This is a genomic window from uncultured Thiodictyon sp. (genome assembly GCF_903946935.1).
Classification (GTDB): Bacteria; Pseudomonadota; Gammaproteobacteria; order Chromatiales; family Chromatiaceae; genus Thiodictyon.
Genome location: NZ_CAJAXH010000120.1, coordinates 1 through 57,671 on the forward strand (window position 1 = coordinate 1; position 57,671 = coordinate 57,671).

Annotated in this window: 49 protein-coding genes and 1 pseudogene (2 of these 50 only partly in view); 23 read left to right on the forward strand and 27 right to left on the reverse strand. The window is 62.2% G+C overall.

Annotation, left to right across the window (positions count from 1 at the left end; all coding sequences use genetic code 11):
• Window positions 1–344 precede the first annotated feature (344 nt).
• The 9 genes from QZX93_RS10460 to QZX93_RS10500 all read left to right on the forward strand — a co-directional run bounded on the left by QZX93_RS10460 (window position 345) and on the right by QZX93_RS10500 (window position 14,821).
• Complete coding sequence (locus QZX93_RS10460) at window positions 345–1,805, forward strand: undecaprenyl-phosphate glucose phosphotransferase (RefSeq protein WP_295389112.1); 1,461 nt, start codon at window positions 345–347, stop codon at window positions 1,803–1,805.
• 275 nt (window positions 1,806–2,080) lie between these two features.
• On the forward strand, window positions 2,081–2,779 hold the full coding sequence (locus tag QZX93_RS10465; RefSeq protein ID WP_295389113.1) for a polysaccharide biosynthesis/export family protein: 699 nt from the start codon (window positions 2,081–2,083) through the stop codon (window positions 2,777–2,779).
• A gap of 84 nt (window positions 2,780–2,863) precedes the next feature.
• On the forward strand, window positions 2,864–4,072 hold the full coding sequence (locus tag QZX93_RS10470; protein WP_295389114.1) for a cellulase family glycosylhydrolase: 1,209 nt from the start codon (window positions 2,864–2,866) through the stop codon (window positions 4,070–4,072).
• 157 nt (window positions 4,073–4,229) lie between these two features.
• Window positions 4,230–5,870 carry a Wzz/FepE/Etk N-terminal domain-containing protein gene (locus QZX93_RS10475; RefSeq protein WP_295389115.1) on the forward strand — a complete coding sequence of 547 codons (1,641 nt, stop codon included), beginning with the start codon at window positions 4,230–4,232 and terminating at the stop codon, window positions 5,868–5,870.
• Window positions 5,871–5,889: 19 nt separating this feature from the next.
• Window positions 5,890–7,755, forward strand: a complete 1,866-nt coding sequence (gene asnB / locus QZX93_RS10480) for an asparagine synthase (glutamine-hydrolyzing) (RefSeq protein ID WP_295389116.1) — start codon at window positions 5,890–5,892, stop codon at window positions 7,753–7,755.
• 56 nt (window positions 7,756–7,811) lie between these two features.
• Complete coding sequence (locus QZX93_RS10485; RefSeq protein ID WP_295389117.1) at window positions 7,812–9,467, forward strand: sulfatase-like hydrolase/transferase; 1,656 nt, start codon at window positions 7,812–7,814, stop codon at window positions 9,465–9,467.
• 536 nt (window positions 9,468–10,003) lie between these two features.
• Complete coding sequence (locus tag QZX93_RS10490) at window positions 10,004–12,073, forward strand: Ig-like domain-containing protein (RefSeq protein WP_295394593.1); 2,070 nt, start codon at window positions 10,004–10,006, stop codon at window positions 12,071–12,073.
• A 155-nt stretch (window positions 12,074–12,228) separates the two neighbouring features.
• Window positions 12,229–14,130 carry a LapD/MoxY N-terminal periplasmic domain-containing protein gene (locus QZX93_RS10495; protein WP_295389119.1) on the forward strand — a complete coding sequence of 634 codons (1,902 nt, stop codon included), beginning with the start codon at window positions 12,229–12,231 and terminating at the stop codon, window positions 14,128–14,130.
• A complete protein-coding gene (locus QZX93_RS10500; RefSeq protein WP_295389120.1) occupies window positions 14,075–14,821 on the forward strand; it encodes a transglutaminase-like cysteine peptidase in 747 nt (248 codons plus the stop codon). The genes QZX93_RS10495 and QZX93_RS10500 overlap by 56 nt, the downstream gene beginning before the upstream one ends.
• Here the strand turns inward: QZX93_RS10500 and asnB (QZX93_RS10505) are convergent.
• The 12 genes from asnB (QZX93_RS10505) to QZX93_RS10560 all read right to left on the reverse strand — a co-directional run bounded on the left by asnB (QZX93_RS10505) (window position 14,811) and on the right by QZX93_RS10560 (window position 30,409).
• On the reverse strand, window positions 14,811–16,703 hold the full coding sequence (asnB, locus tag QZX93_RS10505; protein ID WP_295389121.1) for an asparagine synthase (glutamine-hydrolyzing): 1,893 nt from the start codon (window positions 16,701–16,703) through the stop codon (window positions 14,811–14,813). The two genes, QZX93_RS10500 and asnB (QZX93_RS10505), sit on opposite strands and share 11 nt — an antisense overlap.
• Window positions 16,704–16,705: 2 nt before the next feature.
• On the reverse strand, window positions 16,706–17,680 hold the full coding sequence (locus QZX93_RS10510) for a glycosyltransferase (protein ID WP_295389122.1): 975 nt from the start codon (window positions 17,678–17,680) through the stop codon (window positions 16,706–16,708).
• Between the two features lie 278 nt (window positions 17,681–17,958).
• The gene (locus QZX93_RS10515) at window positions 17,959–19,086 is read right to left on the reverse strand and encodes a glycosyltransferase (RefSeq protein ID WP_295389123.1); all 1,128 of its coding nucleotides are present in this window, start codon (window positions 19,084–19,086) and stop codon (window positions 17,959–17,961) included.
• The gene (locus tag QZX93_RS10520; RefSeq protein ID WP_295389124.1) at window positions 19,083–20,393 is read right to left on the reverse strand and encodes a VpsF family polysaccharide biosynthesis protein; all 1,311 of its coding nucleotides are present in this window, start codon (window positions 20,391–20,393) and stop codon (window positions 19,083–19,085) included. Before QZX93_RS10520 ends, QZX93_RS10515 begins: the two co-directional genes overlap by 4 nt.
• Window positions 20,394–20,483: 90 nt before the next feature.
• Window positions 20,484–22,070: a methyltransferase domain-containing protein gene (locus tag QZX93_RS10525; RefSeq protein ID WP_295389125.1), complete on the reverse strand. Its 1,587-nt coding sequence runs from the start codon at window positions 22,068–22,070 to the stop codon at window positions 20,484–20,486.
• Window positions 22,040–22,729: a fused MFS/spermidine synthase gene (locus QZX93_RS10530; RefSeq protein ID WP_295389126.1), complete on the reverse strand. Its 690-nt coding sequence runs from the start codon at window positions 22,727–22,729 to the stop codon at window positions 22,040–22,042. The genes QZX93_RS10525 and QZX93_RS10530 overlap by 31 nt, the downstream gene beginning before the upstream one ends.
• Before the next feature lie 227 nt (window positions 22,730–22,956).
• Window positions 22,957–24,399 carry a lipopolysaccharide biosynthesis protein gene (locus tag QZX93_RS10535; RefSeq protein WP_295389127.1) on the reverse strand — a complete coding sequence of 481 codons (1,443 nt, stop codon included), beginning with the start codon at window positions 24,397–24,399 and terminating at the stop codon, window positions 22,957–22,959.
• Window positions 24,400–24,491: 92 nt separating this feature from the next.
• Window positions 24,492–25,184: a hypothetical protein gene (locus QZX93_RS10540; RefSeq protein ID WP_295389128.1), complete on the reverse strand. Its 693-nt coding sequence runs from the start codon at window positions 25,182–25,184 to the stop codon at window positions 24,492–24,494.
• Window positions 25,184–25,957, reverse strand: a complete 774-nt coding sequence (locus QZX93_RS10545; protein WP_295389129.1) for a hypothetical protein — start codon at window positions 25,955–25,957, stop codon at window positions 25,184–25,186. The genes QZX93_RS10540 and QZX93_RS10545 overlap by 1 nt, the downstream gene beginning before the upstream one ends.
• A gap of 85 nt (window positions 25,958–26,042) precedes the next feature.
• On the reverse strand, window positions 26,043–27,272 hold the full coding sequence (locus QZX93_RS10550; protein ID WP_295389130.1) for a glycosyltransferase family 4 protein: 1,230 nt from the start codon (window positions 27,270–27,272) through the stop codon (window positions 26,043–26,045).
• A gap of 129 nt (window positions 27,273–27,401) precedes the next feature.
• Window positions 27,402–28,820, reverse strand: coding sequence for an FtsW/RodA/SpoVE family cell cycle protein (locus QZX93_RS10555; protein ID WP_295389131.1), 1,419 nt, complete (start codon window positions 28,818–28,820; stop codon window positions 27,402–27,404).
• Complete coding sequence (locus QZX93_RS10560) at window positions 28,817–30,409, reverse strand: penicillin-binding transpeptidase domain-containing protein (RefSeq protein ID WP_295389132.1); 1,593 nt, start codon at window positions 30,407–30,409, stop codon at window positions 28,817–28,819. Before QZX93_RS10560 ends, QZX93_RS10555 begins: the two co-directional genes overlap by 4 nt.
• A gap of 173 nt (window positions 30,410–30,582) precedes the next feature.
• Here QZX93_RS10560 and QZX93_RS10565 point away from each other — a divergent pair, with 173 nt between their 5' ends.
• The 4 genes from QZX93_RS10565 (at window position 30,583) to QZX93_RS10580 (ending at window position 34,042) form a co-directional block, all read left to right on the forward strand.
• Entirely contained in the window at window positions 30,583–31,380 is a 798-nt protein-coding gene (locus tag QZX93_RS10565) for a class I SAM-dependent methyltransferase (RefSeq protein ID WP_295389133.1), read from the forward strand.
• A gap of 35 nt (window positions 31,381–31,415) precedes the next feature.
• Entirely contained in the window at window positions 31,416–32,537 is a 1,122-nt protein-coding gene (locus QZX93_RS10570; protein ID WP_295389134.1) for an SPFH domain-containing protein, read from the forward strand.
• 29 nt (window positions 32,538–32,566) lie between these two features.
• Window positions 32,567–33,661 carry a hypothetical protein gene (locus tag QZX93_RS10575; RefSeq protein ID WP_295389135.1) on the forward strand — a complete coding sequence of 365 codons (1,095 nt, stop codon included), beginning with the start codon at window positions 32,567–32,569 and terminating at the stop codon, window positions 33,659–33,661.
• An 87-nt stretch (window positions 33,662–33,748) separates the two neighbouring features.
• Window positions 33,749–34,042, forward strand: a complete 294-nt coding sequence (locus QZX93_RS10580) for a hypothetical protein (RefSeq protein WP_295389136.1) — start codon at window positions 33,749–33,751, stop codon at window positions 34,040–34,042.
• Between the two features lie 285 nt (window positions 34,043–34,327).
• Here QZX93_RS10580 and radC read toward each other — a convergent pair whose 3' ends face one another.
• The gene (gene radC, locus QZX93_RS10585; RefSeq protein ID WP_295389137.1) at window positions 34,328–35,002 is read right to left on the reverse strand and encodes a DNA repair protein RadC; all 675 of its coding nucleotides are present in this window, start codon (window positions 35,000–35,002) and stop codon (window positions 34,328–34,330) included.
• A gap of 164 nt (window positions 35,003–35,166) precedes the next feature.
• Here radC and coaBC point away from each other — a divergent pair, with 164 nt between their 5' ends.
• The 4 genes from coaBC (at window position 35,167) to argB (ending at window position 39,129) form a co-directional block, all read left to right on the forward strand.
• Window positions 35,167–36,360 carry a bifunctional phosphopantothenoylcysteine decarboxylase/phosphopantothenate--cysteine ligase CoaBC gene (gene coaBC, locus QZX93_RS10590; RefSeq protein ID WP_295389138.1) on the forward strand — a complete coding sequence of 398 codons (1,194 nt, stop codon included), beginning with the start codon at window positions 35,167–35,169 and terminating at the stop codon, window positions 36,358–36,360.
• Window positions 36,347–36,802 carry a dUTP diphosphatase gene (gene dut, locus QZX93_RS10595; RefSeq protein WP_366760164.1) on the forward strand — a complete coding sequence of 152 codons (456 nt, stop codon included), beginning with the start codon at window positions 36,347–36,349 and terminating at the stop codon, window positions 36,800–36,802. The genes coaBC and dut overlap by 14 nt, the downstream gene beginning before the upstream one ends.
• 69 nt (window positions 36,803–36,871) lie before the next feature.
• On the forward strand, window positions 36,872–38,191 hold the full coding sequence (locus QZX93_RS10600) for a hypothetical protein (protein ID WP_295389140.1): 1,320 nt from the start codon (window positions 36,872–36,874) through the stop codon (window positions 38,189–38,191).
• Between the two features lie 41 nt (window positions 38,192–38,232).
• A complete protein-coding gene (gene argB, locus QZX93_RS10605) occupies window positions 38,233–39,129 on the forward strand; it encodes an acetylglutamate kinase (protein ID WP_295389141.1) in 897 nt (298 codons plus the stop codon).
• Between the two features lies 1 nt (window position 39,130).
• Here argB and QZX93_RS10610 read toward each other — a convergent pair whose 3' ends face one another.
• Together QZX93_RS10610 and pyrE are read right to left on the reverse strand one after the other, a co-directional pair.
• Window positions 39,131–40,192 (reverse strand): DUF4124 domain-containing protein, encoded by a 1,062-nt coding sequence (locus QZX93_RS10610; protein WP_295389142.1) that lies wholly within the window; start codon window positions 40,190–40,192, stop codon window positions 39,131–39,133.
• 4 nt (window positions 40,193–40,196) lie between these two features.
• Window positions 40,197–40,838, reverse strand: coding sequence for an orotate phosphoribosyltransferase (gene pyrE / locus QZX93_RS10615; RefSeq protein WP_295389143.1), 642 nt, complete (start codon window positions 40,836–40,838; stop codon window positions 40,197–40,199).
• A gap of 191 nt (window positions 40,839–41,029) precedes the next feature.
• Here pyrE and QZX93_RS10620 point away from each other — a divergent pair, with 191 nt between their 5' ends.
• On the forward strand, window positions 41,030–41,710 hold the full coding sequence (locus tag QZX93_RS10620; RefSeq protein ID WP_295389144.1) for a sulfite exporter TauE/SafE family protein: 681 nt from the start codon (window positions 41,030–41,032) through the stop codon (window positions 41,708–41,710).
• A gap of 64 nt (window positions 41,711–41,774) precedes the next feature.
• Here QZX93_RS10620 and QZX93_RS10625 read toward each other — a convergent pair whose 3' ends face one another.
• The 4 genes and pseudogenes from QZX93_RS10625 to QZX93_RS10640 all read right to left on the reverse strand — a co-directional run bounded on the left by QZX93_RS10625 (window position 41,775) and on the right by QZX93_RS10640 (window position 45,105).
• The gene (locus tag QZX93_RS10625) at window positions 41,775–42,221 is read right to left on the reverse strand and encodes a DUF4426 domain-containing protein (RefSeq protein ID WP_295389145.1); all 447 of its coding nucleotides are present in this window, start codon (window positions 42,219–42,221) and stop codon (window positions 41,775–41,777) included.
• A gap of 13 nt (window positions 42,222–42,234) precedes the next feature.
• The gene (locus tag QZX93_RS10630) at window positions 42,235–44,331 is read right to left on the reverse strand and encodes a hypothetical protein (protein WP_366760166.1); all 2,097 of its coding nucleotides are present in this window, start codon (window positions 44,329–44,331) and stop codon (window positions 42,235–42,237) included.
• A 35-nt stretch (window positions 44,332–44,366) separates the two neighbouring features.
• A pseudogene (locus tag QZX93_RS27345) lies at window positions 44,367–44,696 on the reverse strand (DUF167 family protein); the annotation flags it as partial.
• On the reverse strand, window positions 44,641–45,105 hold the full coding sequence (locus QZX93_RS10640; RefSeq protein WP_295389148.1) for a CBS domain-containing protein: 465 nt from the start codon (window positions 45,103–45,105) through the stop codon (window positions 44,641–44,643). The gene QZX93_RS10640 and the pseudogene QZX93_RS27345, both read right to left, overlap by 56 nt.
• 301 nt (window positions 45,106–45,406) lie before the next feature.
• Here QZX93_RS10640 and QZX93_RS10645 point away from each other — a divergent pair, with 301 nt between their 5' ends.
• The 5 genes from QZX93_RS10645 (at window position 45,407) to QZX93_RS10665 (ending at window position 50,984) form a co-directional block, all read left to right on the forward strand.
• Window positions 45,407–48,325 carry a ribonucleoside-diphosphate reductase subunit alpha gene (locus QZX93_RS10645; RefSeq protein WP_295389149.1) on the forward strand — a complete coding sequence of 973 codons (2,919 nt, stop codon included), beginning with the start codon at window positions 45,407–45,409 and terminating at the stop codon, window positions 48,323–48,325.
• A gap of 338 nt (window positions 48,326–48,663) precedes the next feature.
• On the forward strand, window positions 48,664–49,263 hold the full coding sequence (locus QZX93_RS10650; protein WP_295389150.1) for a hypothetical protein: 600 nt from the start codon (window positions 48,664–48,666) through the stop codon (window positions 49,261–49,263).
• Between the two features lie 17 nt (window positions 49,264–49,280).
• Window positions 49,281–49,499 (forward strand): hypothetical protein, encoded by a 219-nt coding sequence (locus tag QZX93_RS10655; RefSeq protein ID WP_295389151.1) that lies wholly within the window; start codon window positions 49,281–49,283, stop codon window positions 49,497–49,499.
• A 191-nt stretch (window positions 49,500–49,690) separates the two neighbouring features.
• Window positions 49,691–50,185, forward strand: a complete 495-nt coding sequence (locus QZX93_RS10660) for a hypothetical protein (RefSeq protein WP_295389152.1) — start codon at window positions 49,691–49,693, stop codon at window positions 50,183–50,185.
• Between the two features lie 295 nt (window positions 50,186–50,480).
• Window positions 50,481–50,984: a hypothetical protein gene (locus tag QZX93_RS10665; protein WP_295389153.1), complete on the forward strand. Its 504-nt coding sequence runs from the start codon at window positions 50,481–50,483 to the stop codon at window positions 50,982–50,984.
• Window positions 50,985–51,278: 294 nt separating this feature from the next.
• Here the strand turns inward: QZX93_RS10665 and ccoS are convergent, their stop codons facing one another.
• Window positions 51,279–51,497, reverse strand: coding sequence for a cbb3-type cytochrome oxidase assembly protein CcoS (ccoS, locus tag QZX93_RS10670; protein WP_295389154.1), 219 nt, complete (start codon window positions 51,495–51,497; stop codon window positions 51,279–51,281).
• 29 nt (window positions 51,498–51,526) lie between these two features.
• Window positions 51,527–54,055 carry a heavy metal translocating P-type ATPase gene (locus QZX93_RS10675; RefSeq protein ID WP_295389155.1) on the reverse strand — a complete coding sequence of 843 codons (2,529 nt, stop codon included), beginning with the start codon at window positions 54,053–54,055 and terminating at the stop codon, window positions 51,527–51,529.
• Window positions 54,012–54,527, reverse strand: a complete 516-nt coding sequence (locus QZX93_RS10680; RefSeq protein WP_295389156.1) for a FixH family protein — start codon at window positions 54,525–54,527, stop codon at window positions 54,012–54,014. The genes QZX93_RS10675 and QZX93_RS10680 overlap by 44 nt, the downstream gene beginning before the upstream one ends.
• A gap of 23 nt (window positions 54,528–54,550) precedes the next feature.
• On the reverse strand, window positions 54,551–55,981 hold the full coding sequence (ccoG, locus tag QZX93_RS10685) for a cytochrome c oxidase accessory protein CcoG (protein ID WP_295389157.1): 1,431 nt from the start codon (window positions 55,979–55,981) through the stop codon (window positions 54,551–54,553).
• 348 nt (window positions 55,982–56,329) lie between these two features.
• Window positions 56,330–56,485, reverse strand: a complete 156-nt coding sequence (locus QZX93_RS10690; RefSeq protein ID WP_295389158.1) for a hypothetical protein — start codon at window positions 56,483–56,485, stop codon at window positions 56,330–56,332.
• A gap of 70 nt (window positions 56,486–56,555) precedes the next feature.
• Window positions 56,556–57,470 (reverse strand): cytochrome-c oxidase, cbb3-type subunit III, encoded by a 915-nt coding sequence (ccoP, locus tag QZX93_RS10695; protein WP_295389159.1) that lies wholly within the window; start codon window positions 57,468–57,470, stop codon window positions 56,556–56,558.
• Window positions 57,457–57,671: the 3' portion of a cbb3-type cytochrome c oxidase subunit 3 gene (locus QZX93_RS10700; RefSeq protein WP_295389160.1), read on the reverse strand. Its footprint extends 1 nt past the window's final position; only the last 215 of its 216 coding nucleotides appear in the window; its start codon straddles the right edge of the window (only 2 of its three bases are visible, at window positions 57,670–57,671); the stop codon is at window positions 57,457–57,459. Before QZX93_RS10700 ends, ccoP begins: the two co-directional genes overlap by 14 nt.
• A protein-coding gene (ccoO, locus tag QZX93_RS10705) for a cytochrome-c oxidase, cbb3-type subunit II (protein ID WP_295389161.1) crosses the window boundary here: on the reverse strand, window positions 57,665–57,671 show its final stretch. It continues 791 nt past the right edge of the window; the window shows 7 of its 798 coding nt (coding positions 792–798); its start codon lies beyond the right edge, outside the window; the stop codon is at window positions 57,665–57,667. The genes QZX93_RS10700 and ccoO overlap by 8 nt, the downstream gene beginning before the upstream one ends.

Consider the following 57,671-nt stretch of genomic DNA (forward strand, 5'->3'; position numbering starts at 1 on the left):
ACATGTCGGCTTAATAAAATCAGTTGGTTGCCGATTTTATCGAGCCCCATCGAAGTCGGCGCCGGGCCAACTTCGATCTTAGGGTCAGATTATAACAGATTGCGCTGATTGATTTTTTACGGTTTGCTGCCAGGCACTATCCTACCAAAAGGGGGGGGCGCAGTGGCGCGCTACTGCGACCCCGGGGCCGGAACTGGATGGATCAGTCAACAGATTGACATCCTGGTCGCAATGTGGTGGGATTCCCCCCCCCGCCCCCGCCCGCGGTCGGGCCGTTGTTGGTTTTCCCTGACCCAGCGCAATCGGATGGGGATTGGGACCACCTCAGAATGAGCCTTAGCCCCATGCTACCGTCCTCCTTATCCGGGTTCCCGCTGACCGCCAGCCGCGCCTCAAGAAGCAGCCGCCTGGTGGTCCTCACCGGTAAGCTGATCGACTCGGGGCTGATTGCACTCTGTCTAGCCGTCACGATCGGCGCCTGGTCGCGACCCTGGTCCGACATCCACACGATTATTTTGCTCGTCGCCATCGTTGCCTTCACGAGTTTCGCCGGGATCCTGGGTCTCTACCACCCGTGGCATGGTGAGGAGGTGGTCCGCAGGTACGCACGGGTCTGGATTGCGTGGGCCGCCGCGGTATTCGTGTTGTTCGCGGCGGTGAACCTGTCCAATACGAACTTGGGATTGTCTCACGTCACCCCGGTGCTGTGGCTATTGGCGACGCCACTGGCCCTGTGTGGCTGGCGATTCATCGCTGTCATGCTCTTCGTGCGCCTGGTTAAGCATCCGGAATATCAACGGAAAGTGGTGGTCTGGGGGCGCGGTGAAACCGCCGATCGACTCGTCAAGACCATTCGTGAGTCCCCTCACCTGGGTCTATTTTTGGTCGATCACGTGGTCACCAGTGAGCGCGATAGCGATCGGCGCGGTGGCGACCACTCAGCGAGTTTTTCCGGTGACTGCCACGAAGGCGAGCAAGATGCCCTATTCGAAGATCTGGTGCGCCGTGCCAGACAGGGCGATTTCAATATTCTGTATATCGCACGCCAAGGCTTTTCAAGTCAACGGCTCGCCGACTTCATCGAGGGTCTGGCCGACACCGCCGTTTCGGTCTATCTGGCCCCCGATTTCTCGACGATCGACCTGTTTCAAGGACATTGGTCGGCGCTTGAAGGTATACCGCTGATCAGTGTCTTCGAGACGCCGTTCCTGGGTGTCGACGGCCACTTGAAACGCCTGGAAGACATCATCTTGTCTATTCTGTTTATTGCCGTTGCCGGCGGCCCCATGTTGCTGATTGCCCTCCTGATAAAAATCACATCGCGCGGCCCGGTTTTCTTCAGACAATGTCGTTATGGTATCGGCGGCACGCCAATCGCGGTGCTCAAATTCCGCACCATGACCGTCTGTGAAAATGGTGACAGCTATATCCCGGCAACGCGCAATGACCCGCGCGTCACCAGACTCGGCGGGTTGCTGCGCAAGACCTCGTTGGACGAGTTGCCCCAATTCTTCAATGTACTGCGCGGGGAGATGTCGATTGTTGGCCCCCGACCGCACCCCGTTGCCCAAAACGAATTTTATCGTACACGAGTCAGGGGGTATATGCTGCGACACAAGGTCAAACCCGGAATAACCGGATGGGCTCAGATCAACGGCTGGCGGGGCGAGACCGACGAACTTTACAAAATGGAGAAACGCGTGGAGTACGATTTTTGGTATATTCGCAATTGGTCGCTCGCACTGGACATCAAGATCATTTTGTTAACCGCACTCGGCGGATTTACGGGAAAAAACGCGTACTGATGTTTTCTGCTAGACTCGTCAAAGGTCGGTTTCCCGCTGCTGGACGCTGGTTGGGGTACCGCACTTGCTGCCGCCGGTTGTTGCGGGGCAGCGGCGGATTTTGGTCGAACCCCACTGAGGTCCGACCAGCGACCACGATACGCCACCCCGCCTCGAAAGGCAGAAAGTCGACACCGGAGGTTATTATCGGTCGCCGGTCCGAGGACAGGTCGATACGGTCATCTTCGTTACGTGTAGCCGGTCGCATGAGACTTTTGTCCTCGTTATTTTTGTCGGTGTCCCTGTTGCTCGGAGCCTGTACCGGCACGATTCGTCCCACGGAGCGGCATCCTCAGGGATTCCTGCCGTGGACCGACGACGCCGCCGTCTATCGGTTCATGCCCGGCGACGAACTGGACGTAAAACTGGTCTACAATCCGGAGTTTAGCGATCGCGTTATCGTGGCTCCCGATGGCACGATCGAGCTGACGCTCATCGGTTCCGCCCGTGCCCTCGACCGTTCGGTCCCAGAGTTGGCGAACGAGTTGCAGGAACGCTATGCCCGCGAACTGCGTCGCCCGGAGTTGAGCGTTATACCCCGACAGTTCGGGTCGGAACTGGTCTATGTGGGTGGGGAAGTCCAACGTCCAGGCGTCTTCAAACTTGTACACCGGATGGGTGTGCTGGAAGGCATCATCGAAGCGGGGGGATTTCTCGACACCGCCCGGACCGATCAAGTGGTGCTGATTCGGCGCACCAGCGACAACCGACCGATGCTGAAGGTCGTCAACGTCCGCGACATCATTGAGGGCAGGGTCCGCACTGACGACAATGACATACCGCTGCACCGCTTCGACGTCGTTTTTGTGCCGAAATCCTCGGTCGCCGAAGTCGATGTCTGGATCGATCAATACATTACGCGCATTTTGCCGTTCTCGCGAAGCTTCAACTACAGCGTCAACCGGGCTTCTGTTCAAGGGGGATTCCCGTTCTGAGTCCTGGTTTGACATTCACCGTACCGCGGGCCGGCTGGCTCGACTGTCGACCTGGCTACCCCAAGATACCGGAGATCAACTGCAATGACTCACCTTGGAAACTTGCTGTCTGGGCTGGCACTGACCGTCGCCATTGGGTTGGGACTGTCGTCGCTGCCGGTCGTCGCGGGAAAGAACTCCGCCAAGACCTCCGCCGCAGCGAAGGCGGCTGCGGCGGCCCCGGCAGTACTTAAGCGGGGGGTCAATCTCAGTCACTGGCAGCAATATTGGGGCCGCCAGCCGGTGGTAGCGGCCGACATGGCCACGATCAAAAAGGCCGGTTTCGATCATGTGCGTCTTCCGTTCGATCCGCAGAAGATGGGGTGGAATCCGGACTCCCCCACGCCGACGATCTATTGGGCCGCACTGGATCAGGCGGTGAGTATTGCGCAGCAGGCGGGGTTGGCTATCATTCTCGATTTTCATCCCGAAATGGCGCTCAGCCAGCGTATCGAAACCGAGGCCGCAGTGCATGCCGCGTATGTGGACTTCTGGCAGCAAATGGCCACGCACTTCGCCGCCAGTCCGGTATCCGTGGTGGTGTTTGAACTGTTCAACGAACCGTCATATTGGGACCCAACCGGCCCCGCACGCTTGGCGGCACTGGAAAAGCAGGCACTGGATCGAATCCGCCAGGCGACACCCTCCCGCTTGGTACTGATCGCCCCCAGCCGAGGCGGATTTCTGGCTGGGCTCCTGCTGATAACCCCGGTCAAAGACGCCAATGTGCGCTATGTCTTCCATTACTACGATCCCAAACTCTTTACTTACCTGCATGCCCCTTGGGAGCCCTTTCTTTCCGGTCCCCACGGGATGATCGCCAATTTGGTATATCCCGCCGCGAATGCGCTCAGTCAGGTGCAGTTGTTGCCGAATGCGGACCCGGCGATCGCCATGGCGGCCGTTAACCAGTATGTCGCCGAGAATTGGGGGGCGACGCGGATCGCGCAGGACATCGCCCAGGCCCAAGCGTGGGCCACGCAAAATGGCGCGCGCCTGATGTGTACCGAGTTTGGCACATTGCGCGTCGGTCCGGACGTCGTATCGCGGCAAAACTGGCTTAAGGATACCCGTTCGGTATTGGAAGGCATGGGTATAGGCTGGAGTATCTGGGATTATGCCGATATGTTCGGCATTGCTGTCTCCACCAACGGGATGGTCACCCCGGCCAGCGATCCCGCGATCGTACCCCGTGACCCCCTCAATCCTCAGCGCGTGTTTGACAGGAACCTTTTAAGAGCCTTGGGGCTATAAGTGGCAGCGATGACTCATTGCCCCGGCGGCAATAAGCGCCGGGGACAACTGACGATGTCAGTTGCGACCATCCACCGCGCCGGCAGTCAGTTGACGGCGATCAAGGCGGGGCCCCGCCATACGACCTATCCACCTGAGCCACGCCCCTGTGACAGCGATGAGTTCAGCCAACTCAAATGAAACGGCTTGGGACCGCCCGCGGACAGGTATGCGCCCGGTAGCGAGACCGTTCGCCCCAATGATGGCCTCAGGCTATGGCCTGCGCGACCTGCTTAACACCGTTTTTCGCGAAAAGCTGCTGATATTCTCGGTTTTCCTGCTGACGTTTTCCCTGGGCGCCGTTATGGCCCTGAAGCTGAAGCCGATTTATACCGCCGAGGCCCGTATGCTGGTCCTGCCCAGCCGCGAATACACCCTTAATCCCGCGGTCGGTGAATTCTCCAGCGCCTTTGGGCTGGGCGAGGAACGTATGGTCCGCTCCGAGACCGAAATTCTCAAGAACTCGACCCTGGTCGATGATGTGATCACGGAACTGGGTATCGCGCGGCTGTATCCGGCCATGGACAAGACATCGGTATTCGGGTCATGGATCACATCCGTTAAGACCAAGGCCCTTTCTTGGTGGCCCGCCGCGCCGGCCGCGCCCGACGCCGCCCTGACCGCCAAACGCAAGCGTCTGGATACCGCAGCGGCGCGCTTCAACAGTAAGTTGGACATCTCCGTAGTCAAAGACTCCAGCGTCATAGTCGTCACCTTCTCCCACCCGCAGGCGGATGTGGCCGTTGCCGCACTCAGCAGCTTGATCCAGCGTTATCTGGATTTACGCACCCGTGTGCTGCTCCTGCCGCGCTCCAAGATGTTCATCGAGCAACGCGATGGGTTCGCGCGGCGTCTGGCCCAGGCAGAGGCGGACATTCAGGCCTTTAACCTGAAGCACAGCGTCAGTGAATTTGCGGATCAACGCGCGTTGTTGGTGCGTCAGCACGCCGAGATCAACAGCAATCGACTCGATGCCGAGACCCGTTTGCGTGAGACCGAAGGCCGGCTTGTGGCCTTACGTGAGCAACGCGCGACGCTGCCAAAGCAGACCCCGCTCTATTCCGATATTCTGGCTCAGGATGCTACTGCCAATACCCGTGCGATTCTGGCGTCGCTGGAAGCGCGGCGCAATGAACTACTGACTAAGTTCACTCCCACTAGTCAGTTCATCACCGACATCAACGAGCAGATAGGTAAGTTGCGGGCGTCGGTCGGTAAGGCCGCGCCAATGAAACTGGACAACCGCCGGTCGGGAACCAATCCGGTATATGAAGAAATTAATACCGATTGGCTCCGCCAGGAAAGTGCGGCGGCCGCGCTACGTGCCAGGCGTGCCTCATTGGAAGAACAGTTTGTCGCACTGAGTGCGGACCTGGTGACCTTCGATCGGTTGGAAAAAGAGTTCAACACCCTGAGTTTGAACCGCGAACTCATGGAAAAGAACCTGCGAATCTATGCCCAAAAGGTTGAGGAGTCGTTGTTGCAGGAAGAGTTCGATCGACAGAAGACGGCGAATGTCCGGATCATTGAGCAACCGGCGACCGGACGACCGCGCAGCATAAAATCGGCGGTGTTGCTCTTCTCTTTCATCGGTGCCGCGATGGTCGCCATACTCCTTGCCTTCTTCAAAGATTTTTCCCGACAGGTGTTTGTTTCACCGGAGGACGCTGAGCGGACCCTGGGTATGCCGGTACTGGTGGCGATTGCCCTTGATAACCGCTTGACCAGGTCTGTCGGAAAATCGAAGGAGCGAAAATGAAGAGGAGCGATAGCAGCCGATGTGCGGCCTAGCGGGTTGGGTTGGGCCGGTCTCGCCGGCGCCTTGGGAGGCACGTTTACATACCATGATTGCCAGTCTGGGGCATCGCGGCCCGGATGGTATGGGGTTTGCTGTCGCACCGGCCCGAGACGGTTCGGCGTTGGCCGCACTTGGTCATCGCCGACTGGCGATTATCGATCTGACGGGGGGGGGGCAGCCGATGCGGTCCGCGACCGGTACGGTCGTGGTCTTCAACGGTGAAATTTACAATTTCCGTGAGCTGCGGGCGGAACTCACCGCGGCTGGACATCGGTTTGTCAGTCACAGCGATACCGAGGTTCTGCTGCACGGTTGGCGGGCCTGGGGCAGGGGTATGCCCGAACGGTTGCGCGGCATGTTTGCCTTTGCCCTCTGGGACCCGCTGCTCGGGCAGTTGTTCATCGCACGTGACCGTTTCGGCAAGAAGCCGCTATTCCTCATGGCTTACCAGCAAGGCTTGGCGTTCGCTTCGGAAATCAAGGCGCTGTTGACCTTGCCGGAGGCGGCATCGACACTGGATCAGGCGGCGCTGGGCGCCTATTTTACCTATGGGTTTACGCCGGGCCCGGCAACCCTGTTTGAGGGCATTCGCAAACTCCAGGCCGGTTGCGCACTCCTGTGGGAACGGGGCCGGCCGCTACAGGAATGGCGCTGGTATCTTCCCCCGGATGGGCTACCATTCCCGGAGCAGGCGCTACCGGCCGATCCGGTTGCGGCCTTCCTCCGGGAATTCCAAACGGCCGTCGGCCTGCGTCTGATCAGCGACGTACCACTGGGTGCATTTCTATCCGGCGGCCTCGATTCATCCGCCATTGTGGCAGTGATGACGAAGATCTACGGAGGCGCCGTACAGTCATTTTCGATGGGTTTTGAGGACCAGGGATACAGTGAGTTGCCCTATGCGGACGAGGTCGCCGCTCATCTGGGGTGTGAGCACCACCGCTGCATCATCCACCCGGAAGACCTGGTCAACCTATTGCCGGAGGCCACCCGGTTTCGGGATGCCCCGGTGTCGGATCCCGCCGATTTGCCACTGTTGGCGTTGAGCCGAATGGCCGCGACCTCGGTCAAGGTCGTCCTGAGCGGGGAGGGTTCCGACGAGGTGCTGGCAGGCTATCCCAAGTATCTTTTTGAACGCTTCGCCCCGCTGTATCAGAGACTGGTGCCGGCCCCGTTCCGCCGGGGACTGGTTGAACCTTTGACCCGCTGTTTACCCTATCGCTTTCGCCGGGCCAAGACGCTGGTCGCCAGCCTGGGAACGGCCGATCCCGCTGAACGGATGGCGCGTTGGTTCGGCTCGCTATCACACGCCGATCGGGATCGCCTGATTGGCGCGCGCAATGTACCCATGGCGATGACCCCGTGCGCCGCGCGCAGTCCATTGCGTGCCATTTTGTGTTTCGATCAGAGCGTGTGGTTGCCGGATAACCTGCTGGAGCGCGGCGACCGGATGACAATGGCCGCTGGGCTGGAGGCGCGCAATCCGTTCCTCGACCATCGTCTCGTGGCATTTGCTGCGGCGCTGCCGGAGCGTTACCGGATTCGTGGCCTGACCACCAAATGGATATTGAGACAGGCGGTTAAACCGTTGTTGCCGGAACGAATTCTTAGGCGGCCCAAGGTGGGATTCCGTCTGCCGCTGAATGAATGGTTCCGGCGCGATATGCGGGACTTCGTACTGGATCATCTGGATGCACCCGATACACGCCTGCGCGCCTGTTGCGCGAACGATGAATTGCAGCGGATCGTCGGCGAACATCTGGACGGGCGCCAGAATCACGAAAAACTCTTATGGATGCTATTGTCGCTTGAAGTTTTTCTGCGTACCTATGGCCTGAGTCCCTGACGGCCAGATTACCCCGCGTTAGGCCAGCGGGCGGACAATTTCGGGAGTGCTCGATAGTGAAGTCAGTCATGGCGATACACGCTAATCTACGAACCAACAAGCAATACTTCATCGCATTGTTCTGTATCATAATTTTCGTCATTTACGATAGCGGTAATTTTTACAGAAATACCCTGTCGCTCATGCATACAAATAGCTCCTTAATCATTCGCTATCTTAAGGTCGCGGCTTTGTTCCCGATCGCTGCCATCAGCTATTATTCAGTGGTGTGCTGCCTGTTCTCGCGCTCCCGGGTAATGGTGATGCTGGGGGCGTCGTTGGTCGTCGGCGGCATACTCAATGCGTTTGCGTTCGCGATGACGGGCAGTTTTCTGGATGCTATGATGCTCGGGGTGGCACTACAGGAGCGTTTCTTTGCCTCGCATTTCATCGCCGCCAACTGGAAGATGATCAGCTATGTCACAATCTATTCGGTCGTGATTTTTGCGGTGCTGGCGGTCGTCAGAAGACGGCTTTCCATCGCTTGCTCCGGGCGGCTGGCAGGCACTCTAGTGATCGTCGCCATGATGGCAAATATTTTTATAGCGAACTACACTGGGGGCCGGCGCTCGGCCTTCTTTTCATACAACGCGATCATCGCATCGGCCCAGGCCTTGACGGCCACCAAGGTGCCCTTTGGCCCGCGTGCCAAGGTCGCTGATATTCCCTGCCCACAATGCCCTGACCTGTTGGTCTACATCATCGATGAGAGTGTCAACTACGAGGCCTTGGCGGCCATGCAGTCGATGATTCTTCAGGACGCGGTACTCAAGAAAAAGCTGGGGGTACCCACGTATGTCTTCCGGAGTTATGCCGCCGGCAATCATTCGGCGGTTTCCAACTATGTGCTGCGCCTCGGCGTCGGCAAGAGTGCATACCCGGACAAAACCTATGCAACACTGCGACTGCCAAATATCTTTGGCTACGCCAAGTCCTCGCATTACACAACTATTTTCTATGACGCACAGGAGGAAAGCAAGCGCTTGGTAAATTATATGTCCCAATACGATCTTGTCGATATCGATCGGTTTATGGTGTCGGACGCATCATCGGATCTGTACGATCGCGATCTGTTGGCGCTTGACCGACTGCAAGGCTTTATCGACCAAGCCAGGCCGGATCGCCGGATCGCCGTCGTCCTGGTGAAGAATGGCGTTCATTTTCCATATGTCAACTCCGTTCCGCCGTGGTTGATGGATGGGTTGCCGGCCGGTTGCCGGTCGCCTGACACGTCGTTCTCGGCCCAAGCGCTATTTTGTAAAAAGGCGCAGTATGAGACCGCGCTTAAATTTTCGGTCGATCGGTTTATGGATAAGCTTTTCTCGGTATTGTCCGGTAAGAATTTCGCGCTCGTTTATACCTCGGATCATGGTCAGAATCTATCATCCAAGTATTCGCTGCCGCACGGTTCTACAGAGAATACATCGGAATGCGAGATCTCAGTACCCATTCTAGTTGCCGGTAAGATCTTTGGCGATACGATGCCACCGACCGGGATCCGGTCTCATTTTCAGATTCCTCCGACCCTGTTACGTATACTGGGTCGCGCCTCTCCCGACCCGGTTCGCGACAGCACGCTCTGGGAGCCATGGCGGGGCGGCTCCGAGTTTCTTTTTGAACCTTTTGACCGGCCGGGTGAATGGCGTCACCCGGTTGCGGCCTGTGCTTACTGAGGCCCGGTGGGACGGACCAATGATGAAGATAAGCGGCGATCGTCAGCTATGCGTGCTCGCCCTGATCGGATCATCGCTGGTCATGGCCGGTGGGCGTGAGGACGGGGCCTGCGAGTTCGGCAATCAATGGCTCGTTGCGCGTGGCTACGGCGGCCGCTGTGGCAGTTACCCGCTCGCGATTACAACCGGTCGAGACGCCAAACACTTCGCTGTCCCCTTGCCCCAGCGTGGCAATGCGGGCTATCTATGTCAGTTCAACGTCGATTGCCTGCCCGGTCTCGCGTGCTATAAGGCGAATTTTGGGGCCGTGGAAGGTCGGTGCGCCAGGCCGGAGCCTGCCGACGATCCGTCGGGCCGATGACGCCGGGGGGCCAGCGGTGCGGGCGTGCCGTCATACCTTGCGTGAGGGCGACGCGACTCGTACTCTTGCAAAGTAACGACCACGCATCAATGTCTTGCGCCGAGCATCCTGGGATAGGCCCGCCAAACTGTTGCGTCGATCGCCGATATTTTTTCACCGCGCCAGGCGAATCACTATGAAAACCAAGATCTTTGAGAAATTGTTGACGGCTGGGGCAGGGGCGATCACGGGTTTGGCAGCGGCCGGTTGCGCATTTGCAGATGCTGGCGCACTGGAGCCGCTGGGGCCTTGGCGGTGGCTATTTGTCCTGCCGGACACGCTGGCGGGCGTCCTGCTGGTGGTCCTATTTTCCGGGCTTGCCTGGCTCGGGTTGGCGCTTTACCGACGCCGCACCGGAAGGGGTCAAGGCGCAGGCCACTACGCGGCGCTCGCCGGCGGGTTGCTCGGCCTCGTGGTGGCCGTGTTTGCCGCAGGGCCGTGGAAGGCCTATCTATCCGACTACATCGCCGGCCTGCCGCCCACGGCGGTTGGGACCCCTGCGCCTTGGTCACCGCAGTTGCTTGAGTCGGCGGACCGGGGCGATGTGACGGGTGCATCCCGCGAGCCCGAGAAGGCGATCGCGGGACGTGCTCGTCATGCGAAGGTCAATGTGGCCGCCTTGGGTGCAGCGCGCCTCAACCTGAACTTGTTTGACGACACGCAACTGACTGCCGTACGCGACCGGGTGGACCTGCATCTGGCGGGCGGCATGGCCTGGGTCGGTCACATCGAGGGCGTGCCCAACAGTGAGGTCGTGCTGGCTGCCAAGGGGGCTGTCATCATGGGTACGGTGGACCTGGTGGATCGGTTCTTTGAGATCGCCTATCTTTCCGGGAACACCCATGCGGTGCGCGAACTTGCTCCCAACAGTACTCCCATGCAATTTGAACCGGGGAATATTGGCCTAGCCGTTAAGCCCGCGACGACCGCCGGCAGCACCGGGCAGGTGGTCGACCTGATGATGCTCTATACGCCGATGGCGCGTGTCAATGCCGGCGGGTTTACCGGCGTGGAAACCAGGATTATGAACGCAGTGACCCGGGCCAACCAGGCGTTTCTGAACAGTCAGGTTGCTATTCATTTGAATCTGGTGTACATGGGTGAGGTCAATTACACTGAAGCGGGCGACATGGCGGTTGCTTTAAAAGAGCTCCAGGGGACGGCCGATGGGTATATGGACGAGGTCCATATGTTGCGTAACCTCTACGCCGCCGATCTGGTGACGCTGGTCGATGCCGACAGCAATTATTGCGGTATCGCCAATACCCTGCCGGCACTGAGTGCCGCTTACGACGCCGCGGTGGCCTTTGCGGTCGTGCATGACGATTCTGTGTATAACTGCCTGGGTAGCAACAATACACTTGCCCATGCCGTGGGACACGCGCTGGGTAATTCGCACAACCCCGAAAGCCGCGGGTCCAGCGGTATTTTCACCGACTCCCAGGGCTATGGCATCTGCGGTGCATTCCGTGATGTGATGTCTGAGCGTTGCACCACGGAGCCGCGGATCCCCTATTTCTCCAACCCCAACGTGTTCTACAACGGACAACCCACCGGTGTCTTTGGCACGAATGATACCGCCCGGTCAATGACGTTGGCCGCACCCACTGTGGCCGACTTTCGCACCTCCTCGAGCGTCACTAGCGTACCGGCCTCCCCCGACACGCTGACCGCCGTCGCTGGCACTGCCGATTCCATCCTTTTGGATTGGACGGACAACGACGACGACGAAACGGGTTATACGCTGCAACGCTCAGTCGATGCCTCGCACTGGCTGGAAGTCGCCGCCCTGGGCCCGAATGCGGTGAATTTTGTCGACACCGGGCTGCGCTTTGGCCAGACCTATTACTATCGCGTCTATGCCTACAACAGTATCGGTTACTCGGCCTTTTCTAATGAGGCCGTGGCCACCCCGAGCACCGCGCAAGCGGATACCACTGCGCCGGTGGTCATTTTTGCCAATCCCTTATCAGGTGCCGGCGTCAGTGGGATGGTCAAGGTCAGTGTGAGCGCCAGCGATGACACGGGGGTGAGCGGACTCAAACTCTATATCGACAGCCGCTTGGTCGGTGCCACCAGCAGCGGGGCTCTGACTTACAACTGGAACACCAACAGCGCGACTGCCGGGAGCCATGAGATAGCGGTCCAGGCCATTGACAGCGCTGGGAATATTGGGCGCGCTATCCAGTCGGTGACGACCCGATAGCTCGCCGCTGGCGGGACGAGCTCACTGACAGTTTGCGCCCAACCTTTCACGGTTCCGGCCAACCGCTCCGGGCGGCAGCACTGCGGGCGGTTGGGGTTCGGTTTGTTCCGGATGCAGATCGAGGCCGTTGGGACCTTGCGGGGCACGCTATTCAGATGTCTTTTTACAAACAGTTGTTGATTTTGACCTCACTGTTGTTCTTGCTGACTTTTGTTGGCAATTTCGCGGTCAGTGTTAATGGCATGCGTGAGTATTTTCAGCTCGAATCGAAGATTCATGCCCAGGATACGGCGACATCGCTGGGTCTATCGTTGAGCCCCCATCTCGCCGACCCGCACGATCCGATCCTGGAAACCATGATAAGAGCCATCTATGACATGGGCTATTATCAAGAAATCAAGCTTGTCGACGTCGATGGACGAACGCTGGTGCGATTCAATGACGGCCGGGTGTTCACTCAAGTCCCACAATGGTTTATCAACTGGCTGCCGATCGAGACGGCGACCGCCACCAGCGAAATCAGTGCGGGCTGGAGTATTGCGGGAATCGTCTCGGTCAGCATCAATCCCGGCTACGCCTATCTCAAGCTCTATCAACAGATACAAGCCGCATTTTATTATTCGCTAATGGCCTTGATGCTGTCCCTGCTGCTGTTGGCTGTGGTCCTTCGGCTGACCTTAAAGCCGTTGCAGATTATTGATCGATTGGCAAAGCAAATTGCAGTGGGTCGTTTCTCACGCATTGACAGGCTGCCGTGGACCACTGAGGTCCGCAATGTCGCGGTTTCTATGAACCTCATGTCCGACAAGATCGCGGGAGTCATCACCGGCCTAAACCAGAAATTGGCGGCTGTCGGTCAGCGCTTATTGCACGATCAAGTCACTGGCCTGTATTGTAAGAGCAGTTTTGAAGCGGACCTGGAACGTCTCGTTCATTCCGGCGGGCAGGGGTATATATGTTCGCTCAAGATCAACGATTTTGCCGAAGTGGCGAGAAACCGGGGTGACGCCGCGACGGATCGGTTCTTGAAGGAGTTCGCGGACATCCTCAGTGAATCCGCGACGCAAGAAGACCCGTCTTCCAAGGCCTACCGTTTTTACGGTTCGGAATTCGCACTGCTCCTGGAGGGGCTGCGGGCAGACACGGTAGAATCCTTTGCGCGCCACTTGCAGGAAAAGCTGACGTGGCTGGGTGAACAATCCCACAAGCCCGACCTGGTGCATATCGGGATAGCACCGTTTAATCCCCACGGCACGACCGAGGGCATAGTTGCTGCCGCGAACGATGCCTGCGAGCAGGCCAGCTTGATCGGTGTCAACAGTTATGTTATCTGCCGCGAAAATGAACCGGGTAAGACCGCCGAAGAATGGCGAGAACTGGTGTTCAGTATCGTCGACACGGCTGGCTATTGCGTGTCATATATGGGCCAGGTGAAGGACTTCAGCGGCGATCGGATCATCATGGAAGAAGCCTTTACCCAGGCGTTTGACGAGGCGGGAAACCCTATTCCGATAGGTCTGTTTGTTTCCATGGCCGAAAAGTTCGAAAAAATCGTCGATCTCGACACCGGCGTGACCCGCCAGGTGATGGCCCGGCTGCGCGCGGGCGCAGTGCCACATGGCATCGCCATCAATCTTTCCATGGCGACGTTGAAAAGCGGCGGATTCAGGGTATGGCTGATTGATTTGCTGCGCCAGAATGCCGCTCTGGCCGGGCATTTGGTGTTTAGCGTCACCGCCTATAGCGCAGCAAAAAATATCGTGTTATTTCGGGATTTCACCGATTTCGTGCATCGCTACGGGGCCCGTGTATTACTGAAACGCTACGATACGCAGTGTATTTCTGTCGAGACCCTGAAGTCGCTCAAGCCTGACTATGTCCGCATTGCCAGGGATTTAACCCTTGGCATCTGCAACGACAGCGGTAAAAGGCTATGGGTCGAAACAATGAAAGAAGTCGGTGAACTGCTGGAAATTGGGATCCTCGCCGAAAATGTGCAGGGTGAAAGCGATTTTTCCGCGGTTAAGAACATTGGTCTGGCAGGCGCGAGCCGCTAATTCCTGGCGCGTGATCGCCTCCGCTAGAATTTATCTCCTGGGTCTCCGCAAGCGATTGGCGACGTTACTGGCATTACTGCCCCTTACACTCACCGCGTATGCCGCACTGGAGATCGCCCCCGACGCGATCGCCACTATCGAACGGGAATACGGTGCGCCCGCGGTACGCAGAATCGAGCGTTGGCAACGGATGATGGAGTTTGCCAGCGACTTCAAGGAGGACGAGAAGCTTAAGATGGTCAATGATTTCTTTAACAGCGTAAAATTTGTGGAGGATAGCAAGAACTGGGGCGTCGACGATTATTGGGCCACGCCGATCGAGTTTCTGGCCAAGAATGGCGGCGATTGCGAGGATTTTTCAATTGCAAAGTATTTCACGCTGATCGCTATTGGTGTGCCGGAAGCACGGCTACGCATGACCTATGTCACTGCGGTGGGTGTTAACCGATCGCACATGGTGTTGACCTATTTCAGCTCGCCCCGGGCCATGCCGCTGGTCCTGGATAATCTGAATCCACGTATCCTGCCTGCTTCCGAACGGGAGGATTTAGTTCCGGTGTATAGTTTCAACGGTAGCGGGCTGTGGCTCGCGAAGTCCATCGGCAGCGGTAGAGAAATCGCAGGCTCGAACCGGCTCGGCGCCTGGCGGGGCCTTCAGGCGAGAATGCACAGCATGCTGTTTAGCGAGTGAGTTTGGTGGGCCACCAGTAGGCCAACATGAGGAGGGTAAAAATGATTCGCGAATGATCGGCGATACGCGTGCGGTGTTCTCGCAACAGGGTGTACAGGGCGCCGCGGGCGAATAGCCCCGCATCCTCGATCCCCGATCCCTGCCAAATCTCAAGGGCATGCTCGCCAAGCGGCCCCTGGAGCCAATGGGCGATCGGCACCGCGAAACCCTGTTTGGGCCGATCCAGAATGTTGGGTGGCAGCCAATCCGCAATGGCACGTCGCAAAATAAACTTTCCCGTGTTACCGCGCAACTTGAGCGATGTGGGTACGGTCGCCGCCCAATCGACGAACCGGTGCGACAGCAGGGGCACGCGTACTTCGAGCGAGTGGGCCATGCTGGCGCGGTCGACCTTGGTGAGCATATCATCAGGAAGCCAGACGGTCGTGTCCGCATAGAGCATCGCCAATAATGGGTCGGTGGGCAGGTGCTCGCCGAACAGTTCGGCGGCCCAGCGGCGATAGCCGGGGAGGGCCGGGGAGGGCAGCCGGTCTCCCCAGAGCCGCAGCAATACCGCGGATGAGGTGCGATACTGCTTGGCGAGATCGCGCTCGGCGACACTGGTCAAGGCGGAGTCGTGGGCCAGTTTAAGCACATGTTGCCAGCGGGGGCCGGCGATACCGAATGCATGGTGCGGCAGGTGCGACAGGGAAGTGAGGACTAATTGCGCGCCTGGCAGGCGTTTCAGTGAGTTGAGGAGCCGCTCCGAGCGATAGCGTCGATAACCGGCAAAGAGTTCGTCGCCGCCGTCACCCGACAATGCAACGGTCACGTCCTCGCGCGCCAGGCGCGAGACCAGCCAGGTGGGAATGGCAGACTCATCGGCAAAGGGTTCATCGTAAACCGTGGCCAATTGGGCCAGCATGGGTGCCATGTCCTCCGGTCGCAAGGTAACGACGCGGTGGATGCAGCCAAGGTGCCGCGCAACCTCAGCGGCGATCAGTGATTCGTCGAAGCGTGGATGCGCGAAGCCGATCGTAAAGGTACGAACGGGCTGGCTACTGAGGCGGCTCATGGCGGCGACGACCGCCGAGCTATCGACGCCACCGGATAAGAATGCGCCGATCGGCACGTCCGCGATTAGGTGGCGTTCGACCGTGTCCAGCAAGCGGGTCCGACAAGCGTCGATCCACCCGGCATCGCCTAGCGTTCCGACCTCTTGGGGAGCCAAACTCAGGCGCCAGAATTGCCGAATCGCGGGTGCGCCGGTGGCACCGATCCGCAATTGTGTGCCCGGCGGCAGCTTGTAGATATTGCGGTAGATGGAGCGCGGCGCCAGGATGACCCCGAGCGTGACGAATTGCTCGATAGCCTGCTGATCCGGGCTGAAATCCAGTTCAGGGACCGGACCCAGCGCCTTGAGTTCGGAGCCAAAGGCCAGGGCCGTCCCCTGTCGCGTCCAATACAGTGGTTTGATTCCCAGCGGGTCGCGCGCCAAGAATAGTTCGCGCTCCTGACTGTCCCACACGGCGATGGCAAACATACCTTCCAGTTTTGGCCAGAGGGCATCCCGCCAGGCGGCAAAGCCTTCGAGCACCACCTCGGTGTCACAGTGACTGTGGAAGCGGTGGCCAAGGCGCTGCAACTCCTGGCGCAATTGCCGAAAGTTGTAAATCTCCCCGTTGCAGATGACGCTATAGCGGCCGGTTGCCGTGCGCATCGGCTGGTGACCGCCGGCGATATCGACCACGGCCAGCCTCCGCATCCCAAACCCGAAGTCGCGATCGGTTAACACCCCTTCATCATCCGGTCCGCGGTGCCGAAGGGTGTCGCACATGGCCTGAATGATCCCGGGCGCGACAGCGCGCCCGTCGCGACGATACCAACCGGCGATACCGCACACGGTCAAGCGGCCCCGGACGCGATAAAGCGAGCGATGGCCCGCCGGTAAACAACCAGGATACGCCGGGCGATTGCGTCCAAGCTGAGTTGCTGCACGTAATCCCGACCGTTGGAGCGGTTCCCGGCATCGAGTATGGCGGCCGTCGCGGCAACAAAGGCGTCCAGGTCGGTCGGCGGGACGGCGCAGGAGCGGACCCCCATCAGACGTTCGGCGCAGTCGCCGACATTGGTCGCCACGATCGGCAGATTCATGGCCATCGCCTCTTTCACTACATTCGGCGAGCCTTCCTGGGAGCTGCAACTGAGCATGACATCGGCGGCGGCCATCGCCAATACGATGTCACTCTGGGGTCGGCCGTAGAGGGACTCCAAGCGGATCGTCCGGCCGCCGGACAGCAGACGCTCATGCACCGCCTTGGCCAAGGAAAAATTCTTGCGTGGTTCGCGGCGATCGGCCGGAAACAGCAAAATGGCCTCGTCCTGGGGCCAGCCCAGGGCGGCGCGTGCCTGCTGGCGCGGCAATGGCTGAAACAGTTCGAGATCGATGCCGTTGGGAATCACCGCAACGTCCGCATAGCCAGGACCCAATGCCCGCGCCATTTCATCACTCTTGACGATAACGGCCTGCGACCTGCGGGCCGCGTACTTACTCAGACGCGCCAGGGCCAGGCTATAGCGCGAAGAGCGACCCGCTTCATCCGGCTGCCCGAGCAGGTCGCTACCGCAGAACGACAGCACGCTGGGCAGATGCCGAATGCCGATGGCGGCCAGCGCGGTATAACCGAAGTGAATATGCAGGAGATCGTATGGCCGGGCGCGGGCGCGCCCTGGAAGCATGGCGAGCGCCCACAGGTAGTTGAGTTTTGAGCCATCCCCGGGGATTTGGACGACCTCGCTCGCGACCCCATGACGACTGAGCGATTCGATCTGAGAGCGGATGAAGACTCCGTAGTTCGGACGTTCTTTTCGCGGATACATATTGGTGATATGCAGGACGCGAAGTGGGGGCGAGTCCGGGTCTGCTGGCGGTTGAGGACAAGCGATCTCACGTAGCCCCAGCAGGTGCCGGAAAATCTTAGAATGCCCAAGATGTTCGGTTTGGCGTCGAGTGAGAGGGGGCTTCCTGGCGACCATGAATAGGATTACCGTGTTGTTGACAGGCGCAAGGCGTGTTACGAGCACTAAGTCGGCATTATGCCAAAATCAGAAACCTAAGTATTGAAAGTTCTTGGGTTGGCGGGAACGGCCTCATTTCCTCATGGAAATGGCTCGCAATCGTTGCGTTCCAGCGAATCAAAACACGCCCCGGCATATTGATCGAGGATTCGATCAAGGGCGAAGTCCTCGGCGCGTTGGCGCAGCAAATCCTGGTCGGGCGGTGGCCCCTTAAGTACATCCAGGATAGCCCGGGCCATCGCCTGGACATCATCCATGGGGACCAGCCGACCGTAACGTCGGTCGGGGAGGATTTCCGCTGGGCCACAGACGCAATCGGTCGATACCACCGGTGTGCCCGCCGCCAGGGCTTCCACCAACACGTTGCCAAATCCTTCCACACGGGAAGAAACCGCCAATACCGCGGCCCCGCGCAAGAAGGCCGCCGGGTTGGTAACGAAGCCGGGCAGGGCGACCGCGCTGCCCAGATCAAGCGCGGCAATGAGCCGTTCAAGACGCGGTCGCTCTTCGCCTTCGCCCAGGATGATCAGCCGGACCTTCTGCTGTCGCCGTACCGCAGCACAGGCGCGTATCAGCAATGCAAAATTTTTCTGTACACACAGACGTCCAATGCCGAGAATGACGGGGACCCCGATCCCTGCCAGCCAGGGATGATCGGGGGTCTCGCACAATTGCCGGCGCAGCGCCGGGGTCACAATGGGGTTATAGATCGTGCGGATCCGCTCCGGCGCCACGCCAAGGCAATGCAAATCGTCCTCGACCCCGTGCGATACGGCGATCACGCGATCCGCATGATTATAAAATAGCCCTACCAGCCAGGGCGTCAGTCGGCGTTTAAGGCTTGTCTCATGCTTGGCCCCCTCCGACACATGAGAGTGCTCCGTAATCAGGATGCGAGTCGGGACGCGCGCCAATCGAGCGGCGAGGATCGCGATGACGTTCGCATCGTTCAATGCCGAGAGCATCGCCCGCGGCCGCGCCCGGCGCAGATAGCGCACGAGCCCCGGTATGCTGCGGATGAGACGGGACGCGGCGAGGTCGATCACGTTCAGCCGTGCAGACAAGCCGCTGAGATAGGGACCCTGGCGTTTAGCCAACACGAGATCGACCGCGTACCCGCGTTCCGCGAAACCCTCCGCGAGGTTGATCATCACCCGTTCCGCACCGCCGCCGGCGAGATCGGTTAGAAAGATGGCCAGGTCAGTCATGGTCGAAGCGTTTTCCGCAGTTTGGCCTCGGCGGCCCCCCCGATCAGCACCGCTACCAGAATCGCCAGACCCTGGTTCTTCGTCGCCAAAGAGTTATTGGCGGATGCCAGGAGCAAGAATATCACTGCCGCCCATTTTAGCGCCGGCGGTCCCCTCCTGGTCAGACCGATGATCATCCCGAACAAGGCGATCGTCAACGGGATGAATCCGGCCAGTCCGACCTGCATGAACAACAACACCCAGAAATTTTCCCAGCCGGCCACGGTGGTGGAGCTGATGAGGCGCTCCAGCACCCCACTGATGCGGTCCGGTCCCATGCCCCATAACCAGTCTTCCACCCCAAGATAGTTGAAGGCCTGGAATACCAATATCCGCGAGTGGGCACTGTTGTCCCAAGACAAATTCTGGAATATTCGGTGGCCAAAATCAAAACCAACGACCAAGGTCACCATGCCGGCCCCGATCATCAGGAATGCCGAGAAAAACGCGAAGATCAGACGCGGATCGATAGACCGGGCTGCGAGCTCTTTAACAAAGTAATAACCGCCCAAGCCCCCCAAGATCAGTAAACTCAGTCCCAACGGGAGGCGCTCGCCGAATCCCAATATGCCGAGCACCAGCAGCGGGATCAGCCACATCAATACGCCGCGCGGCAGGATCACGCAAGCGATCAGCGTGGTGGCCGTAGTCAGGCTGTTCTTGAGCGGATGTCCGCCCAGCGCAGTGGCGCGGAAGAAGTCATCGTCGAGGTTGGGCACAGAGGGAATCAGATTGATTTTAGTCGCCGCTTCGCCAATGCTCAACAGGGCGTTGAGCGCCAGCACCACCACCACCATCCGGAAGGCGCGCCGCCGTAACTCCAATGGGGCTTGCAGTAGCAGCGTGGCCAGCAGTGGCGGCATGAGCAGGGTGTCAATATAGAAGGCGCTGCCCGATGGCCCAAAACGTATCAGGCTATAGATCGCCACGCTCAGCACCACCCCCCCAAACAGCAGCGGGGCGGGGGCCACGGCGAACAACCGCGGCCAGTGTTGGCGAGGATCGCCCTGCAATAACAACAAGACGAATCCCAAGGCGATAAGGTAGGTTCCGGGATGTAATTTGATCAGGAACGAACCGCCCGGGATATTGTAAGGGATGCCGACAAGAACCAGCAGATCGTCGGAGATCAGCAGATAAAGCAGGAGTCCCAGCCAGGCCAAATAAAACGGCAGGCGATCGTCGCCTTGGCGCTGTTGGGCACGGTGCCCGGCAAGGTTGGGATAGGCAATCTGGAACGCGGAGCGCGCCCCATTTGTTGCTGTCACCGTATTGACTCCTCAAGGGATTGCTGGATATCGTTCAGGCCCGCCACACCGACCGCGGCGACTCGCCCCGTCGGAATGCTGTGGTGGCCGCTAGCGGTGGATGAAGGTCCGCACTTGCGCCACGGCTTCATAAAAGCGGGGAAGCAGCTTTCGCAAATTGCCGTGCGCATACTCGACCAGCAAGTTCTGATCGGTAATGACGCCGGGCGCTGGCGTCAACCCGGCGTACTGTTGGTCACGCGGCATAAAGGGGCTGTCGATCATGCTTCTGACGAGTCCATCGCCGTGGAATGCGGACTCCTCAAACACCGGCTTGTCGTTCAAGCGCAATTCCCGAAACGCTTGCTCGGCGCCAGCCGGCGGTCGCGCAAAGTCGACTTTACTCGCGTAGATGAAATTGGCTCGGCGCTCCACGAACGGAAAGACTTGCCGCGCAGTTTCCAAGACGTCGCTGGAGTAGGTACTGTTGATTGCAAGGATGCCACCCGGCTTGAGATGGGCCGCCACCAGTTGCATGAACTCACGCGACAGCAGGTTGGTGGCATAGGCGCGCCAGAAGAAGGAGGTGTTCATGACGATCAGGTCGAAGGTGTCGTCGCGATGACGGCGCAGCCAACGCCGACCGTCGTCGGCGACGATCTCGACCCGTGGATCGGACAGCAGTCCAGCCACTTGCGGATAGCCCCTGATGACTTGCAAATAGCCGGGGTTGATTTCTACTGCCACTAACTCCTTGATACGCGGGGACGCACTGAGGATACGCGCCCAGGCCCCGGTGCTTAAGCCAATCACCAGCACCCGGTGCGGCTGCGGATGTACCGCCAGCAACACCAGCGGGCGCTCAAGTCCGTTGATGTTCTCCTGCATATCGACGGCCACCCGGCCGTCGTAGACGTTGCCGCCGAACACCCAATCAGGTTCGCCATCCGGCGCCGTCGCGGTATAGATGATGCCATGCCGGTTCTGGACGACGTGTTCGATCCGGCTGCCCGGCGGGAAGTCCTCCTTTTGCGTCGCAATGGCGATGGTCGGGACGACGCTTGGGGCCATCGACCAAACCAGGATCGCAAGCGGCAGAACGCCGGCCGCACTGGCCAAGCCCAGGGTAAGCGTGCGCCCACGCGCGGCGCACAGCAGGGATAAGGCGCCGGTGCCAAGGCCAATCAACCATAAACACCGTTCAAAGGTCAGGTAATCGAGCAGGATGTAACCCGTGACGATCGGTCCGAGGGTCGAGCCGATGATATTAAAGAAATAGACCCGGGAGACCGAGCGCCCGATGCGCGCCCCTGACGGTTGAGCGCCGAGGTGATGCGCAATCGGAAACATAATGCTCTTCAGGAGGGCCGTGAGCGTAACCAACAGCATGATGCCAACGAACCCCACTGGCCGGAGGATCTGTACCAGGACCGGTAGCAGCAGGACCACACTCAGGTCGACCATGGCGGCAACCGCCAACACCATCGCGGAGGTGCGCAGCAGGTCAGTGTGGCGCTCGCAGAAGCGCTTGCCGATGGCGGCACCGGCGGCAATCCCGACCAGGAAACAGAACAGCACGAGCGCGAACGACTGGGGCAGCCCCTTGGAAATGAATGTAACCACCCTGACCCACAGAATTTCCTGACTCAGGCTCAGAAAGCCGATGATCAGCGAGAGCAGGCACGCGAAATTTGCCATTGGCGTTTTACCCAGAACAGAGTGATGATACTGACGAGAATATTAAGGACGGCGGCCATACGAATCGCGGTGTCGATTTCGAAGAAAAGAAACCAGGGGAAGCCCACCACCGCGATACCCATGGCGGCACCGAAGGTGTTGACCTGATAGAGCATGCCGATCGACTTACCGACATTGCCCCAGCGGCGCGTCACATGCGCAACCAGTATCGGCAGCGTGGCGCCCATGAGGCAGGTTGGCAGCAAGAGCAGCAGAAAATTGGCGATCGCGATCTGCCATTGGGGTGCGGCCACGAAGAGCGCGCCGGTCATTCTGATAAGGTCGGGGCTGAACCAACCGAAGAGGCCGATCCCGAGTTCGGAGAGGGCGAAAAAAAGTAATGCCAGTTGCGGTCGGCGATCCGCGATGGTGCCTCCGACCAAGGCCCCAAGGCCCAGGCCGAACATGAATACCGAAACGATGATTGTGACCGAATCGATATCCACTCCGAAGGCCGCGAACAACAAACGCTGCCAACATACTTGGTAGATCAGTGCGGCCGCACCAGAGACGAAGAACAATGGCGCCAATCGTCTTGCCAACAGGTCTCCGTCATTCGCCAGAATGGCGAAGTCGGTATTCGCAGACCGGGCCTCGGTGGCGACGCTTGCGGTAGTCATTGTGCTGCACTCCTCGCGACAAAATAGTGATCCGGCGTACGCGGTCCCGACCTCCAGTCGCGACGTGGCGCCGCGACCGCAACTCCTGCCACCGGTCCTCGCGCTGGGTGATTCGTACTGGGGCCTTGGAGCGGTTGACACCGGAGTGTAGACCATTGTTTGACTCCCGTACAGCGCGGTTGCTGGCCGCGACGCTGCCGGTCGGCATCACCGGTCCGTCGCCTCCATCAGCCGTCCCGCCGCCAGCGCGCCATGAGCCATGAGCGGCTATCGGCGACGTTCAAGGCCAGGGCACTGATGCCATAGGCGACGATACCCAGCAGGATCGACAGCATCAATCCGCCCAGTGTCGTCGGCAACCCCGCGGCCGTGATGAGTGCCACCAGGACGCCGCACGCCAGCACCGCGCGGATGAAATGTGAGCCAAGCAATGGTACGGGCAAGAACCGCCGGGCCAGAAAGCACTGAAACGCGAATCCCAGGGCGTAGGCGATGATGCTGGCGGCGACCGCACCATCCAGCCCATACGCGGGAATCAGTAACAGGTTAAGGGCCGTATAGAGGATCGCTACGAGCAGGTTGCTGAGCAGCAGCAGGCGGGTATTTTCAGTGATCAGGAAGGCGTGCGCGGTGTAGTGAACCGTGGCGCCGGAGAGCAGACTGGCGAGTGCGATCCAGGGGATCAGGTGCGCGGTTTGCTCACGGAATTCCACGCCCACCACCACCGCGGCCAGCGGTGCGGCCACGGCGGCTAGGCCGGCCGTGCATGGCAGCATAAGCAGGATCAGGGTCTTGGCCGTATTTTCCATGACCGCGTGCGCTGCCGCAGTGCCCTCGCGCTCCATAGCGACGTAGGCCAGGGGTAAGGCCGCCATCGCCACCCAAACGAACAGGATAGTCAATGGCCGGTCGACCAAGGTATAAGCGACCGAGTATAGCCCGACGGCCTTTTCACCGATCAGCCAGGCAATGAAAAAGCGGTCTGAGTTGGCGATAATCTGGCTCAGGAGTCCCGCTGCGGCCAGGGGCATCCCATAACGCGCCAAGCGCTGCATTTCATCGTTTGACCAGGCGTTGAGGCGAATGAACGAACGCTGGCCGGGTGCGTCCAACAGCAGGACGAGCACGCTGGCCAGGGCGATGCCCCAGAGGGCAGCGGCCGCACCGCCGCCGGTCCCCAATACCAATAGCGCCCCCAGTCCCAAGCCAAGCACCGACTGCGTTCCCTCTAACAGGCTATAGCGTGCGACATGACGGGCGGCGCGGTGCGCCTCCACCCCGACCAGTAGGAGTGAGCGGGCGATCAGGCTGACCAGTCCGGCAACGACGAGCCAACGCCAGGGGCCACGCAGAAAGAGTGCCACCAGTCCCGCGGTCACGGCCACTAAGGCGCTCAGACAGAGCCCGGCGCCATAGGCGGTTGTCAGCAGCGCCGGCAACCGATCAGGCGCACGTCGCGCCTCGTAAAATCGCGCAACGCCGCCGTGCAGCCAGGCAAACAGTAAGCTTTGCAGCCATTGCATGGCGATTAACGCCAGGGCATAACGTCCATATTGCTCCGGCACCAGCAACCGGGTATAAACCACCACCAACCCCAGCGACGTGAACGCCTGAATCAGGTTGAGCGGCAAATAACCGGCAAGATAAGTCTTGAACTTGCCATGCAGCATGGATCACTGTCTTGGTTGGTTGGTGAAAGAGTCCGGCCGCCGCCTGGGTTCGGCCCCCCCGGCGCCAGCCTGGATGCGCCCGCGACTCGCAATTAATCGATTTTAGAATCGTGGAGATTATACAAGCCGACACCGACCCGCAGCTCGCCGTCCAGCGTCCTGATGATCAATTCCAGTGGGGTGTGGCGGGTGGCAATTAAGCCATCGTCTGCGATATACAAATCGATGACCCCATGTTGTGGTGGATTGAATCCGGCAATGCTGCCGGTCGCGGAATTGATCTGGTGTCCCCCGTAGAAGACCTGTAACAATGGGTAGCGGCTATTTGCCAGGGTATCCCAACGCCGATAAGGATAGCCCTTGGTTTGCAGGATCAGATCCTTGATATAATAGCCGCCACCGCGGCGCAGGTAAAATCCCAGATTGGGCGCATTCAGACGGAACCAGGTATCGGGCCGACCGTCACCGGCCACCGTGCGGGTCGGCGAGGCCAGATCGCGGCTCGGTTCCCGTCCCATCAGATAGCTATAGGGTGGGGGGGGATCTTCGGTATAATCACCGCCGAAAAACTCATACGAGATCGCCCGGGGATCGGGGTCCATGCCGGGTTGGGGAGTGGCCGCCCAGCCGAGCGGGGCCTCCCGGTCATAAACCGGCAGGTTCGGGTCGGGATTCGCCAGTCCAACCCCCACCTGGCGGGCCGCCGACGCCGTCGTACTGGCCAGCCCCAGGATCATCGCGCAGGCCCAGTCTTTGACCTTGAGTCGGTGTGGTCTGGCGTTCATCACAGGCGATCCAGCAAGCGGTAGATGCGCTTGGGAATATAAAAGCGGCGCTGATTCAACACCAGGCCGGCCAGCGGTGCGCCTTGGGCGATCAGACGATCGCGCAGACCCTCGACGACTGGCGCACGGGTGGATTCCGCCCGCACCACCAGGACGACCGCATCCATGGCACCACTGAGCACAATGCCATCGAATGACTGGCTGGACGGTGGGGAGTCAACGACAATCATCATGAAGTGGCCGCGCAGCGCGGTCCAGATGTCCGGTCGGTTCAGGATCGAGGGTGTCCGGTCGGGCATGGCGCCCAGGACGGACGCGGTGCGCCCAAGAACCAGCCCGAGTTCCGGTAGACCGTGAAATGTCAGTGGGGAAAGGGCAGAGGGGGGGCCCGAGACGCCCACGAGCGGAGTCAGGTCGATATCCAGCGTCAGGCGCACTGCGAAATCGGTCGTCGCGCCCTGCTGCTTGAGGATTCGTTGGAAATGCGCAAAGTGGCTGTCGCACCCCCAGTCGAAATCCAGTAGCAACACGGGACCGTCGACGTGTTGGGCGGCGGTCAAAGCAAAGTCGCGGGCGATGGTGGAAACCCCTTCGCCGGGCTGGGCGCCGATAAACTGCACCGCCAACCCTTGGCCGGCGACAAAGGCCGGATTCATGAGGCTGAACAGACGACCAACATCCGTGGCGAGGGACATGAACCGCTGCGGATTCAAGAACGCAACGCCGATGGACGGAGGCGAGGCGACCGACGCGCTCTCAACAATGCTACTCATGGGCGAGATTCACCTTGATGTTAACCAGTACGATCATATCGTGTTGGTCGGTCGGGCGCGCGCGGTTCGGCAGCCGGGACTGCGCTCACGGGGCACCGATTAACGCCTGATACACCCCCAGATAGGCGGCGACCTGGTTGGACCAGGCCAGATCCGTGTCGACCCGGTGACGCCCGAGGTTACCCATGGTCTGGCGGCGTGGTGGATCGTCCAAGAGGGCCGCGATCGCCTCGGCCAAGGTTTGCGGGTCATTGTCGTCGCCGGCGTAAACGGCGGCGTCGCCAGCCAGCAGCCGATTTTCAGTCAGGTCGAACTGGACCACGGGTAAGCCAAAGCTCATATATTCCATGACTTTGTTCATGGATAGCGTGTCGTTCATCGCATTCTTGGGGTCGCAACACAGCCCGATATCCGCGCTGGCCAGACGCGCAAATAAGGGGGCGCCACTGAGATAGCCGGTAAAACGCAGGTACGGTGCGATTTTCAGTTCCGTCGCCAGCGCTTCGATGGCGGATTTCCGCGGTCCATCGCCAACCACCAGGAATAGGGTGTCCGTACGCCCCATCCGATACACGAGGTGGGCGACGGTCTGCATCAGCAGATCCAGCCCATCCTGCTGCCCGATGATCCCAATATAGAGTGCCAAATGGCAAAAACCTTCCCGTAATGCAGGGTCCGGGGGCGGGTGCTGCAGTCGCTGTAAATCCGGGCCACTGCGCACCAGCGTGATCTGGTCAAGGGTCTTGCCGTTACGCTCGGCCGTCATGCGGCGCAAGGACTCACTGGTGCTAATCACCCGATCCGCCATCCGGAAGGTCAGCCATTCCGCCAGGCGGGTTGCCCGATAAAGGCGCTTCAGTCTGGGAAATTTAACTTGGAATAGCTCCGGAAATGGATCGTGATGGTCAAACACAAACCGCGCGCCAAGGAGCTTAAAGGGGGCCGCCACGAGAAAGAGCAAGTCCGGGGGATTGCAGGCTTGTATGGCATCGATACGGCTCCGCCGATACGCCTTCAGGGCGAGCGTCATTTGACCAACCAGGCCACTGGCATACTCCAGAATAAACCCGGCGACGCCGTCGGCCTCAAGAGGAAGAAAATGACGGTAAATGTGGACGCCTTCCAACAGCTCGTAGCGCTCGGTATAGCCTCTGGTTCTGGGGCAAATGACGGAGACCTCGTAGCCGCGCGTGGCCAGGGATGTGGCCTCCTGCCAGACCCGGCGGTCAAAGGGGACGGGGAGATTCTCGACCAGGATCAGAATATGTTTTTTCCGCGGGGATGTGCGCTCGGCGGTGCGTTTGGACTTGAACATGGTTGCGGCACGTCTCCGTAGAACCAACATTGAGAAGGGGTTACGCCGAAGGAACATGGCGGACGGTTATCTCATCCGTGACCGACGCCGATGACATCGCGAGCAACCGCGATGCGGCCATTTTCCGTCTCAGTCCCCCGGCAGGTTCGGCGCCGGCGGCACGACCTTGCGTCGGACCTTCCTGGGCTGCCCGGGCGACGGCACCCCAACGGTGGCGCGACTGCGGGTCGCCCTGGGCGGCTTGTCGGCCCGGCCCGGCTCGCCGTCGGAGATCGCGAGCAACAACGCGATGGCGCCGAAGGCAGTGAGCAGACTGGCACCGCCGTGGCTGATGAAGGGCAGGGTGGTGCCAGTCAGTGGGATCGACTTGGTCACGCCGCCGATATTGAGCAGGGTCTGGACGGCCAGCACGGCGGTCAACCCGCCGGCAAGCAGTCGGCCGAACGGCGAGCGTGCCTGGCCCGCGAGCGCGATCCCGCGCTGGAACAGGACCAGGAAGAACAGGACCACCACGACGCAACCCAGGAATCCCAGTTCCTCGCCGATCACAGAATAGATGAAATCGGCGGCGGCGATCGGGGTGTATTCGGGGCTGCCGATGCCAAAGCCCTCGCCCCACAGGCCCCCGGCGTACATCCCGGACAGGCCTTGAAGGATTTGCCAGCCCTCGCCGGTCGGGTCCTGGAAGGGGTCCAGCCAGGTGTCGATGCGGCGCTGCCCGTGTGCGAAGAACATGAGTAGCAGTGAACCCAGTCCCACCGCGGCCAGCAGTCCGTAAACCAGATAGCCGATGCGCCCGGTGGCGCTCACCAGCACGGCGAGCAAGGCCACCCCCAGGATCATGACCATCCCCAGGTCGCGTTGCAACGCCAACAGCCCGGTCAGCACCGCCCAGAAGGCGAGCAGCGGCCAGAGCGCACGCCAGGGGGGCAGACCGGCGTGCCAACGCGCCAGGGCCTGGCCATGTCGCTCAAGGTACGTGGCAAGCCCTAGCACCACCGTGATCTTGAGCGCCTCGGTCGGCGTCGTGAATCCCAGCGCATAGACCGCGCCGCGGAAGCGCTGGCCGGTGACCAGCAGGGCGACGACCAGCAGCAATGAGAGCGCGGCCCACAGCCAGAGCCCACGGGCCAGCACCCGATAGCGCCCGTTGGCAAAAATCAGGGCGCCGGCGGTCATGACGCAGAGCCCGGCCGGTACCAGCCATGGGGTGAGGGCGCCGGAGTCGCCCTGGAAGCCCCCCATGCGGACCTGGGCGAGCAGACCGAAGCCGGCAAGCCCGGCGACGGTCGCCGTCAAGACCTGATCGCCGCGAAAGCCGGTCAGCACCAGGGTCAGATGCACCGCGACCAGGCAGAGCGCGTAGAGGACGAGCGGCAGCAGATCGGTGGCGGCGAGGTGCCGGCCGTCGGCGGCGTCGGCCCCCAGGATCAACACGAAGCCCAAGGCCATACAGCCGATGCAGGAGAGCAGCAACTCACGTTCGCCGTGACGCCGCTCCCAACTGGCGGCGAACCCGGCGCGCGACCCGTTGAGCGGGGCGCTCATGGCCCGACCCCCAATTCGAGCGCTTTGACCAGCAGGTCGCGGGCGATGGGTGCCGCCACACTGGCGCCGAACCCGCCATGCTCCACCAGCACCGCCACCGCGAGCGTTGGGTCGGCCGCCGGGGCAAAACCGATAAACCAGCTATGGGCGGCCCCGCTTGGGTTCTCGGCGGTGCCGGTCTTGCCGGCGATGGCCAAGTCGGCGCCATTGATGCCGCGACCGGTCCCCTCGGTGACCACCTTGCGCATCATCCCGGCCAACCGAGCGGCGGTCGACGCCGACATATACTGACCCAAAGACGCCGGGGGGTCCTGGGCCAACAGGCGAGGGCGCATGGCAAGCCCCCGGTTGGCCACCGCCGCGGCGATGGTCGCCAGATGCAGGGGTGAGGCGAGCACGCGGCCCTGGCCGATGGACGCCTGGGCCAGCCCGTAGCGGTCGGTTGCTGCTAGCCGGGGCAGGCGGCCGGTGCTCAGGCTCCCGTATCGGTCGGTCCCCGGATAGAACCGGACTTGCCGGTCGAACTGGAACCGCTCGCCGGTGCGGGCGAAGGCCTCATGCCCGTAGCGCACGCCGAGTTGGGCGAAGAAGACGTTGGACGATTGGGCGAAGGCCGTCGGCAGGTCCAGTGCGCCGGCCCCGGACCAGGCGCGGCCCGCCGTGCGTGCGCTGTAGAACTCGTGGTCGCGGATCGGCGGGTACTGTCGCGAGGTGGTGTAGCCCTGCGCCGGGCAGTTGAGGGTGCCGGTGAAGCCGGCCTCGATCGCCGCCGCGGCCATCACCACCTTGAACGCCGAGCCCGGCGGATAGAGCCCCTGGGTGGCGCGGTTCAACAGCGGCGTACCCGGCGCTGGCGAGCGGAACAGGTCGGGGGCCAAGTGATTGGGATCGAAGGCCGGGTTGGTCGCGAGCGCCAGCAAGGCGCCGTCACGGGTACGCATCAGCACCGCCGCCCCGGCGCGATCCCCCAGCCGCTGCAAGGCCAGGAGTTGTAGCTCGCTGTCCAGGGTCAGTGTCAGGTCCTGGCCGCGCGGGCGCTGGTCCTTGGTCAGCAATTGGCGACCCAGTTCGCCCCAGGAGGCCAGGGTCCGCGGCGTCGCCCCATTGAGTTGGGCGTTGCCCGCTGCCTCGGCACCGATCGCACCAAACCGGGGGTCGCTGTAACCGACCGTGTGGGCGAAGGCGGCGCCGAATGGATAGACGCGATAGACCTGGCCGTCGACCTCCCGGCTCAGTGCCAGGACCCGGCCGCGCCGGTCCAGGATACGCCCGCGCGCAATGCGGTGGGCCGGGTTGAACTCACGGCGATCGTGGGACTGCATGAAGGCAACAAACTGTGGTCGAAAGAGCCCGGTCAGTTGCCAACTCGCCTGGTAGAGGAGCACCGCCAGGAAGACCGTGAGCAAGGCGAGCAGCGGCGCAATGCCGCCCGAAGGGGGCGCGTCGACCGGTCGAAGTTGCGTCCAGGCGCGCCACAGGATCACACACGCGGCGAGGAAGAAGGCCAGGTGCAGAATCAGGCGTAGCGCCGGCCAAGCGGCGGAACCGACCAGACTAGCGAAGAGTTGCAGCGGATCAAAGGCGGTCACGCTTGGGGCTGGTCCTGAGTGTGGAAGGGCTGAGCATTATCGTGAAAGTCGCGCCGGGAGCGCGCTCCAATAAGCAATTCACGGAGCCAGAAATAAAGCAATTGACATTATTTAGTGAAGTATGCTAAAATCGATACGCATTAATTTTGATAATTATTTTTGGAGTCTTGTCTGTGACACAGGAAGCGCAAAAACTTAGCCTTTTGAAAAAAACGCTTACCTCTATCGCACGCAATGGAATTATTGCGACTTTTTTTAAAATTCTAAGGTACCCGGCGCTTGCTTTCAATAGGGCAAAGTTAAGTTATCTTATAAAACGCGGCAACGCCGAAGCTATTTTCACCGAGATTTTTACTCGCAACCACTGGAGCAACGACGAGAGCGTCAGCGGTGACGGCTCGACGCTTGCCTATACGGAAAACATCAGGACTGAGCTGCCCATACTGTTAGGCAAGCTTTCGGTAAAGAAAATTTTCGATGCTCCTTGCGGCGATTTTCGCTGGATGCGTTGTGTTTTAGATAACTGCAAAGGCATCAGTTACATCGGCGGCGATATCGTTAAGCCACTGATCGAAGGGCATAATTCAAAATTCAGAAACATCAGCACCGAGTTTATACATATCGACCTTATAAATGGTCGTTTTCCGCCCGCGGATTTAATGATATGTCGCGACTGCTTATTTCATTTTTCTTTTCGCGACACCCGCTCAGTGCTCCAGAACTTCCTGGAATCTGAAATACCTTTTCTGTTAACAACGACCCATCTTAAAAATGGGGCGATGGTGCGAAACCACGACATCAAAACCGGTGAGTTCCGGCGTATTGATCTATTCGCTGAGCCGTACTTTTTCCCAGAAAATACAGTCTGCCGGATCAATGATGGCAGAGGCCCGGATTACGAGAGAGCGATGTGTCTCTGGACCAGAGAGCAAATAGCGACTGTACTTGATAACCTCAAGAAATTTTGTTAAATCGGTATCCAGCAAATTGATTCGGAGGTGGTGACATGGGCTTGTGGGGCAAACTGACCTCGGAGTTCATCGACATCGTCGAATGGACTGAAGACCGGCCCGATGTGCTGGTCCATCGTTTTGAGCGATATCAACACGAGATCAAGATGGGCGCCCAGCTCACCGTGCGCGAAGGCCAACTGGCCGTGATGGTGAATGAGGGTCAATTGGGCAAGGACCAGGTGGCCGATGTATTCGCGCCCGGCATGTATACGCTGACCACCGATAACATGCTGGTCCTGACCACGCTCAAGGGCTGGAAATACGGCTTCAGTTCGCCCTTCAAGGCGGAGGTGTATTTCTTCAACACCCGCATCTTCACCGATCTCAAGTGGGGCACGCCCGGGCCCGCCACCATGCGTGACCCGGAGTTCGGTGTGGTGCGGGTGAGCGCCTTTGGCATCTATGCCATCCGCATCAAGAACCCCACGCTCATGCTGGTCGAGCTGGTCGGTACCAAGGCCGAATTCACGGTCGGCGATATCGAGGACAATCTGCGCGGCAAGGTGGGCTCGCGGATCAAGGAGGTCATGCCGGAGGCCGGTCTGCCGGTCATCGACTTGGAAGGCAAGGTCAGCCTCCTAGGCGAGCGGCTCAAGGAAAAAATCGCGCCTGATTTCGACAAGTTCGGTCTGACGCTGACCGAGGTCCAGGTCCAGGATATCGGCCTGCCCGAGGAGGTTGAGAAGGCCATCGACCAGCAGGGCGCCATGCGCGCCATTGGCAACATGAACCAGTTTGCCCAGTACCAGGCCGCCCAGTCCATCCGCGATGCGGCGCAAAATCCGGGTACGGTCGGCGCCGTGCTGGGCATGGGGGTCGGCGGCGGACTCAATCAGGCCATGGGCGGCCTGTTCCAGACGGCGCCCCAGGCACCGGCGGCCGGTCCCGCCACGCCTCCCCCGTTACCGGGTGCGGTGAGCTTTTTTGTCGCCAGCGATGGCCAGCAGACCGGGCCATTCGATCTTGCCCTGTTACAGGCGCAGATTCAATCCGGGCAGTTGCAGCGCCAATCCTTGGTCTGGAGGCAGGGCATGGCCGCCTGGGTGCCGGCCGGTGAGCAGCCCGAGTTGGCGCCCTGGTTTGCCCAGATGCCGCCGCCACTGCCGCCGCACTAGCGCTCAGTGACGCCCCCAAGTTAAAGACGATGACAATGTCGACCCATGTCTATCCCTGCACTGCCTGTGGTGCCAAGCTGGAATTCGCCCCCGGTCAGTTGGCGCTGCGTTGTCCCTACTGCGGGAGCGAGAACGCGGTGGCGCAACCCGCCGCGCAGGACACCGCACAGGCGCTCGAAGAGCTTGACTATGCCGCCTTTCTAGCCCAAGCGGTCGGCAATGAACCGGCCATCGAGCGCCAGACGGTCAAGTGTCCGGGTTGCGGGGCGGCCTCCCAACTACCGGCCAATGTCACCGCCGACCGTTGTCCGTTCTGTGCCATCCCGCTGATTGCCGGCAATGCCTATGCCGGTCGCACCATTGCGCCACGCGCCGTGGCACCCTTCGACATCCCCGAGGCGCGGGCACGCACGCAGTTTCGCGATTGGATCAAGGGCCTGTGGTTTGCCCCCAATGCGCTCAAGCAGGCCTATCGCGCGGCGAGCGGGCTCAAGGGCATCTATCTTCCTTATTGGACCTATGACAGCGATACCGTCACGCCTTACCGAGGCGAACGCGGTGTGTACTATTATGTCACCGAGCGCTATGTCGAGAATGGCGAGACCAAGACGCGTGAGGTGCAGCACACCCGCTGGCACCCGGCCGCGGGGCAGGTGGCGGTGGGCTTCGACGATGTGCTGGTGCCCGCCAGCCAGTCCCTGCCGGGCGATTATCTGAACCATCTGGAACCCTGGAAACTGACCGGCCTACAGCCCTATCGCGAGGACTATCTGGCCGGCTTCACCGTCGAGGCCTACCAGATCGGGCTGGAGGACGGGTTCACCGCCGCGCGCGCGCGCATGGAGCCGCAGATTCGCGCCGCCATCTGTCGCGACATCGGCGGCGATGAGCAGCGGATCCACCAGATGACGCCGCGCTACCATCAGATCCGCTTCAAGCACATCCTGCTGCCGGTGTGGCTGTCGACCTATCAGTATGCCGATAAGACCTGGCGCTTCCTGGTCAATGGCCAGACGGGCGAGGTGCAGGGTGAGCGGCCTTGGTCGGCGTGGAAGATCGCCTTTGCCGTCGTGGCGGTCTTGCTGGTGGTGGGTGGATTGATCTATCTGAATCAAGGTCAATAGTCGTGCGCGGTTAACCCCGCCGCGGCGCTGACACGTCGCCGCGGCGGTTTGATAAACTAAAAGCGATTAAATTTCGAGGAGTTCACAGTGGACTATACCATTCGACAAGGCACGCGCTTTCCGCCCAACGATGGCGCGGTGGCATGGATCGACCCCAGGGTATACGAGGACAAGAGCCAGTTTAAGCCCGCCTTCGCTGCACTGATCGTCAACGAGGCGCTGGCCGGTTGCGGGCTGGTGACACTGCAACAGGACTGGCTCACCGCCGGGATGATCTGCATGGTGCGGGTCGAGAACCTGGCGCCGCTCGCGGCAGAGATCCGCTGGATCAGGGAGCTGGGAGAAGGTGTGGTCAAGATTGGCGTCGCGTTTCTCGAATAGCGCGCGAGACCTCGTTGGCCGTGAATCCTGCACGGCCATGGAGCCTCACAGCAGGGGCCAGATTCTGCAAGAGAGATGACACGCGCAAGGACGGCTTTCGGCACGAAAGCCGGTTTCCTTCGACGTGATGCGGGAAGATTCTATACACAGTCACTGGGCTAGGGAACAGGCGTTACGCGGCCCTAAGCCTCCTGGCCCCATGGCGAAGACGGCCGATAATGTATATTATGTAAAGTCACGGCAACCGGGGCACGGCGGCAGACTCGGGCCGAACCCATCGCCCAGTCACAGCAGCCCCCGTTCGGCCAGCGAGGTCCCCGGTCCTTCGCCGATGATCAGGTGATCGAGGACGCGCACCTCGATCAGGGCGAGCGCCTCCTTGAGCCGCTGGGTGATCCGCAGGTCCGCCTGACTGGGCTCCGCCACCCCGGATGGATGGTTGTGGGCGAAGATCACCGCGGCGGCGTTGGTCTCCAGCACGCGCCGAACCACCTCCCGCGGATGGACGCTTGAACCGTCGATGGTCCCATGGAACAGCTCCTCATAGCGGATCACCCGGTGGCGGTTGTCCAGGTACAGGCAGGCAAAGACCTCGTGAGGGAGCCCGTAGAGCTTGAGTTTCAGAAAGTCACGGGTCGCCTCCGGGCTGGTGAGCACGTCTTGATCGGCGACCCGGGTCAGCAGATAGCGGCGACTGAGTTCCATCACCGCCTTGAGTTGGGCGTACTTGGCCGGGCCGAGGCCCTTGACCGCACAGAAGCGGCGCTCGTCCGCCGCCATCAGGCCGGTCAGCCCCTCGAAGGTGGTGAGCAGGTCGCGCGCCAGATCGACCGCACTCTTGCCGGGGATGCCGGTGCGCAGAAAGATCGCCAGCAGCTCCGCGTTGGTCAGCGACTCGGCCCCACGCTCCAGCAGTTTCTCCCGCGGGCGCTCGTCCGCGGGCCAATCGGTAATTGCCATGCCCCTCGCCTCCCGCTCAACATCCGCTCGCCGCCCGCTCCCGAACCGTGCGGGCGGCGTCGTTGGCGACGAAGCCCCCGCGGATCGGGTACACTTTAGGCCATTCAAGGCCCGTGGTCACGACCTAAGGCTAGATCAAATCCCTCGACGGTGCCAATCCCTGGATGAACATACTGCTCGGCGTGAGCGGCGGTATCGCCGCCTATAAGGCCGCGGACCTGGTGCGGCGCCTGCGCGAGCGCGACTGTGCGGTGCGGGTAGTGATGACGGCCGCGGCGACGGCCTTCGTCAGCCCGCTGACCTTCCAGGCGCTCTCCGGTCATCCGGTGCGCACGGCCCTGCTCGATCCAGCCGCTGAGGCCGGCATGGACCACATCGAACTGGCCCGCTGGGCGGATCGGGTCCTGTTGGCCCCGGCCACCGCCGACCTGATCGCCCGGCTGGCCGCCGGGCTGGCCGATGACCTGCCGACCACCCTGGTGCTGGCCACGGCCGCCCCACTGTATCTGGCCCCGGCGATGAATCAACAGATGTGGCGCCACCCGGCGACCCAGGAGAACCTGGAGCGCCTGCGCGGCCGCGGCGTGCAGGTCCTGGGCCCGGGCGTCGGCAGTCAGGCCTGCGGCGACCACGGGCCGGGACGGATGCTGGAGCCCGCGGAGCTGGTCGCGGCCCTGCTCGCCGCCGACCCGGGGCTGGACTCAGGTCCGCTGACCGGGGTACGTACACTGGTCACTGCCGGCCCCACCCGCGAACCGCTCGACCCGGTGCGCTACCTGGGCAACCGCAGCTCCGGGCGCATGGGCTACGCGGTGGCCACGGCCCTGGCCGAGTTGGGGGCCAGGGTGACCCTGGTCAGCGGCCCGACGGCCCTGCCCTCCCCGGCTGGGGTCGCGCGGGTCGACGTGGAGACCGCCGGTGAGATGCACGCGGCCGTGCTGGCGCGGGTCGACGCGGTCGATCTGTTCGTCGCCGCGGCGGCGGTGGCGGACTATCGGCCCGCCGCCCCAGCCCCGCAGAAAATCAAGAAGGCGGACGCCGAACTGGTGGTGCGTCTGGTGCGTAACCCGGATATCCTGGCCGAGGTCGCGGCCCGGCCAAGCCCGCCCTTCACGGTTGGCTTCGCCGCCGAAACCGACCGGCTGGAAGACCACGCGCTGGCCAAGCTGCGCACCAAGCGGCTGCGCATGATCGCCGCCAACTGGGTCGGGGCGACTGAAGGCGGCTTCGAGCGCAGCGACAACGCACTGACCGTGTTGTGGCCGGACGGCCGCCGGGAGTTGCCCATGATGCCCAAGACCCAGCTCGCCCGGGAACTGGCCCTGTTGATTGCGGAGCGGTATGTTGCATCGTCTTGAGGTCAAGATTCTGGACCCCCGCCTGGGGACTGAGTTTGCGCTGCCGCACTATGCGAGCGCGGGCGCCGCCGGGCTCGACCTGCGGGCCATGCTGGCGGCCCCACTCGACCTGCCGCCCGGGGGTTGCGAGCTGATCCCCACCGGGATGGCGATCCATATCGCCGCCCCCGGGGTTGCCGGCCTGATCCTGCCGCGCTCGGGACTGGGGCACCGCCACGGTATCGTGCTCGGCAATCTGGTCGGCCTGATCGATTCGGACTATCAGGGCCAACTCCTGGTGTCGTGCTGGAACCGCGGCGGCGAGTCCTTCCGGGTCGAGGTTGGCGAGCGGATTGCGCAACTGGTGCTGGTCCCGGTGCTGCACGCCCAATTGGACCTGGTCACTGACTTTGCCGAGTCGGCGCGAGGCGTCGGCGGCTTCGGCCACACGGGTCAGCACTAAGACGGCACCGGCCGATCCGGGATCATTCAGCTTGCGCGCCCGCCGGGTTGCGCGATGGGGAGACACGGCATGGTATCTGCGCGGACGGATGACACGCGACACAAGGCGGCGGACGGCGATCATGCCGTACCGCTCAAGGGTTTTTGGGTCCAGAGCTTTGTTGGCATCGCCGCGCTCTTGCTGCTGACCGCACTCTTACTGCTGTATCTGTGGAGCGCCCGCGACAGCGCGGACGCACGTCGGCACCTGGAGGGCGCGCTCAACACGCTGGTCACGCAGGTCACGGCCGACTTGGCGCGGGTGCGCACCGTCATGGCGGCCTGGCGAACGGACCCGGCGCTGCGCACGGCCTTGCGCCAGAGCGGCAACGCCGCGGTGCTACGTGAGCGCGAGGCGGCCCTGCTGCGCACTGTGCCGGGGGCGTTGAGCATCCACCTCTTCGCCCCCGCGCAGAGCAGTTCGCTGGAGGGGATCGCATTCATGAGCTATGCGGGACTGGACATGGTGCAAAAGGCGGCCCAGGAACGCGCCCTGTCCCTGGTCGAGGTCCACAAGTTGGGCCAACCGGACACGCATCTGGCGGTGGCGGTACCGGTGCTCGACGAATCCGGTGAACAGGCGCTCGGGGTCGTCCATGTGGCGTTGCCCATGTCGCTGCTGCCGAACCCGGTGATTGCCGCCGGCGGACGCGGCCAGATTCTCTTCCAGCAAGTGGCGGGGACGGCGGTGGCCAACGTCGGTGCCGCCGCGCCCGCGGCACCACCTGAGTTCACCGCCCAGATCGCCGGCACGCGCCTGCGCGCGGTTGCCTGGGCGCCACCCGCAGACCTCGACCCCTGGCTGCTGGGCGAACTGGGGGGGCTGTTCCTCGCCGTCCTGGGACTCATCGGCGCTGTGCTTTGGCGCGGTTACCGCGCCCAACGAGCGGCCTTGTTACTGGATTGTCAGGGCTTCACCATCCTGATCGAGGACGCCGTGGAGCATCACCCGCCGCGGCAGATCCACGCGCACATCGCCGAGGTCAAGAATGCCCACCAAGAGAGCATCGCCCTGCTGGCCCGCCTGACCCTGGCCCCAGCGCCACCCGCGCGCCGTCCCGCGCCCGCCCCAGTGCGGGCCACCCCACCGACCCCGCTGCCGGACGCACCGGCGGTTGCCGTGACGGCAGCGCCGTCAGCCCCGCCGCCGCCGACTGAGCCGCCGCTGCGCGCGGCACCGCGCCAATCCAACATCGAGGTGCTGGAGATGGATATCGACCTGCCTGACGGACTCGATCTCAATTCGCCATCCGTTCACGATGCCCTCGCGGCTGGGCTGGACCCCAAGACGGCCGCCTCGCCGCGGCCGGCTGCGCCCAAGGCGGGCGCGAACGCCTCGACCAAGCCCTGACACCACGAACACTTTCAGAAACAAACCAGGAACAACACACGATGTCCTTGCCGGTCGAGCGCGCCCAAACTATCGCGCATGTCCTTATCGAGGCCCTGCCCTACATCCGCCGCTTCAGCGGCAAGACGGTGGTGATCAAGTACGGCGGCAACGCCATGGTCGACCAGAACCTCAAGGAGGGCTTTGCCCGCGACGTCGTCTTGATGAAGCTGGTGGGGGTCAATCCGGTGGTAGTCCACGGCGGCGGCCCCCAGATCGGCTCCTTGCTCAAGCGTCTGGGGAAGGCGAGCGAATTCGTGCAGGGACTGCGGGTCACCGACGCGGAGACCATGGATGTGGTCGAGATGGTCCTGGGCGGGTTGGTCAATAAGGAGATCGTCAGTCTGATCAATCGGCACGGCGGCGCTGCGGTCGGTCTGACCGGCAAGGACGGGGACCTGATACACGCCCGCAAGCTGTTGCTGCGCCGCGATGCGCCGGAGCTCAACGCCTCGGAGATTATCGACCTAGGCCATGTGGGCGAGGTCGAGAGCATCGATGTCGCGGTGGTCGACCTGCTAGTCCGGGGCAATTTCATCCCGGTCATCGCACCCATCGGGGTGGGTGCCGATGGCCGCTCCTACAACATCAATGCCGATCTGGTGGCCGGTAAGGTCGCGGAGGTGTTGAAGGCGGAGAAGCTGTTGCTGCTGACCAACACCTCCGGTCTGTTGGATGCGGACGGCACCCTGATCCCCGAGTTGGATGTCGGACGGGTCAATGAGTTGATCCGCTCCGGCGTCATCAGCGGGGGGATGCTCCCCAAGATCCAATGCGCACTCGACGCAGTCCAGGGCGGAGTGAAGAGCGCCCATATCATCGACGGTCGCGTCGAACACGCGGTGATGCTCGACCTATTTACCGACGAGGGGGTCGGTACCCTGATCCGTCGCCGCTGACTTAGGGTAGCGCCCCCGCGGGGGGCGCGCCGGTGGCCGGGGCCCCGGTCACCGCATCGCGGAACTCGTTCAGGACCTTGGCGGCGTTGGCGTTGTCAGCGCTGCAATTGGCGTTGGCGGGTGATTTATTTCTGCATTGCAGATCCAGAAAGATGGATGCGGCCGATCCCTGTTTGTCCGGGATACGCGAGAGTGTTAGGCCCACGTCCTGGGGGGTCTCCGGCGGCGCCGTAATCAGCATGGTGGCACCGGAGGCCTCGATCTTGGTGGTGGCATGGGCCTGGACATAGGCGAGTGCCCGCCCCCAGTACAGGTCGCATTGGGCCGTGTCCGGGCAGGTCACCAGGTTGCGCAAGGCGAGTTGAGCCGCCTCCGGCGGCGCCGCGGCGGGGTCGTCGGGGAGGTTCTTGAGCTGGCGGAAGCGCTTGAGGTCGCCATCGAAGTCTTGGCGGATTGCGGCCTTATCCTGCTCCCGAGCGACGATCGTCTCGTAGGACTCGCGGATCGTGCGCTCACTCTTCTGTAGGCTGTCGGTGAGGGTCTGGGGAATCGGCTTGCCCGCGCGCTCCAGGTCGGCCGCCTCGGAACGTAGCTTGCGCATCCGGTCCTGCTGCTGCCGGACAGTACCGCGGGCCACCTGGATGGCCACGTCAAGCGCCGCGACCTTGCCATCCCGGGCCATCAGCATATCGTCCGCCGAATGATAGGTCCGCAGCAGCACCCGATCGGCGGCCATTTGTTGCTCACGCAACACGGTCTGCTGGGCGCGCTGGTTCTCCAATTCAGCTTCGCGCTGGAGCTCCTCCGGGCTCTTGGCCGGCGCCACCACGTCCATGCGCGAACCCTGCTTACTCATGGTTGCATGGCCCCGCTCGCTCTGGCTCGGCGGGATTTGATCGGTATAATGGACCTCGCCCTTCTCGTCCACCCAGCGAAACATGGTACCCGCGGCCGCATTGCCGACCACACTGAGCGCACACAGCAAGGTCAGCGCGGGCCAGCACCGTGCGGATGACCGCGGGGCGTGGGGCAGCGCTGACTGAATCAAGCGCGAATGTTTCATGTTGTCAGATCCCATAAGAAACCCGGTAGGTACGCATCGCGGTACGCAATGCCTCATCGATCGCAAAATCGTCTAAACAGCCAATCAGGTGGTCAAGCGTCACAATGCTGAACACGGGAATGCCGAACAAGTCCTGGACCTCAGCCACGGCCGAGCGGTCGTGGGCACCGCGCTCCTGACGATCCAAGGCAATGACCACCCCCACGGGTTGCGCGCCGGCGGCACGGATTACCTCGATCGATTCCCGCACCGAGGTGCCAGCGGTGATCACGTCGTCGATGATCAGCACCCGTCCGGCGAGCGGGCGCCCAACGATGACCCCACCCTCCCCATGGTCCTTCGCCTCCTTACGATTGAAGGCAAAGGGTAGGTCCCGCCCGGTGTCGCGCGCCAGCGCGATACTGGTGGCCGCGGCCAGCGGGATACCCTTGTAGGCCGGGCCGTAGAGCATGTCGAAGGCGCAGCCGCAATCGCTGATCCGTCGGGCGTAGGCATCGGCCAGCCGCGCCAGTCGGGCACCGGTATCGAAAAGCCCCGCGTTGAAAAAATAGGGACTGCGGCGGCCGGACTTCAGGGTGAAGTCGCCGAATCGCAGTGCCCCCACCGTGGCGGAAAAACTGAGAAAATCGCGTTGATAGGCTTGCATGGTCACGAAACAGGTGCGGGCTGAGGGCACAATGATACACCATGCCGGAAACCGAAAACCCTGATCCAGCCCCAGGGAAGTCCCGCGCGAAAGGCGCTCAGTTCAGCAGCATGCGGTATCATGGCGCGCGCCTGCCGCCGCCCGCCGACAGTCATATCCCAGTTCGCTCTCCCAACCGGATCGCACACCATTTGATCGCACACGGCACCTATGTCACCGCCTTCCTGGTCGGCCTGCTGGGGGGAGTGCATTGCCTCACCATGTGCGGAGGGCTGGTAAGTTCACTAACCCTGGGGTTGGACCCGCGCCGCCGCCGCGATCCGTGGCGCCTGTTGCCTCTGCAACTCGGTTACAACCTGGGCCGGGTGGCCGGCTACGGCCTCGCCGGTGCACTCGCCGGCGGCCTGGGCGCCATCCTCCTGCAACTGGACTCGCTCCAGTTAGTCGCCCGCGGGCTCTACGCCCTGGCGGGCGTGGTCATGGTCCTGCTCGGACTCTATCTGGGCGATTGGTGGCGCCAACTGGCGCAGGTCGAGCGCCTGGGGCTCCTGCTCTGGCGTCGGCTGCAGCCGCTCACCCGCCGCTGGCTGCCCGTGCGGCGACTGGATCAGGCGCTGGCGATCGGGTTGATCTGGGCCTGGATCCCCTGCGGCCTGGTCTACAGCGTGTTGATCACGGCGGTGGCGACCGGCAGCCCACGCGACGGTGCCTTGGTGATGCTCGCCTTTGGCGCCGGGACGCTGCCGAACCTGCTCGGCATCGGCCTGCTTGCGGGCGCCGCCGCCCGCCTCGCGGAGCAGCGCCGATGGCGACAGACGGCCGGACTCTTCATCGTCGGCTGCGGCCTCTACGCACTGTGGCAGCTCGCGTGAAAAATCGCCCACTGGGCGATTTTTCACGTTGTTAACACCGAATCAAAATAGCCAGAGGCACCAGTCATTCGGTAAAGAATTCCTGGCGCAGGTGGATGGTCGTGGTCTCGGGGGTGCCGGCCGGGCGGACACGGATCTCGAAGTTCAGTTCTTGGCCGTTGGCGATGGGAAACTGACCGAGGTAAGACACGGCGCCCTGGGTCGCAACCTCGTGCATGACAACCTGTCCGGTGCGGACCTTGTCTTTGACCAGGTCCACGTCCACCAGGGCCTTCACGGAGGTGCCGGTGGTTCCGGCTTGTTGCTTGATCACGCTCACATTCAACACGCCGAAGCCTTTACCGCGCTGGATGCCATTGGCTGCGGCAATCTCCGGGGTCAGGGTATCTGCTGTAAAGGCACTATGGTAAATCGTGAACTCACCCACGCGGGTGCTCTCCGCGGCCAGCGTCTGGGCACCCTGGAGCAGGACACCCGCTGCACAGACCGCGAGGGCCAGGCGCTTTAACATCGGATTTTCTCCTTTAGAATGGATCATCGTGCAAGGCGTTGTGGATCGTGCGCAGGGCCTTGAGCTCTTCGGCCAAGACCTCCGACTGGCCCTGCATGACGTCGATACGGCTGCGTAAGGCATCCTTAGAACGGCCGATCCGCTGGAGGTTTTCGAGCCGCTTCTGCATCATCAGTTGGTGCTCTTGGACCTCGTCGACCAGGGGCTGCAGGCTGTCGCGCATCCAGCCATCATAGGCCAGGCGCAGTTGCTCGAACAGTGCCTGGGCGCGGCTCACCAGTTGTTGGTTGAACCGCCGGATCACCATTCCCTGCCCGGACAGGGCCATGCCGGGGCTGTGCCGGAACGCCTCGACCTCCTGATACAGCAGCTCGATCTCGAGGCGATAGCGCATGGGCGCGAAGACCTGGGGGGTGGCGAGATCGTACGCGAAGTCGTCGCGGAAGACCTGATAGGTCTCGCGCACCTGCTTGCGGATGCCCTCGCTGTCGACCGCGACGGTTTGCATGGCCAACCGTAGCTCGTCGAACAACCCCTTCATGGCACGCCGCAGCCCCGCGGTACTCCAACTATGCATCAGTTCGTCCTGGGCGCGCGCCACCATCGCGTCGATCACGTCACGCTCCAACAACCGTCGGCATTGGCTGGTCTGCGTGAGCAAGGTCTCACGGGTCTGCTGTAAGCGCTGCACGCCCTTGAGATAGCGCTCCTGTTCGCGCCGGGTCGGCCCGAGCAACTGCGCGATGACGTCTTGGCGCTGGTCGCGCAGTTGCTCCAGCTCTCGCAACTGTGACTTGACGTGGGCGAGGCGCGAGCCGATCCGATTGCGGTTGCGCTCCAGGACCGCACCGGCGCCAGCGTCGATCGCCTCGATCGCCGACTGGCGCTTGGTCTCCAGCAGCGTGTCGGCCAGGTGCCGCTCCAAGACCGGCAAGGCGCTGCGCCGCAGCAGCGCCGCGTCCTTGCGCATCGCCGCCGCCAGGGCCGCCCAGGCCGAGACCGGGAAGACCAGGTCCTCGGCAATCGTGAGTGCCGCCGCGGCCTCGCGTCGGCGGGTGGCGACCAGGGCGTCGGGGTCCTGGCCGGAGTCCTGGCCGGCGGCCTGGTCCGCAGCGGGGCGCTCGTCGCCCCACAATCGGTCGACCTTGTTCAGCGCGACCAGGATGGCCCGCTGTCGCCCGGCCTGACCGCCCTTGAGGTGGCGTTGCCACAGGGCCAGGTCGGTGTCGGTCACCCCCGCATCGGCGGCCAGCACCAAGAGCACCGCCGCCGCCGCAGGCAGCCTGCTGATGGTGAGCTCCGGCTCATGCCCAAGGGCAGCACCTGGGATGTATAGGATGACCAGACCCTGCTTGAGCAGCGGATGGGGCAGACTGACGATGGCATAACGCCACTTGGCGATCTCCACGGCGGCCGTGTCCGGCGCCCGCTCCAGGGTCGGGTCGGCACTCGACAGGCCCAACCGCACAGCCTCCGCCAGGGGGACTCGCTTGGTCTGGAGGATGACGTTTAATGCATCGGCGAGCTGTTGCGGACCGCGCAGATCGAGCGGGCGGTGGACCCAAGGCTGCGGATCGGCCTTGAACGCCGCCAACGGGGTGTCAGCGGCCCGGGTCTCCACCGGCAACAGGCGTAGATAGGGGTCGGGATGCTCCGCGTCCCACAGGAACTCAGTTGGGCACAGGGTCGTGTCGGGCGCCGCCGCGGGCAGCAGGCCCACCCCCAGGTCCGAGAAGAAGAGCGCGTTGATCAACTCGGCCTTGCCCCGGGACGCTTCGCCGACCACGGCCAGCGTCAGACGGTCGCGGTCCAAGAACCCCAAGGTGGCGCTGAGTTGCTCGTGGGTGCGAGGGGTGGCTTGGCGGTGCGCTGCGAGCCAGGTCGCCAGTTCGGTCACCGCGTGCGTAACCCGCACCTTCCAATCCCGGTAGGTCGCAAGCCGCTCCGACAGTGCCGGGATTTGTCCGCTCAACGCCGTCGCTTCAGGGTGGAAGTCGCGCCGGGAGCGGGCGCCCTGGCCGTTAGCCGGGCCGACGAGGGCGCGACCGGCGGTTCGATTGGCACAGGGAAACGGCGAGGGGAACGGATCAGCAGCCGCTTTAAGCGGCATTGCTCGCCGCTCAAAAACTCGACCCGCGACTGGGCTACACCGAAGGCATCGGCGATAAAACGGCGCAGGCCATCATTCGCCTTGCCCTCGACCGGCGCCGCCTGGATACGCACCCGGAAACTCCCGCCCTGTTCTTCGACAAAGCAATTCTGGGACGCGCGGGGCTGTACCCGCAGCGTGATCTCCAGATCCTCACCGCACCAGCGATACCACTGGGGCTCAGACGTTGGTGCGGGCGCCATGGCCGCTACCTGGGCGACGCGGGCACCGGGGCGATGCCCAGCGGACCCCACGCCACCGCGGGCGTTCTCAGCCGCCCTTGAGCCCACCGGTGATGTTGGCGTGGAAGATGGCCTTGTGGACATCGCCCAGACTCAACATACCCACCAGCAAACCGCCCTCGACCACCGGAATACGCCTGAAATTGTGCCGGACCATGATGGTGGCGGCGCGCAACAGGTGCATATCGGCGTCCACCGAGATCGGCGTATGGGCCATCAGGTCCTCCACGTTCTTCTCCAGCACGCCCCGGTAGAGGCTCAACTGATGGTCCAGGTCCACCGAGTGCATCCCTTCGGCCACCAAATCGTCGAGCCGCGGGAACAGACTGTGTAATACGTCTTTTTCTGAGATGACCCCGATCAAATGCCCGTCATCATCGACCACGGGCAGCCCGTGGAAGCGGTGCAGGCACATCAGGGAGGCGACTTCCATGATCTTGGTGCCCGGCTTGACCGCGCGCACCGAACGACTCATTGCGTCTTTGACCTTCATCGGCGAAATCCTCCTCAGGATTCGTGGCCCCGTCTTGGTTGCGCCCGGTCATGCCCGGGTCTGCGGGGGGACGCGAAGTATACCTGAGGTTAAGGCCTTGGTGCATCGCCCGCACACTCGGCGGCCACCGCCTCGCAAGGCCGACAAACTCAACATCTAGTGGTTGACTGATCAAAACTGGCGTATATATTGTGTCCCGTCCCCGCCCGCGCCAACCGGCCCAGCCGTCCGGCCGCGCCTCGCCCCGACTGCCGGGCGCCCCTAAGTACACCCCAAGACCAAGGCCAGATCAGGAGGAACCATGTCCGCATCAGTCACCGCCCAGGTACCCACCGTGCCGACTCAAGCGCCCGCCCCAGCCGCGGCGTCCACCGGTCAACCGACCAGTGCCGAGCTCGGCGCCCTCACCCCGGGGCGCGTTCAGGTCATCCGTCGCAACGGCAAGGTCACCCATTTCGACCCCAACAAGATCATGGTGGCACTCACCAAGGCCTTCCTCGCGGTGGAGGGCGGCAGCGCCGCCGCCTCCAGCCGGGTCCATGATCGGGTGCAGGAACTCGCCGAACAGGTCGTCGCCGCCCTCACCCGCCGGCTCCCCGGCGGCGGCACCGTCCACATTGAGGACATTCAGGACCAGGTGGAACTGGCCCTGATGCGCGCCGGAGAGCACAAGGTCGCCCGCGACTATGTCCTGTATCGCGATGAGCGCGCCCGCGAGCGCGCCCACAAGGCCGCCGCCGAGACCGCACCGCCGGCCGCCTCGCCGCTGTCAGTGACCCTGGCCGACGGCAGCACGCAACCGCTGGACCGCGCGCGCCTGCGCCGCCTCCTCGACGAGGCCTGCCGGGGGCTCAGTGGCGTCGATGCCGCGTTGATCCTCACCGACAGCACCCGCAACCTCTTTGATGGGGTGCGCGAATCCGACGTGGGCCAGACACTGGTGCTGTCCGCCCGCGCACTAATCGAGCGCGACCCCGCCTACAGCCAGGTGGCCGCCCGTTTGCTGCTCGACCTGATGCGCCGCGAGGCCCTGGGTTATCTCGATCTCAGTGTCGGGGTCGAGACCCAGGCCGATCTCGCCGAGCGCTACAGCGACTATTTCAGCGCCTATGTCCGCCGCGCCGCCGACCTGGAGCTCTTGGACCGCCAACTCACCCGCTTCGACCTCAATCGACTGGGTGCCGCGCTCAAACCCGAGCGCGACCTCGACTTTACCTATCTGGGGCTCCAGACACTCTACGACCGCTACTTTATCCACACCGCCGCGGGCCTCCGCATCGAACTGCCCCAGGCCTTCTTTATGCGCGTCGCCATGGGGCTCGCGACCAACGAGATCGACCGCGAAGAGCGGGCCATCGAATTCTATGAGTTGCTCTCCAGCTTCGATTTCATGTCATCCACCCCTACCTTATTCAATTCGGGTACCCTGCGGCCGCAACTGAGTTCCTGCTTTCTCACCACGGTCCCGGATGACCTCGACGGTATCTACGGCGCCATCAAGGACAATGCGCTGCTGTCCAAATTCGCCGGCGGTCTGGGCAATGACTGGACCCGGGTGCGCGGTATGGGGGCGCACATCAAGGGGACCAACGGCAAGAGCCAAGGGGTGGTGCCCTTCCTCAAAGTGGCCAATGACACGGCGGTGGCAGTCAATCAGGGCGGAAAGCGCAAGGGCGCCGTCTGCGCCTATCTTGAGACCTGGCACGTCGACATTGAGGAGTTCCTGGATCTCCGCAAGAACACCGGCGACGACCGCCGCCGTACCCATGACATGAATACAGCCAACTGGGTGCCGGACCTCTTCATGAAGCGGGTGGCTGAGGACCAGCACTGGACCCTGTTCTCTCCGGACGAGACGCCGGACCTGCACGACCTGATGGGCCAGCCATTCGAGGCCGCCTACCTCGCCTATGAGGCGCGGGCCGAGCGTGGCGAGATGAAGGTCAGCAAGCGGCTCAAGGCGGTCGACCTGTGGCGCAAGATGCTCGCCATGCTGTTTGAGACCGGCCATCCCTGGATCGCCTTCAAGGACCCGTGCAATGTGCGCTATACCAACCAGCATGTCGGGACGGTACATTCCAGTAATCTTTGTACCGAGATTACCCTGCACACCAATGACCAGGAAATCGCCGTCTGCAATCTGGGCTCGGTGAATCTGGCCGCCCATGTCACCGACCAGGGCCTCGATACCAAGCGCCTGCAACGCACGGTGCGCACCGCCATGCGGATGCTCGATAACGTCATCGACTACAACTTCTACAACGTGCCCCAGGCGCGCAAATCCAACCTGCGCCACCGCCCGGTCGGGCTGGGCATCATGGGCTTCCAGGATGCGCTCTATAAACTGCGTATCGCCTATGGCAGCCAGGAGGCCGTCCAGTTTGCCGATACCAGCATGGAGCACCTGAGCTATTACACCATCCAGGCAAGTTCGGACCTGGCCGAGGAGCGCGGGCGCTATCCGAGCTTCCCCGGCAGCCTGTGGAGCCAGGGCATCCTCCCCATCGACAGCATCGGACTCCTGGCGGCGGCGCGCGGCGGCTATCTGCAGATGGACACCGGCAGCACGCTGGATTGGGAGACGCTTCGCACCCGCGTCCAGACGGTCGGTATGCGCAATTCCAACACCATGGCGATTGCCCCCACCGCGACCATCAGCAACATCGTGGGTGTCAGCCAGTCGATCGAGCCGACCTATCAGAACTTGTTTGTCAAGTCGAACCTCTCCGGCGAATTCACCGTGGTCAATCCCTATCTGGTGGCGGACCTGAAGGAGTTGGACCTCTGGGATGCCGTCATGGTCAATGACCTCAAGTATTATGACGGTTCAGCGCAGCCCATCGACCGCATTCCGGAGGAACTCAAAGCGCTCTATGCCACCGCCTTCGAGGTCGACCCCCGCTGGTTGATCGAGGCCGGCAGCCGCCGCCAGAAATGGCTCGACCAGGCGCAGAGCCTCAATCTCTATATGAGTGAGCCGAACGGCAAAAAGCTCGACAACCTCTACAAACTCGCCTGGGTCCGCGGGCTCAAGACCACCTATTACCTGCGCTCCATGGGCGCCACCCATGTGGAGAAATCCACCATGTCGGATGCGACCAAGGCCAATCGCCTGAGTGCGGTCGGGGGGAGCTACATCGCACTGGACAAAGGGAAGGGTAACGGGGCGGCGCCGGCGGCGTGCTCCATACTCGATCCTGAGTGCGAGGCCTGTCAGTAAGAGGGGCTCACGCCAAGGCGCCAAGGACGCCAAGGGGGACGCGATGCGCACGCGTGACACCGCCTACCCCCACGATCATGACACCGCTTCGCGGTGTCACGCATGTGTTTGGCGCTCTGCGCCGGGAGTGTCGTTCTCACGCAAGGGCGCCAAGGAAGAGTGCGAGACCGACTTACCCGGAACCGGATCGAAGCCTGCGCGATGGGCAGGTTTTCTTGATCATTGTGCTACCTCCCGCCTTGGATGCACATGATCAGTGAGCGGCTTGCCGCATGAACCTGGATTCTGCCGCGCTTTATCCAGGATACAACTGTATTGGAGGATAGCCATGCAACTTAATGACAACACATCTCACCCATCAGCCTTTATTAGCTCGACGTTTCTCGACCTCGAAAAAGAACGGCGCGCAGTTGACCAAACACTTGCGCATGCCGGAGTATACGATAAGCGTAACCGAATGGGAATACAAAAAAGCCTTGAGCTATGGCAAGAGCATACAAGTCTATTTCAAAAAAACTTCGAACCACCCGAACCAGCCGCCGCTCGACCAACATGGGCATATCGTTCCAGAGGGCGAGACCCAAGCCGCTCACTTGAAACGATTCAGGGACACCCTGGAGCGCAGCCATTCACCGAGATATTTTGACTCAACCGAAGAACTTGCGGAACTCGTGAAAGGAAGCTTGATTCAAGTGTACCGAGAAGGTGTTCGCCACCACCTCAGAGATGTGCAAACATTGAAGGAGAAGCTCGCTGCAATGGAAAAGGTTGTGTCGGAACTCAAGGCCACATCAACTTATTTCACTGGGTCACAAACTACCCCACGGGGACTCACAATGGCAAGGCCTTCGACAAGTTTGGAAATTTCTCCGTTCAGATTACCAATTGACGGGCTCCGACCGGTAGCGCCTCCGCCACCTTCCTCGAAAAAGCCTTAAATTAATGATTCCGGCTCATGGCCAAACCGAATCGAAAGCTGACTACCGCCGAGAAGACGGCGAAGAAGCGAAGAAATGAGCAATATATGGTGGTGTTTCTGAACGGAAAACAAAAAAAGGTACGCCGGCCGCTGATCATTGACGGCTTGCCGGAGGAAGAATTTGTTCTCCGCAACGCCGACCCCATCTGGCTGCATCAGAACGGAATGTGGGAGTCTATAGACAGTGGGGCCTGATGCCGGAGACAAGTCAGCCTCCATCGGCATTCTGGCCGCTTGCACTCCCGGCGCAGAGCGCCTGACACATGCGTGACACCGCAAAGCGCTGTCACGAGCCCGGTGGGTTTGGCAATGTCGGGATGAAGGTCGAGACCTTGTCTTAGACACTACACCCATCTTGGTTTAATGAAACAACTGGAGACCTCGTCATGATCTGGACCATCAAGATTACTTTGCTTGGAGGTGCGTACGCAACATCGCAGTGGGTCCGGGTCTTCGAGATGGACGCTGCCACGGACCAGGAGAGCCTACACTATCTGATTCAGCGCACCATCGGTTTCGATGACGATCATCTCTATGACTTTTTTGTCGCCAGAACACCGCGTAGCCGGGGCCTGATAGGGCTCGACGGCGAGGGCGACGCGTTTTGCGAAAAAACGCTGGCCGGGTTGTTTCCGCTGCCGAAAGACAGGAAGCTCTTCTACTACTTCGACTACGGCGATTCTTGGGTCTTTCAGGTAGCGCGAACACGCAAGGCACCCTTCAATCCGCGCCCCGGCACCCACTACCCACACCTGATTGAGAAGATCGGGGAGAACCCCGACCAGTACGGAAAGTGCCAGGAGGATTGTGAAGAGGATGAGGATGAGGATAAGGATGCGGGTGACGGGGAGTCCACAGGCGCACCCGATAGCACGACCTGACGCACCCGCGGCCCCGGCCCAAGCTCGAGCCGGGCTGCGAACGCTTGCGCTGCCGCATCGTCCCGGCCACTCCGGGACCAGGATCACCGCGTCGGCGCCCATCTGAGTGCGGGGCAGGACAGACCGGCTTGGAGCGGGTCGGCCAGGGTCCGGGCAGGCGACCGCCGGAAGACGGAGGTTGAAAAATCGTTGCGGGCGGTTACCTATTCCTGCGGCAGCGGTCGTCTCGACGCAACTGCATCGATGTTGGCGGCTGGGGCCTTCCGTGCTTTCAATCCATAGCGGAGACACGTCGATGTTAGAGCAAGTCATCATTCCGGGGACGCCTTCCTGGTTGCCGACCAGCGGGGCTGGCGTGGTTGGCGGCGGCGTTCTGTGTTCGAATGGCATCGTCAACGGGATCTATCAGGGCAGCCACAAATACGTGCCGTTCGTGCTGAATGGTATCAATTGGGTTGCACCAAATGGCGAGGATGTCATCAGCTACCCGTTTACCGGCTGTATCATGGCCGTTTTCACCTATGGTGGGATCAGGCGGGTCTGTCATGTATCGACCGGCGCGGGTCAGGATTGCAAGGCGCAATGGGAACAAATCAAGTCGCAATCCACGAACGTCTTTGAGTTCAAACCGTCGGACTTCATCGATAGCGGCGGCAGCGCGATGCTAGGTTGTTATGGATTGATCACCGCCGACCTGCAGACGTACGCGATAACGGTCGTGAGCGGGGGTGTCGCGGTCGGCGGACTCTCGCCAAGCCCCAAGATTGCAAGCGTCGTCAGAGCCCGCCTCTTGCGCTGAATGTTTGTTCGCTGACGCATCTTGCCATGATCGACCGCCCCCCCGACCCGGACAACAAACTCGTCGCCTATCTCGGAGCGGATTCACCCTGAGAATCAGGAAACGGTCTCGCGGGTCTGGAATTGCGGCACCGATTTCGTTCAAGGCAATTACATCCAGGTCCCCAGCGAGGAGATCAGCGCATCGGCCCATGACGCGAGCTGACGTCGACACCCCATGCTCGTAACTTATTCCGCCTACTCTTGTGCCCCTGATCAAGCCCCGCAGGGGCGCGACATAGGGTGGAATGGGGTACTAGACCGGGCCGTCATCCGAACGCGCTGCGGGCGTTGGACTTTGCCGTTCCCGTTCGCCTTCGCGGCGCGGTTCGGCCTCGTCCTCATCCATGAGGATACGCCGCCCGTCGCCCTCCAGGTCGTCGAACTGGCCGCTACGGGCGGCCCAGAACAGCACGGCAACCGCGGCCAGGCCGAGGATGATCATGCCTGGAATCAAGCCGTAGATGACTTCCATCTGGAGTCTCCCATGTGGAATCGCTGAGGTCAAAGGCGGCCCTTGAACAGGCCGCGGATACGCGCCGAATTACCGATGACCGCGAGCGAACTCAGCGGCATGGCGATGGCGGCGATGAGTGGGGTGAGTACGGCGGCCATCGCCAGCGGGACCATGATCAAGTTATAGACGATGGAAATACCGATGTTCTGGCGGATGGTGCGCAGCGTGCGCCGGGAGAGTTCCGCGGCCTCCGCCACCCGCTCCAGGTCATTGGACATGAGCACGATGTCGGCACTGGCAATGGAGACATCGGTGCCGCTGCCCATGGCAATGCCGACCGCGGCGCGCACCAGGGCCGGGGCATCGTTGACCCCGTCGCCGACCATAGCAACCCGCCCGCCGCCCCGCTGTAGTTCAGCGATCGCCCGCTCCTTGGCCTCCGGCAGGACGTCGGCGATCACCTCGACATCGCCCAGGGCGGCAGCGACCCGCTCGGCCGCGGCGCGCCGGTCGCCGGTCAGCAGGGTGACGCGGATACCCTCGGCACGCATCCGCCCGACGACCGCGGCCGCACCCGGGCGCAGGCGATCCTCCGTGGCCAGGACCAGGGGCGGCAGTCCGGCGACCGCGCAATGGATCAGACTGCCGTCCGGTTGCCCCGCGGGCTCTGCGGGTGGTACGCCGTTGCGCAGCAGCCAGTCGGCGCTACCGACCATCACCGTGGCACCATCCACCTGGCCGCGGATCCCCAGACCGGGGACCAGCTCGACCGACTCCACCCGGGCGCCCGCGGTCGGAATCCCCAGCCGTTCGCAGAGTGCCAGCACCGCCGCCGCCGCCGGGTGTTCCGAGCGCCGCTCCAGCGCGCCGATCAGGCGCAACTGCGCGCGTGCGTCCGCGCCGAAGACCGGCGATTCGGCCGCCAGCCGCTGCCAGGGTGCGGCGCCGCTGCGCCACGCGGTCACCTCCGGCCGCCCGGTGGTGAGTGTGCCGGTCTTGTCGAAGACGAAATGCTCGATGGATGACAGTTGCTCGAGCACGGCCCCGTTCTTGATGAGGATGCCACGGGAGGCGCCCAGCCCAGCGGCGACTGCCACCGCCATCGGGGTCGCCATGCCGAAGGCGCAGGGACAGGTGACGATCAGTACCGCGGTGCCGGCCAGGATGGCGGTCTGGAGGTCGACCCGAACCCAAACGATGAAGGTCAGTGCCGCGAGCCCCAGGGTGACTGCCACAAACCAGGGGACGATGCGGTCGGCCAGGCGCTGGATCGGGGCGTGGCTCGCCTGGGCGTCCTCCACCAATCGGATGATGCGCCCCAGGGCGGTGTCACGCAGGGTGGCGGTGGCGCGCACGATGAGCACCCCGGCACCGTTGATGGTCCCGGCACAGACGCCCTCCCCCACCTCTTTCAACACGGGCAGGGACTCGCCGGTCAGCATCGACTCATCCAACTCGCTTGCCCCCTCCAACACGGTGCCATCCACCGGCACCCGCTCGCCCGCGCGCACCAGGAGGCGTTCGCCCGGGGCAATGGAGCGGATCGGCACCACCGACTCGGTGTCGTCGCGCAACACGGTGGCGACCTTGGGCTGGAGGTCGAGCAGGCGCGCCGTGGCGGTGACGGCCTCGCGCCTGGACAGGCCCTCAAGGAAACGCCCGAGCAGGATCACGAACAGAAAGTTGACGACGGTATCCCAATAGACCTCGCCCGCGCGGGTGCCGCTCACCGTGACATAGAGCGAATACAGATAGGTGATGGAGGCGCCGATGGCAATCGGCAGGTCCATGCTCAGGTGCCCGGTGCGCAGGCCGTTCCAGGCGGCCTTGTAGAAGGGATAGCCGCAGTAGATCAGGGTCGGTGTGGCCAGCAGACAGCCGGTCCACTGGAAGAGCCCGCGAAACTCGCCCTGGTCCGCCCCGCTGTAGAGTGCAATGGAGATCCACAGCAGGTTCATCATGGCAAACCCGGCCCAGGCCAGGCGGTAGAGCTGGGCGCGCCCGGCCCGGCGCATGGCGCCCTCGGCGGAGTCCGGGTCGAATGGGACGGCGGCATAGCCCAGGTCGCCGAGCCGCCGCAGGATGCCCGAGAGCGCCAGCCGGCCATTGTCCCAGCGTACCCGCAGCCGCCGCCCGGTGAGGTTGACCCGCGCCTCGGCCACCCCCGGCAGGGTCTTGAGCCCGGTTTCGATCAGCCAGACACAGGCGGCGCAGTGGATACCCTCCACCAACAGGTTGATCTCGCGCTCCGCCCCCGTGGTGTCGACGAACTCCTCTTGCACCGCATCCAGGTCATAGAACGACAGGTTTTTCGGTAACTCTGGCGGCGGCCCCAGCGGCTCACCCTCCTGGGTGCGACGGTAGAAGCCGTCCAGACCGGCCGCGTGGATCGCCTCGCACACCGCCCGGCAGCCGGTACAGCAAAAGGCCCTTTGGTCCCCGCGGATGACGGCGCAGACCTCCGCCCCAGGTGGCAGCGGCAGGCCGCAGTGAAAACAGCCAGGCGCGGGCGGGCTCACCTGGGCCTGGCGGTCAGGGACGCGCGACCTGGATGCGTTCGCCGGTGGTGACCTCATCCCCGTCGTGGCGCACGGCGATCAGGGCGTCCCAGGCCCCGAACAGCGGGAAGGTCACCCGCACCGAGTAGCGTCCCGGACCCTCCACCACCATCGGCACCGAGAAGTCCGCCGATTTGTCGGATGGCCGATAGGCGAAGAAGTTCACCCGCTCCGGTGTCACCGGCTGCCCGGTCTTGTCCACCAGGGTGACCAGGATGGTCGCCGACTGCTTGGCCTTGATATCGTCAGGGATATCGATGCGCTGGGTCCAGCCCGGGGCCTTGGCGAGACGGGAGTTCAGGGTCTTCTCATAGCGCTGGCCGCGGTCGTAATAGTCGTCGGCGACCAGCCCCGGGTTGGTGGCGATGGCGAAATAGATGAAGGTCGCGTTGACCACCAGCACCGTCGCCACCAGGCCGACCCAGGCCAATACCCAGGGGTTGCGCCAGGGGGAGTTGAGGGTGTCACCGGTGGTGGCAGATGCTTGCATGGCGATGGATCTCCTGATGAATCCTAGCGTGGTGGGCCGACGAAGACGCTGGTACGCTCGGCGCGGATGACCTGACCATTGGGGCGAACCGTCTCGACACGAAACCGGATCGGCTCCTGCTCCCGCGTGAGGTTCGCCCGCGGGACCTTGATGAAGACCTCGGCCGGGGTGACCCCACCGGGGGCGACGGCGATCGGTGCGTCGGCCCCGATCAGCTTGAGACCCGCGGGCCCGGTGACGTCGATCCGCACCGCGAGCGCCTCGGGCATCTTGTTCAAGAGCTTGAGGGTGTAGCGGTTCTGGACCGACCCGTCGCTCAAGGTCACGAAGAGCGGTGCCCGCTCGTGCAAGACCTTCAGATCCACCGCGTCCAGGGTGGACAGGCCGTAGAAGATACCGCCGAGGGCGGCCATCAGGATGCCGGAGTAGACCCACACCCGCGCGCGTTTGAAGAATGCCCGGGCGGGCTTGCCCTCGAACTCGTCGAGCGAGGCATAACGGACCAGGCCGCGCGGACGTCCAACCTTGTCCATCACCGAGTTACAGGCGTCGATGCACAGCGCACAGGTAATACAACCCTCCTGTTGACCATGACGGATATCGATGCCGGTGGGGCAGACGGCCACGCACTGGTTGCAATCCACACAATCGCCGAGCGACAGCGGCGCGGCGGCCCCCTTTTGCAGCCGGCCGCGCGGCTCCCCGCGCCGCTCGTCATAGGTCGGCACCACGGTGGACTTGTCGAGCATCACACCTTGAATACGGGCATAGGGGCAGAGCCAAAAGCACACCTGTTCGCGCAGAAAGCCCGCCAAGCCGTAGGTACCGACGGTAAAGAGCGCGACCGTGAAATACAGGACGCTGTTCGCCTGCCCGGTAAAGAACTCGCCCCAGAGGTCCGGGGCCACCGTGAACCAGGAGACGAAGCTGAAGCCGGTCGCAAAGCCGATGATGAGCCACAGCAGGTGCTTGGTGGCCTTGATGCGCAGTTTGGCTAAGGTGAGTGGCGCCTGGTCGAGCTTGCGCCGCTGGGGCGGGGACCCCTCCAGCCGCTCCTCGATCCAGGTAAACAGATCGGTCCAGACGGTCTGAAAGCAGAAGAATCCGCACCAGACGCGTCCCACGAGCGCGGTCGCCACCGCCAGCAGGATCGCGAAGAACAACAGCAGCAGCGACAACATCCAGAAGTCCTGGGGCAGGACGGTCACGCCGAACAGGTGGTACTGGCGATTCGGGATATCGAAGAGGACCGCCTGGCGGCCATCCCAGCGCACATAGGGCCCCAGAAAGAAGACCAACCAGACCGAGGCGGTGAGCCACTTGATGGTGCGCCAGCGCCCAGGCAGACGCTTGGCATGGATGGTTTCGCCACCGGTGTTGACGTGCCAGTGGACGGCCTCGTCATAGAGTGCGTCCACCGTTGCCGGTGCCGCACTGGGTTTGCTCGTGTTCACGAACCATCTCCCATTGGGGGGGCCGCGCCGCCTGTTCGGTCGCACGGCCGATCACGGCACGACGGGCAAGCTAGCAGGCTGTCGGACTTAGTGATGCAACCGATTGAATGCAAAGAGTTTCCTCTTTTGCGCCAAAAAGTCGTTTTCCTGTTTAATCAATCGGTTACGCCATCAAGTCCGACAGGCTGCTAGGCTCCAGCCGCCTCGCGCGCCATGCGTTTTGTCAATCACAATTGATTGATTCGACGAGGCTTCAGGCAATAAAAAAGGGGGGATGCCCGCGGCTGGGCAACCCCCTACCCGGCTGGATCATCACCCTTGACAGGCGATCTGTCCACACCGCAGACCCTAGGGCTGCTCGTCCTTGTGTGCCGCCGCGTCTTGTTTGATCAAGGCCGACACCTTAAAGGCCAGGAAGACGACGATGGCGACTGCGATCGCCACCATCAAGATCGACATCCAGGCCACGGGGTCCCAGTTCATCAGGTTGGTCAGTACGTTCAAGGCGCTGTCCTCTCATGGGCGGGGGACACACGGCGCCGCCGCCGTGCGTCTGGACTGTCTGGCGGGCGCGCTACTGCCCACCGCCGAGTTCGTGGACATAGACCACGAGTTTCTTGATCTCCTGCGGACCCAGCTTGGCCTGGTTGCCATGGGTCGCATCCGGCCCGAAGACCGGCATCACGGCGATCCGGGTCTGGGGGACCCCGGGCTGATTCACGCCATAGGTGATGGTGTACTTGGCGCTCTCATAGCCGCCCGGCTCGTAACGCCAGATCCCATCGGTGAGGTTGGCGGCACCGAGGGTGACGAACTCACCATTGGGCAGGTCCACCAGGTGGCCATTGGCCTTCTCACCATGACAGGCGATACAGCCCTTGGTCTTGAACAGCGTCCAGCCCTCCTCGCTCCCGCCCTTGCCGAGTGTATCGTGCATCTGCACCACCCATTTGGCCAGGGTATCGATCTCCGCCGCCGTGAGTACCTTCTCATGCGCGGTCATCTGACCGCCACGCCCGCCGGTGATGGTCTCCTGGATCTTCGCGGGCGTGCCGCCGTAGAGCCAGTCGTCATCGGCCAGCACCGGGAAACCGGGGTTCCCAGCGCCGCCAGTGCCATGACAGGCGCGGCAGTTATCCCCGAACAGCACCTTGGCAGCGGCCAGGGTGTATTGCTTGAGGCCCGGATCGGCAATGATCTCGGCGGGTGTCATCGCGGCGATCTTGTCCTCAAACTTGGCACGCTTGGCGGTCAACACCGCGGCGTCCTCCTGATATTCCTTGATCTGGCTCCAGCCCAGTATGCCGGGGGTCGGCTGCTGACCGATCGGCCACATGGGATAGAGGATCCCATACCCGACCCAAAAGGCCAGCGACGCCCAGAAGGCCAGCATCCACCAGCGGGGCGGCGGGTTTTTCAGCTCCCGCAGGTTGCCGTCCCAGACATGACCGGTGTTATTTTCACCGGGAAAGGGATTATTTTCCGCCATCTTTGTCTCCGTTGAATTCGTTGTCGTCTTCGAACGGGATGTACTTGCGTGCTTCGAGTCGATCCCGGTTCTTGGGACGGAAGACCTGGAAGTACACCACGACCATCAGGACGAAGATGACGACGGTCAGGATAGTCCCAATCCAATCGCTGACCGTCATCGCCGCCCAATCGGTATGGAAGTACTCGGCTAGACTATTCA

Coding starts and splice junctions, on each gene's coding strand:
- QZX93_RS10460 (WP_295389112.1), top strand. CDS start 345: ATGCTACCGTCCTCCTTATCCGGGTTCCCGCTGACCGCCAGCCGCGCC.
- QZX93_RS10470 (WP_295389114.1), top strand. CDS start 2,864: ATGACTCACCTTGGAAACTTGCTGTCTGGGCTGGCACTGACCGTCGCC.
- QZX93_RS10475 (WP_295389115.1), top strand. CDS start 4,230: ATGAGTTCAGCCAACTCAAATGAAACGGCTTGGGACCGCCCGCGGACA.
- asnB (WP_295389116.1), top strand. CDS start 5,890: ATGTGCGGCCTAGCGGGTTGGGTTGGGCCGGTCTCGCCGGCGCCTTGG.
- QZX93_RS10490 (WP_295394593.1), top strand. CDS start 10,004: ATGAAAACCAAGATCTTTGAGAAATTGTTGACGGCTGGGGCAGGGGCG.
- QZX93_RS10495 (WP_295389119.1), top strand. CDS start 12,229: ATGTCTTTTTACAAACAGTTGTTGATTTTGACCTCACTGTTGTTCTTG.
- QZX93_RS10510 (WP_295389122.1), bottom strand. CDS start 17,680: ATGTATCCGCGAAAAGAACGTCCGAACTACGGAGTCTTCATCCGCTCT.
- QZX93_RS10515 (WP_295389123.1), bottom strand. CDS start 19,086: ATGACTGACCTGGCCATCTTTCTAACCGATCTCGCCGGCGGCGGTGCG.
- QZX93_RS10525 (WP_295389125.1), bottom strand. CDS start 22,070: ATGGCAAATTTCGCGTGCCTGCTCTCGCTGATCATCGGCTTTCTGAGC.
- QZX93_RS10530 (WP_295389126.1), bottom strand. CDS start 22,729: ATGACTACCGCAAGCGTCGCCACCGAGGCCCGGTCTGCGAATACCGAC.
- QZX93_RS10535 (WP_295389127.1), bottom strand. CDS start 24,399: ATGCTGCATGGCAAGTTCAAGACTTATCTTGCCGGTTATTTGCCGCTC.
- QZX93_RS10540 (WP_295389128.1), bottom strand. CDS start 25,184: ATGAACGCCAGACCACACCGACTCAAGGTCAAAGACTGGGCCTGCGCG.
- QZX93_RS10545 (WP_295389129.1), bottom strand. CDS start 25,957: ATGAGTAGCATTGTTGAGAGCGCGTCGGTCGCCTCGCCTCCGTCCATC.
- QZX93_RS10550 (WP_295389130.1), bottom strand. CDS start 27,272: ATGTTCAAGTCCAAACGCACCGCCGAGCGCACATCCCCGCGGAAAAAA.
- QZX93_RS10555 (WP_295389131.1), bottom strand. CDS start 28,820: ATGAGCGCCCCGCTCAACGGGTCGCGCGCCGGGTTCGCCGCCAGTTGG.
- QZX93_RS10570 (WP_295389134.1), top strand. CDS start 31,416: ATGGGCTTGTGGGGCAAACTGACCTCGGAGTTCATCGACATCGTCGAA.
- QZX93_RS10575 (WP_295389135.1), top strand. CDS start 32,567: ATGACAATGTCGACCCATGTCTATCCCTGCACTGCCTGTGGTGCCAAG.
- radC (WP_295389137.1), bottom strand. CDS start 35,002: ATGGCAATTACCGATTGGCCCGCGGACGAGCGCCCGCGGGAGAAACTG.
- coaBC (WP_295389138.1), top strand. CDS start 35,167: ATGAACATACTGCTCGGCGTGAGCGGCGGTATCGCCGCCTATAAGGCC.
- QZX93_RS10600 (WP_295389140.1), top strand. CDS start 36,872: ATGGTATCTGCGCGGACGGATGACACGCGACACAAGGCGGCGGACGGC.
- argB (WP_295389141.1), top strand. CDS start 38,233: ATGTCCTTGCCGGTCGAGCGCGCCCAAACTATCGCGCATGTCCTTATC.
- QZX93_RS10610 (WP_295389142.1), bottom strand. CDS start 40,192: ATGAAACATTCGCGCTTGATTCAGTCAGCGCTGCCCCACGCCCCGCGG.
- pyrE (WP_295389143.1), bottom strand. CDS start 40,838: ATGCAAGCCTATCAACGCGATTTTCTCAGTTTTTCCGCCACGGTGGGG.
- QZX93_RS10625 (WP_295389145.1), bottom strand. CDS start 42,221: ATGTTAAAGCGCCTGGCCCTCGCGGTCTGTGCAGCGGGTGTCCTGCTC.
- QZX93_RS10630 (WP_366760166.1), bottom strand. CDS start 44,331: ATGCCGCTTAAAGCGGCTGCTGATCCGTTCCCCTCGCCGTTTCCCTGT.
- QZX93_RS10640 (WP_295389148.1), bottom strand. CDS start 45,105: ATGAAGGTCAAAGACGCAATGAGTCGTTCGGTGCGCGCGGTCAAGCCG.
- QZX93_RS10645 (WP_295389149.1), top strand. CDS start 45,407: ATGTCCGCATCAGTCACCGCCCAGGTACCCACCGTGCCGACTCAAGCG.
- QZX93_RS10650 (WP_295389150.1), top strand. CDS start 48,664: ATGACAACACATCTCACCCATCAGCCTTTATTAGCTCGACGTTTCTCG.
- QZX93_RS10655 (WP_295389151.1), top strand. CDS start 49,281: ATGGCCAAACCGAATCGAAAGCTGACTACCGCCGAGAAGACGGCGAAG.
- QZX93_RS10660 (WP_295389152.1), top strand. CDS start 49,691: ATGATCTGGACCATCAAGATTACTTTGCTTGGAGGTGCGTACGCAACA.
- QZX93_RS10665 (WP_295389153.1), top strand. CDS start 50,481: ATGTTAGAGCAAGTCATCATTCCGGGGACGCCTTCCTGGTTGCCGACC.
- ccoS (WP_295389154.1), bottom strand. CDS start 51,497: ATGGAAGTCATCTACGGCTTGATTCCAGGCATGATCATCCTCGGCCTG.
- QZX93_RS10675 (WP_295389155.1), bottom strand. CDS start 54,055: ATGAGGTCACCACCGGCGAACGCATCCAGGTCGCGCGTCCCTGACCGC.
- QZX93_RS10680 (WP_295389156.1), bottom strand. CDS start 54,527: ATGCAAGCATCTGCCACCACCGGTGACACCCTCAACTCCCCCTGGCGC.
- ccoP (WP_295389159.1), bottom strand. CDS start 57,470: ATGGCGGAAAATAATCCCTTTCCCGGTGAAAATAACACCGGTCATGTC.